Below are 48,600 nucleotides of genomic sequence, written 5' to 3' on the forward strand. Positions count from 1 at the left end.
TACATAATCGGGGAAATTGTTGCACCGGTCAAACAACATTTGATGGTGCATCCTTGCCGAAAAAATAATTGGAAGCAAATTGAAAAAGTATATTCCCACGCACATGCGATTGCACAATGCCACAAGTTTCTTCATCAACATATGCCGAATGCCATTTTGGAATACGCTGCATCTACTGGCGCTGCAGCAAAGTATATTCAGGATCATCCGGAAGAAAACATAGCTGTCATTGCCAATGAATTAGCTGCAGAGGAATATGGATTGACCATCGTAAAATATAATATTCATGATTATGATTTTAATCATACGCGATTTGTGCTGCTGCATCCTGATCGAAATTTCTCCGTAGAAAACGGTTCCCTTCAGTTGATAGGAGAAAAAACAACATTGGTCGTCACCCTTCCGAAAGATCAGGTAGGTGCCTTGCATCAAGTGTTGTCTGCGTTTGCATGGAGAAAGCTGAATTTATCGAAAATTGAATCGCGTCCTATGAAAACAGGACTTGGAGATTACTTGTTTATTATAGATATAGAATCAAAGATGGATGATGTTTTAATACCAGGGGCTATTCAAGAACTGGAGGCGCTGGGATGCGGCGTCAAAGTGCTAGGCAGTTATCCTGCATATAAATTGTGAAGGCCGAGTATCCGGTTTCGGATGACTCGGCTTTTTAGCGTTTCTCAATCGTCATCATGAATTAAAAATCCGGCTTGATCGAGGGCTTCGCATACTTCATCTAATGTTTCGGCATCGCTGGCTTCAATCGTGTGTAAATGAATTCCGCCAGTAAGTTCTGACAAATAAGAAGCATTTGTTTTCGTGATTTTTTCAATAAACTCTTTTACTTCCTTTCGGTTTTTTACCATAATGGAAGCAGTTAAATCTCCGTACACCGGATGCTCGATAATGACGTCTTTTACCGTTGCTCCGTAATCGACGATGATATTTAACTCTTCTTCCGTTTTCTTTGGTTCATGTTTGCAGGCAATGAGGCGCTGAACGATTTTCTCTTTTTGTTTTCGTTCATTTAAATACAGATAGCCTTGGCTCGTGGCAATGATCGGTTCCCCAAGAGCTTTTAAAAGAGAAATGTCTTGAACAATAACTTGGCGGCTTACATTTGTTCTCGAAGCTAATTCTCCGCCGGTGATAGGTCGGTTTTCGTTTTTGAGCCATTCAACAATTGCTTTTCGCCGATTATCCCCTAATATTTTCTCCAATTCGCATCAACCTTTCTTAAATCTGTTACCGGACGATAGCTGCAATTGCCTTTACCAGCTCATCAATTTCAGTCAAAGTTGTTCTGATTCCAAAGGAAATGCGGATAAACTGATGAGCTCTTTCTTGATTGAATCCGATGGCAAGAAGCGTCCTGGAAGGCTGCTGCATGCCCGCCTGACAGGCGCTTCCTGTGGAAACGGCAAATCCTCTTCGATTGAGTTCAAGCATGACATATTGCCCTTCATAGCTGTTTGTTACAAGACCTACAATATTGGGAAGAACTTCTGTTTCTTGCTCGTTCACAATGGTGATGGAAGGCGTCCATTTTTTTAAATTTGAAATCAAATGCTGTCTAAGGTGGGAAAAATGGGATATGTGCTTCTTTCTATCATTATAAAACTCCTTAGCAGCAGTGACAAAGGAAAAAATGCCGGGAACATCGACAGTTCCCGGACGAAATCCGCTTTCGTGGGTTGCTCCGGGTATTGCGGGTGCCCATTCTGACTGCGGACATATATATACTGCGCCTGTTCCTTTTGGTCCATAAATCTTATGAGAAGAAAAAGTGTAAGCATCGGCGTTCATTTTGCCTACATCAATTGCTAGTTTTCCGAAAGTTTGTACACAATCTGTGTGAAATCGGATGTTTTTCCGTCTTAAGAAGGCAGCTATTTCACGAATATTTTGTATCGTTCCGATTTCCGAATTGCCATGCTGGATTGTAACTAGGGCAGTATCATTCCGAATCGCTTTTTCCAACGTTTCGATCGAAATTTTTCCTGTCTGTTCATGTTCAATAAAGCTTACGTCAAACCCTTTCGATTGTAAAAAAAGTAAAAAATGATGAATGGAAGCATGTTCGATCGATGAGGCAATAATATGTTTTTTTCCGGGTGTTGCGTTCAATAGGGATTTGATTGTCAAAATATTTCCCTCCGTGCCTCCGCTTGTAAAATAAACTCCTTTTTCGCTTCCTCCAATGAGTGAAGCAAATGTTTTTCTGCAAAGGGACAGTACTTCATCGGCTTTTTCTCCGATATCATGCAGACTGCTTGAATTGCCATAGGCAAACTCAGCTGCCTGTGCATAGGCCGATATTGCTTTTTCGCTCATAGGAGTTGTAGCAGCAAAATCAAAGTTTATCAACAGTCATCCCTTCTTTCTTTTAAAAGGGTTTCATTCAAATGTAAAAAAAGCTCTTGTCAATATTGTAGTTTTGTGTAAATATATGTGTCAAGACATATGTAAATTCATAAGGAGGGTTTTTGATGACCCATTATGATGTCATCATTGTAGGCAGCGGAATTGCAGCGTTGGCAGCTGCAAAAGAATTATGTGATAAAATGAACATACTAATCATTACCAAAACGAATACGACAAGTTCCAATTCTCATCTGGCTCAAGGAGGGATTGCCTGTGCAATTGGTGAAGACGATGACTTGAACTTTCATTATGCCGATACAGTCAAGGCAGGTTGCCGCCACAACAAAAATGAAGCGGTAAAAATGCTGGTCACTGAGGGGAAAAATATTATTTCCTCCTTAATTGAAGCCGGTTTACCGTTTGATCGGGATGCACATGGCAACTTGCTTTTGGGCAAGGAAGGCGCTCATTCTTATTCACGTATTATTCATGCCGGTGGAGATGCGACGGGAAGACATGCCGTACAATTTTTTTTGGAAAATCTTCAAGGGCGTGTGCAAATACTTGAAAACCAGTTTGTTTGCGATGTTGTTGTGAAAGAAGGGCGAGCTGTTGGCATCGTCGCCAAAACGGAGGATGAACAACTTCATTTTTATTCTTCTTCCCATGTCATTTTGGCGACGGGGGGATGTGGCCAAATTTATGATTGGACTTCCAATCATCCGAATGCAACAGGTGATGGACTTGCGATGGCGTTTCGGGCAGGCTGCAGGCTTGTTGATATGGAATTTACGCAATTTCATCCGACAATGCTGTCAGTAAATGATAAATGTAACGGGTTAATTTCTGAAGCAGTCCGTGGAGAAGGCGCGATTTTAGTCGATGAAACCGGGGAAAGGTTTATGGCAGGCACTCATCCGATGAGAGAATTGGCGCCTAGAGATGTGGTCGCCCGTGCGATTTATCGGAAGCGCAAAAAAGGGCTTCAAGTTTTTTTGGACATTTCCAGAATACCTTTTTTCCGGGAACGTTTTCCGACCATTTCACAAATGTGTACGGAGCAAGGGATCAACTTGGACAAAGGGATGATTCCTGTCTCTCCCGGCATGCATTTTTTAATGGGAGGAATCGAAACGGATTTAGTCGGCCGAACCAATATCGCCGGTCTTTACGCTGTCGGAGAAGCAGCATGTACAGGTGCACACGGAGCCAATCGGCTAGCTTCTAATTCTCTTTTGGAAGGTTTGGTTTTCGGCACGAGGGCGGCCAAGTTTATATTAAAGCGGAAGCCGGGCTATAAGGGAAAATTTGAAATTTCTAATTATCACACGGTGAAAAAAAAGAAGATCCCGGAAAAAGCCGAAATTCGCCAAGTCATGACAAATTGGGTGGGCATAGAACGAAAGGGTGAAAATCTAGCGAGAGCAGTGGCTTGGTTTGAGCAATATGTAGAGAGTCATCCTGTCAATAGCTTCCTCTATACGATCGACGAGATCGAGCGGATCAACATGCTCACAGCAGGCTATTTAATTGCCAAAGGAGCTTTGCAGCGAACAGAAAGCCGGGGAGGTCATTTTCGAACGGATTATCCGGCGGAGAGAATGGAATGGGAAGGAAAAAGAATTGTTTTGACAAATCAACAGGAAGCAGGGGTTGAAAATGAATGAATTGAAACTGAAGCAATCTTTACAGCATTTTTTTATGGAGGACATCGGGGATGGCGATTTAACAAGCGAAAATATTTTTCCGGAAAACGAAAAAGGCGAGGCGATCATAAAAGCAAAAGAAGCCGGGATTTTTTGCGGAAAAAAAGTAATTGAAACAGCTTTTTCCATTTTGGATCCAAATGCAAACGTCCAAGTATTCAAAAGCGATGGAGAGACCGTTCAAAAAGGGGAAAATCTGGCCGTCATCAAAGGTTCTATTTGTTCGATTTTGCAAGGGGAGCGGGTTGTTTTAAATTTGCTGCAACGAATGAGCGGCATTGCCACTTTGACAAAAAAGGCAGTTGACATTTTAAATTCGCCGCGGACAAAAATATGCGATACAAGAAAAACAACGCCGGGGCTGAGAATGTTTGAAAAATACGCTGTCCGCACAGGAGGAGGATATAACCATCGCTTTGGTCTTTATGACGGGGTGATGATTAAAGACAATCACATTGCTTTTTGCGGTTCCATTTCCAAAGCGGTGGAAGCAGTGAGAAAAAGAATGGGCCACATGGTAAAGATCGAAGTGGAAGTAGAAACAGAAGAGCAGCTGAAAGAAGCAATCTCCGTTCATCCTGATGTCATCATGTTTGATAACTGCCTGCCTGATCGGATTAAACAGTTTGTTTCCATGACGCCGCCGCAAATTGTAACGGAAGCATCAGGAGGCATCACTTTAGCCAATTTAGCGGATTACAAAGATACGAACGTTGATTTTATTTCATTAGGGTTTCTCACCCATTCAGCTGCATCATTGGACATAAGTTTATATATTCACGGGAGGGATGCGAAATGAATCTTTTGGACATTTTCGACTCTAAAAATTCATTGATGCCGGAAGAGTATAAACATCGCAAAGTCGAGGAACTGGAAGAGCGAATAAGACAAATTAAACAAAAATTCGGCTCGAAAATCATGATACCCGGACATCACTATCAAAAGGATGAAGTCATTCAATTTGCTGATGCAACGGGAGATTCTTTGCAACTCGCTCAAATTGCCCAAAAAATGAAAGAAGCCGAATTTATTGTTTTTTGCGGCGTTCATTTTATGGCCGAAACGGCGGATATGTTAACATCTTCTGACCAAAAAGTGATCCTCCCTGACATGAGAGCCGGCTGTTCGATGGCGGATATGGCAGACATTAAGCAAACAGAATATGCTTGGGGTATCCTTCAAGAACTTTTAGGCGATACGATTTTGCCATTAACATATGTGAACTCAACTGCTGAGATTAAAGCATTTGTCGGGAAAAACGGCGGAGCAGTCGTTACGTCCTCCAATGCTGAAAAGATGTTGGCATGGGCTTTTAAACAAAAACAACGTGTTCTTTTTTTGCCTGATCAACATTTGGGACAAAATACCGCTTACAAACTGGGGATTCCCCTTGAGAAAATGGCGGTGTGGGATCCGGTTCAAAAAGAACTGATATTTGACGGTCCGCTTGAAGAAATTGTGATCATCTTGTGGAAAGGCCATTGTTCTGTCCATGAAAAATTTACCGTGCAAAACATCGAGTATTTTCGGAAAAGAAAGCCAGACATGAAAATTATTGTTCATCCCGAATGCACGTTTGAAGTTGTGCAAAAAGCGGACGACTCCGGTTCAACGAAATATATTATTGACACGATCAAAAGCGCCCCCAGCGGCAGCAAATGGGCGGTCGGAACGGAAATGAATTTAGTAAATCGTTTAATAAAAGAAAACCCGGACAAGGAAATAGTGTCATTAAATCCTTATATGTGCCCTTGTTTGACAATGAATCGCATCGATCTTCCCCACTTGGCATGGGCGCTTGAAAATATTGAAAAAGGAAAAATTGTCAATCAAATTGTTGTCGGCGAAGAAACCAAAAAGTACGCCTTATTAGCGCTTGACCGAATGTTGAAGCGATCCTAAACCGATTTCCAAGGAACTCGGAATGATCCGGGTTTTTTATTTTTTGAATCATAACCCTCTTTTTTGCTGCATAAGTTGTGATGAAGAAGGTTATGGTATAGTTTCGAATTGTGCTGTAAGCAGTACGTCTTTGAACGGGAGGGGAAAACGTGAAAATCCATATTGTTCAAAAAGGAGATACATTATGGAAAATTGCCCAAAAATATGGCGTTGATTTTCAAGAACTGAAGAAATTAAATTCCCATTTAAGCAATCCTGACCTTATTATGCCCGGAATGAAAATAAAAATCCCAACTGGCGGCATACCAATCAAAAAAGAGGCAGCGTACGAATCCAATCAAGAAATGGCAAAAGAAAAAGAAGCTCCAAAAAAAGAAACGTTTGAACACCCTTTTGCAAATGAAAAATTAATGTCTCCTATAGAGACGGAGGAAGAAGAAACAAAAACGAAACCTTCAAAACCTTATGTCCCGCCAATACCCAATGTCCATCAGCCTTATTATCCGAACCAAAAAAATATTCACAACTATTTTATGCCTTTTGTCAATATGAATGATGTGCTGAATGAGAGTGCAAATTTGCCTTTTGTTTCTCCTGAACAAAAGCCGACGTTGCCCAAGAAGCCGGAAAATGTTTTTCATGAAGTGATGGAACAAGAAGAAGAATATGAAAACAACGAGGAGGAGAATAACCAAATGGCATCACAACCACCGTATATGCCTGGTAATTTCATGAATGGAGGTCAATGGCAGCCATATTATGCCCCCGTTTTTCCGAATGTCCAAATGCCGCCGAATCAATATGTGAGTGCAGAAGAATATGACGATGATGAAATGGAAGAAGCTGAAGAAAATGACATGGATCAACCCGATTACGCCAATGTTCCGCCGATGGCTGCACCTGCTTATATGCCGCAATACTGTCCGCAGCCGTTTTTCCCTTTTGCACCTTATCCTTATGCTTATTATCCTTATTTTGGGTGCACCCCTGTAACACCTGTTTATCCTGGACCTGGTTTTGGACACTTGCCAATGCCGTACAGTCCGATTGGATATGGTCCAATACCGGTTGGACAATGGGTAAGTCCTGAAATGGAAGAAGATGAGGAAAAGGATTCCATTTCGAAAAGCAACATTTATCCTGTTGGGCCGATGTACCAGCCTTCTGAAGACTGCGGCTGCGGCGGAGCAGCGCCTTATATGCACTATATGCAACCAATGATGCCTTACGGTATGCCGTATTATCCACCAGTACAACAAGAAATGCCTTACGCTGAATATGATCGCATGAATGCCAAACCTGAACAAGAGGAGGAATCGGACGATTAACTGTTTCGAGACGATGATAGGATCGTCTCTTTTTTATTTGGAAAGAAAAATGAAAATTTAAAATTTATTATGATAAAATGTATAATAGAAGAAATGCTGTATCATTGAAAATCATGGATGAAGGTAGGTGTAAAAAATGGAAGAAAAAATTTCCAAGTTGGTAGAGTGGCTTCGGGAGCAAGTTAAAAGAGCGGGATTAAACGGAGCGATTGTCGGTATAAGCGGAGGTATTGACTCGGCTGTCGTTACGCATCTCATTAAACGGGCATTCCCTGATCATTCGCTCGGGCTTATTATGCCATGTAAAAGTAACCCGAAGGATCAAGAAGATGCTTTAAAGGTAGTGGAAAGCTCCGGAATTGATCATCTTGTGATCGATTTGACCGAAACGCATAAAACGTTATTTAATGAAATTGAAACAAAATTAAAAGAAAAAAACGAATGGAACGAAGAAGCGGCAAAATTGGGAGATGCCAATACGCGCGCCCGTCTCAGAATGACTACATTGTATGCTGTTGCCAATAACTTTCGTTACATAGTCGTAGGAACCGATAATGCGGCCGAATGGTATACAGGGTATTTTACAAAATATGGAGATGGCGGAGTCGATCTTGTTCCCCTTGTCCATTTTACAAAAGGTGAAGTTCGGGAAATGGCCAAAATTCTAGGGGTTCCTGAAGAAATTATTCATAAAGCTCCAAGCGCTGGTTTGTGGGAAGGTCAGACGGATGAAAATGAGATGGGAACTACTTATGAAATGATTGATAAATTTTTGAAAGGCGAAGAAATACCGGAAAAAGATCGGAATATTATTGAAGACTTGCATAAACGTTCAGAGCATAAACGGCGTCTGGCAATAGCTCCGCCAAAATTTTAAATCGCTGCCGATAACTGACAGATATAAACCCCCCGTTAAGGAACAAGCTATGGATGAGCGGTAATTCGCTCTAACTGTGTTCCAAGGGGGTTTTTCCATTGAAAAAAACGACAGCATCCTTTATTGCCCTTTCATTGTTGTCAATAGGTCTTGCAGCTTGTAATAATGGCAATGGCCGCGATGCGATGGATACAAAATATAACGACAACACTTCACCGATCGGGTATTATACAAATGACCGTGACAATGGCCGCAACAACAATAATTTTGATTATATAGATAATGACGGTCCGATTACCGAGATGTTTGATGGCGGAATGGATGACAATGATGCCATTCGCGATGCCAATGACCGAAACGGGGATCGCACAATGACTGCCAGGGACGGCGGTAACAACGGCTTTCAAAGAAGCGATGTCAATTATCATGACCATTTGCGAAATGGCGGATTTGATGAACAATTGGCGGAACGAATATCTGACCAAGTAAGCAATATAAAAAATGTTGACGATGTTAACGTACTGGTGAATGATGACAACGTTGTAGTAGCGGTCGATACGAGCGATCGGAACGAATCCCGCGTAAAAAATCGCATTAAGCAGGTAGTTCAAAAAATGGCTGGTAATCGACGGGTTCATGTAGCGACGGATGAGGATGCTTTTACGCGAACGCGGTCGCTTCAAAACGATTTTAGGAACGGCAAGGATGTCGGCGACGACTTCAGACAGTTATTAAACGATATTGGTGAAACTGTTACTGAGCCGTTTGATGGAAATAACCGTTAAAAACAGGGAGGAAGAACTCCCTGTTTTTTCATGAGAACGAATTTCCCCCTAAATATAAAATGTGGTATATTTATGAACGAGACTGGTAAGAGAGGGGATTAGAATGGCTGGACATTCTAAGTGGAAAAATATTCAACGGAGAAAAAACGCCCAAGATGCAAAAAGAGGAAAAATTTTCATGAAATTAGCAAAGGAAATTTATGTGGCAGCGAAACAGGGCGGGGGAGATCCTGAAGCAAATCCTAGCTTAAGGCTGGCGATCGACAAAGCAAGAGCAGCCAATATGCCTAATGATAATATAGAACGAGCGATTAAAAAGGCAAGCGGGAGCCAAGATGGAGCCAATTACGAAGAGATCACTTATGAGGGATATGGCCCAGGCGGTGTAGCGGTTATGGTAAAATGCTTGACAGATAATAAAAATCGGACAGCCACAAACGTCCGCACGGCCTTTAATAAAAATGGGGGAAACTTGGGCGAAACGGGATGCGTTTCCTACATGTTTGAACGAAAAGGATATATTGTGATCGATCGTGAAGGGCTTAACGTAGGAGAGGACGATTTGCTTCTTGAAGTGATCGAAGCTGGAGCTGAAGAACTGGAAACGTCGGAGGAAGCATTCGAAATTTTCACAGAGCCTGAAAATTTCAATGATGTCAAAACAGCTTTAGAGGGAAAAGGCTACAGTTTGGCGACAGCTGAATTAACAATGATTCCGCAAACCTATACACAATTGGATGAACAAACGGCAGAAAAAATGTACAAATTAATCGATGTTTTAGAAGATGACGACGATGTCCAGGAAGTATATCACAATTTACAAGAAGAACGATAATGCGTTGACTAGCATGAATGGAAATAGCCTCATGATGATTTGCCGTTATTTTGGTTAAAACGTCATATAATGGCTACACTATAAAAAACACCAGTAGGAAATCATGAGGTGGTGGCGGATGAAACAGGTGTATCGTCTTTTTTTTCTGTTTCTGTTCATGTTATTCCAAATTTACCCAGATGAATCGTTTGCCAAAGTGAAACATGACAATACAATTAAAGTCATTTTCGAGAGAGTATATCTCGATGGTGAAGTCAGCGAAGAAATCAAAACTGAACCATTTTCATCAATCGATCGTATATTGGCCAAATATAACGATTGGATTGTTGTTAACTTGGATGATGAAGAGGTCGTTTTGCAAAAACAAATAGACGATATTTCCCCGCTGTTGAAAACGAACGGCTATTTCGGCCTGTTGGAAGATGGCACATTATCGATATTTAATGGAAAACCGGCGGATAAAAACGAAGTGATCCAATCATTTTATCAAATTGATGTAGAAAAACTGGAAAGTTTTCGCCATTCCCAATTAAAAAAAGGTATTCCCGTTAAAAACAAAAAACATTATTTGAAAGTCATCGAAGGGTTTCAACCATATTCGCTTGAACATTAAATGGCAAACCGATGCGCTTTTGCATCGGTTTCATTCATGTAAAAATATTCTTTCACTGACGGAACATTCCCTTTATGATAAAATGATGTACAGCGGACAGAGGTGAACGAAGTGATTGAATTTATCAGGGGAAAGGTGAATCATATATCAGTTGATTCAATTGTCATCGATCATAACGGGATAGGATTTCAAATTTTTACTCCTAATCCATTTAGTTATCAGCAGCATATCAATCATGAAGTCACGGTTTATACATATCAATATGTCAGAGAAGATTTTCTCGCCCTTTATGGGTTTGCAAACAGAGAAGAAAAGGCGCTTTTTTCGAAGCTGTTAAATGTGACAGGGATCGGTCCAAAAGGCGCGCTTGCTATTTTAGCTTACGGCAATCCGAAGCAAGTAGCAGAAGCGATAGAAAATGAAGATGAAGCTTTTTTAGTAAAATTTCCTGGGGTTGGAAAGAAAACGGCAAGACAAATCATTCTGGATTTAAAAGGGAAAATTTCCGACATCTTCTCCGTACCTGAAACGTCTCGCTATGAGCAAGAAATCAAGAATGAAGATAGCCATCATTCATCCCTTATGGAAGCAATAGATGCTCTCAAAGTGCTGGGATACAGCGAAAGAGAAATCGCAAAAGTAAAGCCTGCTTTAGAAAAGGAATCATTGAGCACCGATCAATATGTTAAAAGGGCTTTGCAACTGCTTTTGAAATAAGGTGATATTATGGAAGAAAGAATAGTGGCAAGGGAAGCGGAGCATGAAGAGAAAGAATTTGAATACAGCCTCCGCCCGCAATCGCTTGATCAATACATTGGCCAAACAAAAGTAAAGGAAAACTTAAAGATTTTTATCGAAGCAGCGAAGATAAGGGAAGAGACATTGGATCACGTCCTCTTATACGGCCCGCCCGGACTTGGAAAAACAACGCTGGCAGCCATCATCGCCAATGAAATGGGGACCAATATTCGCCAAACATCTGGTCCTGCGATCGAACGTCCCGGAGATTTAGCAGCGATTCTCACTTCCCTTGAGCCGGGAGATGTCTTGTTTATTGATGAAATTCACCGCCTTCATCGTTCGATTGAAGAAGTGTTGTACCCGGCCATGGAAGACTTTTGCCTCGATATTGTCATCGGAAAAGGTTCAAGTGCCCGAACAGTCCGTTTGGATCTTCCGCCATTTACGTTAGTGGGCGCCACCACAAGGATCGGTTTGTTAACAGCGCCGCTAAGAGACAGATTCGGCGTATTGAGCAGATTGGATTATTATCAGGAAAAAGACCTTTCCAATATTGTCAAACGAACAGCCGGTTTGTTAAATATTGAAATTGACGAGGAGGCGGCAAACGAAATAGCAAGAAGGTCTAGAGGGACGCCGAGAATTGCCAATCGTCTTTTGAGGAGGGTCAGGGATTTCGCCCAAGTGCTCGGGTTTGAGGCGATTACGTACCGGCTGGCGGTGGAGGCTTTGGAACGCCTGCAGGTTGATAAGCTGGGATTGGATCATATTGACCATAAACTGCTTCTTGGCATTATTGAGAAGTTTCAGGGCGGCCCTGTTGGCCTTGATACAATTTCGGCTACAATTGGGGAGGAAGCCCACACAATTGAAGATGTTTATGAGCCGTATTTGCTGCAAATCGGTTTTATTAGAAGGACGCCGAGGGGCAGAATAGTAACTGACTTAGTTTATAAGCATTTTCAAATGGAGGTGCCAAAAAGGTGACGGAATTCCCGAAACTGCTGATGGTTCTTGGCGGGATACTGCTTTTGATCGGATTGTTTATGCAAGTGATCGGCAAGTTGCCTGGCGACATTGTCATCAAAAAAGGAAATGTCACTTTTTTCTTTCCCATCGTCACATGCATCGTCATCAGCCTTCTTTTAACGGTTATCTTTTCGTTGTTAGGACGATTCAAATAGAGAAATGAAATCAGGTGGAAAAAATGAAACTAGATTTATTCGATTTTGAACTTCCAGAAGAATTAATCGCACAAGTTCCATTAAAAGAGCGGGATGCTTCAAGACTGATGATTGTGGATAAAATGACGGGAGATATTATTCATGAAAAGTTTAAAAACTTGGTTCATTATTTATCCCCGGGGGATTGTCTCGTATTAAACGATACCCGCGTCCTTCCAGCCAGATTATACGGCGTGAAGGAAGAAACAGGTGCGAATGTGGAGGTTTTATTGCTTAAGCAAAGAGAAGGGGACGAGTGGGAAACGCTCGTTAAACCGGCAAAACGAATAAAGGAAGGAACAACCATCCTCTTCGGAGATGGGATTTTAAAAGGAACATGCACTGGAATATTGGAACATGGCGGCAGAACGATTGAATTTCAATACGAAGGCATTTTCTTGGAAATTTTAGAAAAATTAGGAAAAATGCCGTTACCTCCATATATAAAAGAACAACTTGACGATCAAGAACGATATCAAACCGTCTATTCACGTGAAATCGGCTCTGCAGCCGCCCCGACGGCCGGACTGCATTTTACGGAAGAAATATTGGAAAAATTAAAAAAGAAAGGTGTCTACACTGCTTTTATTACATTGCATGTCGGTTTGGGAACATTTCGTCCGGTCAGCACCGAAAACATAGAAGATCATAAAATGCATGCCGAATTTTATCAAATGACGGAAGGCACTGCCCGTTTATTAAATGAAGTAAGGAAAAAAGGCGGACGCATTATTGCCGTTGGCACGACATCAACAAGGACGTTGGAAACGATAGCCGGAAAATACAACGGGATGTTTAAAGAAGAAAGCGGTTGGACCGACATTTATATATACCCGGGGTACCGGTTTAAAGGAATTGATGGGTTGGTGACGAATTTCCATCTTCCAAAGTCTTCCCTTATTATGTTGGTAAGCGCATTGGCGGGAAGGGAAAACATTCTTCATGCATACGAAACGGCAGTGAAAGAAAAATACCGTTTTTTCAGCTTTGGTGATGCAATGTTAATCATTTAAACAGAAAAAAGGAGGGATTTACGTTGAACGGACCGCCCATTCAATATGAATTAATAAAGAAATGCAAACAAACAGGCGCCAGGCTTGGCATTGTTCACACGCCCCACGGCTCCTTCGAGACGCCGGTTTTTATGCCGGTCGGCACATTGGCAACCGTCAAAACGATGTCGCCTGAAGAGCTGAAGGAGATTGGCGCAAAAATCATTTTGAGCAATACATATCATTTATGGCTCCGTCCGGGGGAAGACATCGTAGAGGAAGCAGGAGGTTTGCATTCCTTTATGAACTGGAATGGAGCGATTTTAACTGATTCCGGCGGCTTTCAAGTTTTCAGTCTCAGCGACCTCCGCCGAATAGAGGAGGAAGGAGTGCATTTTCGCAATCACTTAAACGGGGACAAGCTGTTTTTGTCTCCTGAAAAAGCAACGGCCATTCAAAATTCCCTCGGTTCGGATATTATGATGGCTTTTGACGAATGTCCTCCCTATCCTTCAGAATATGAATATATGAAAAAATCCGTCGAACGGACGTCAAGATGGGCCGAACGTTGTTTAAAAGCTCATCAAAGGCCAAAAGAACAAGGAATGTTCGGGATTGTACAAGGCGGTGAATTTGAAAACTTGCGCAAACAAAGCGCACAGGACTTGGTGTCGCTCGGTTTTAGCGGATATGCAGTTGGAGGCCTTTCCGTCGGTGAACCGAAAGAAGTCATGAACAAGGTGCTGGAATTTACTGTACCTTTGCTGCCTGAAAATAAGCCGCGCTATTTGATGGGGGTCGGTTCTCCGGATTCGCTCATTGATGGGGCCATCCGCGGAATTGATATGTTTGACTGCGTGCTGCCGACAAGGATTGCACGCAACGGTACATTAATGACTTCAAGCGGCAGACTTGTTGTCAAAAATGCAAAATATGCGCGCGATTTCAGCCCGCTGGATGAACAATGCGATTGTTATGTTTGCCGAAATTACAGCCGCGCTTACATCCGCCATTTAATAAAATGCAATGAAACGTTTGGCATTCGGTTAACATCTTACCATAATCTCTATTTTCTGATAAAATTAATGGGGCAGATTAGGGAAGCAATCCGTCATGACCGTTTAGGAGATTTTCGTGAAGAATTTTTTGAACGGTACGGATTCAATAAACCAAATGCGAAAAACTTTTAATAATTAGAAAGGGGTGAAAGACATGGAAGGGTTTTTAGCAACAGTTTTGCCTTTTATTTTAATGATTGCCATCTTTTATTTTTTGCTGATCAGGCCGCAGCAAAAACAGCAAAAGCAAGTTCGCGAAATGCAGGCAAGCTTGAAAAAAGGCGATAAAATTATTACGATCGGCGGTCTTCATGGAATGGTGGATTCCTTGGATGAAGACAAAATCGTCATTCGGACAGGAGATGGTTCCCGTTTAACATTTGACCGCCGAGCGGTGAGAGAAGTGGTGGAACAAGCAAAATCATAATGAAAGCTGGCCATTTTTGGACCAGCTTTTTTCTATGCTTTCCGCTTTGACGAAGAAAGGTTCACTCCCAACATTCCTCCGATCATGGCAGTGACCAAAAATCCCCCGTGATAAAGATAAGACTCCAGCGACAACGTTTTGCCATACCCTAAAAATTGAAACAATAGGACGATTCCTGTGTACATAACCGCCGTCATTGCACCAAGGAGCCAGCCTTTTTCTTTTCCTTTTCCGCCTGAAACGACTCCACCGACAAAAACGGCAAAAAAACTTAAGGAGGTAATCACCCAGAAAAGTGACTCTTCTGTTAAATTTGTAAATCGCAATAACAATGAAAGGACTAAGCTGCCAATCAAGGCGAGAAGCAAAATGGCAAACACGCCATAAAAAACTGCTCTTCCCCATCTTTTCGCTTCGATCATGATTCATCCCTCCCGTTTTCTAAATGGAATCCGTTGAAACGATGTCGTTTATACAAGCATATTCATTGAAAAAAGTTTTAGAATGAATTTAAACAAAAAGAGTTACTATCTTGTTTTTCTGAAGAAAATTGCGATCGCCCCGCCGATAATAGGAATCCTTATTAATTCATCACGTTCAACAAGCTGGAAAAGTATGAGCAGAAATCCGTAAAAGATCGTTGTGAACAAGCATGAACTAATCAGTCTAAGCGCCGGTTCGGAAGCCGCCATCACTTCAAACAAATAGTGGCCAAATACTCCCGTTAAAAGCATTACGGCAAAAGAGAAGGCATAGTCCCTTACATAAATGGAAAATTGCATGACTTTCAGCAGCGTGGCGTAATGGAGCACTGTAACGATAACAATGCCGCAAGTAATGGCCAACGCCGCTCCGATAATGCCGAGAGATGGCCTTGAAGCAAATAGAAAGATCAAAACGGTTTTGATGGCGGCTCCGATGAAGCTGTTGATCATTCCAGCTTTGGCCAAATCCATCGCTTGCAGGGCTGCCTGCAATGGCCCTTGGAAATAATAAAAGATAAATAGCGGCGCCATAATTTTGACATAAACAGCTGCCTTCCCGTTGCCATACATGAGAGCCATAATCGGTTCCGCATAAACGTATAAAATAACGACGGCAAGCCCTCCTGTGACGAGCGACAATCTCAATGCCTGCCTTAGCCGGTGTTCAGCCAATTTCTGCTTTTTTTGGGCAATCGCCTCGCTGATGGAAGGAACTAATGAGGCAGAAAGAGAATGAGTAATAAAAGAAGGCAAGAATAATAATGGAAGTGCATAGCCTGCTAATTCGCCGTACTGTTTCGTTGCCAATGCTGCCTGTATTCCAGCTAACGCTAAACTATGTGATACGACAATCGGTTCCAAAAACCATGAAATGTTTCCGATCAAACGGCTCCCTGTAGTGGGAAGGGCGATTTTCATAAGCTGGAAAAATGTTTCTTTTCCTTTAGCTAAGGAACGGAAAAAAGATGTTCTTACACGAATTTGTTTTTTTATACGAAACATGGCCAGTAAATACATGAAAGAAGCGAACTCGCCTAACGCAGCTGACAACATCGCCCCAGCCGCCGCATATTCAATTCCGTACGGCAAAAAAGCAGACGTGCAAACAGCAATGAAGGCAATTCTGACCGTTTGTTCAAGCACTAAAGAGACCGCTGGCGGTTTCATATTTTGCTTTCCTTGAAAATAGCCTCTAAGAACAGAAGAGACGGCAATAATGGGTATAACCGGTGCAATGGCAACTAGCGGATAATAGGTTCTTGAATCGGTAAATAATGTTTGAGATAGATAAGAGGCTGAAAAAAGAAGCGCGGTTGTCATGATTAAGCTTAAAACGATAGTAATGGACAAAGACACCACTAATATTTTTTTTATTTTTCGCCGATCCCCTTCTGCATCCGCTTCTGCCACAAGTTTTGAAATCGCCACAGGCAGGCCGAGCTGTGTAACAGCTGCAACAAGACCGAATGTAGGCATTGCCATCATATACAGTCCAACACCTTCTTCTCCTATCGATCTCGCTAAGACGATGCGGTTCATAAATCCGAGTATTCTTGTAATCAGGCCCGCGGTCATTAAAATGAGCATTCCTTTAAGGAACGTTTGCTTCGTCATTGTCTTTCCCTGCCTTCTCAAAAAACGTGTTATCATATACAATTACTATATGCGCAGGTAGTGTACATGCATGACAACCATTATGGAAGGGGCAAGGAAATGGAGAAAAATAAAGTGGAAGATTTCCGGCAGAAGCTAAAGCCTTTTTTGAAAAGTAAACTGGAAGAATTTTATTTATGCGGATATGATCAAATTTCAGAAGAAGAATTATGGACGTTTTTGATAACAAAGAAGTGGAAGAAAATTGAGGAAATAAAGCTGCACCGTCTTGTTGAAGATATTATGTCAGTCAAAGCGGCGGATTTCATGAATTACACGACGATTGAGTTTTATAAAAAAGAAAGTTGGCTCGACAGTGAAGAAGGCCAGCAATTATTGAAAGAATTGTTGTAAAATATATTTTTTCCATACTTGCTAGAGATGCTAGGAGGATCAAAATGGCAAAAAAAGGCCGCATCTTATCATTTTTCTTAATCGTGCTTATTCTTTTAGGTTTTACTGGATTTACAGCGAAACATGTAGCGGAAGGCATCACGCTTGGCCTCGATTTAAAAGGCGGTTTTGAAATTTTATATGAAGTGGAGGCGGCAAAAAAAGGAGATAAAATTGACCGGCAGGCGCTTGTCAGTACGGTTGAAGCGCTGGATAGACGGGCGAATGCACTTGGAGTGAGTGAACCGAACATTCAAATTGAAGGAGACAACCGGATTCGTGTGCAGCTTGCCGGCGTGACAAATCAAAATGAAGCCCGGGAAATATTATCTACACAGGCGGAGCTTACATTTCGCGATGTGAATGATAACGAATTGTTGAACGGTGCCGATTTAGTTCAAGGGGGAGCAAAGCAATCTTTTGATCAAAACAACAAACCGAATGTCGTCGTCGAATTAAAGGATGCAAAGAAATTTAAAGAAGTGACGGAAAAAGTGTTAAAGATGGCTCCGGACAACAAGCTGATCATTTGGCTTGATTGGGAGGAAGGAGATTCCTATAAAGAGGAGGCGGCAAAAGCCAATCCGAAATTTTTGTCAGATCCGTATGTTAATGAAGTGCTCGATACGGATACGGTCACCATTGAAGGCCAGTTTACGGTTGAAGAAGCTCAAAATTTGGCGAGCCTGCTGAATGCTGGAGCGCTGCCAGTAAAATTGAAAGAAATTTATTCGACTTCTGTCGGCGCCAAATACGGGGAAAAAGCGATGGAAACGACCATATATGCCGGTTTTATCGGCGTGTTGCTCATTTTCGTATTCATGATTTTCTTCTATCGCTTGCCTGGTCTCATTGCTTCCATCACTCTCATCGCCTATATTTATTTAATATTGCTGATCTACAATTGGATGCATGCTGTACTGACTTTGCCGGGGATTGCCGCCCTTATTCTTGGAGTTGGCATGGCCGTTGATGCCAACATCATTACAAGCGAGCGGATGAAAGAGGAATTAAAGCTTGGAAAGAGTGTGCGGTCTGCATTTAAGGCGGGAAACAGAAGGTCGTTATGGACGATTTTTGATGCCAACATTACGACCGTTTTGGCGGCAGTGGTGCTGTTTATTTTTGGAACGAGCTCTGTCAGAGGATTCGCCACAATGCTGATTGTCAGTATTATTATTTCGTTCCTGACCGCCATTTACTTGAACAGATTTTTGCTCGGTTTGCTCGTAGAAAGCCGTGCGTTGGATAAAAAACCGCAATGGTTTGGAGTGAAAAAACACGAAATTTTAGATATTGCGAAAACCGGGAAGGATACAGAAATTCCAACGCGTTTTGACAAAATTGATTTTGTAAAGCATCGGAATAAGTTTTTTGTCCTTTCCAGCGCCATGATTGTTATCGGCTTAATCGCCCTCATTGTTGCCAAGTTGAATTTAGGCATTGACTTTACAAGCGGAACGCGCATTGAAGTAGGGGCAAATCAACCGCTGACCGCTCAAGAAGTGGAAAAAGAATTTGAAACGGTTGGGCTCCATCCGGATGAAATCGTGTTGTCAGGAAATGATCATACAACGGCGGTCGTTCGGTTTGTCGGCGAATTTAATAAAGAAACCATTTCAAAAGTTAAAGACCATTTTACGGAAAAATATGGAATGGAGCCGAATGTCAGCACGGTTTCGCCAACAGTCGGCAAAGAGCTGGTGCGAAATGCGTTTATTAGTGTATTAATTGCTTCGATTGGGATTATCATCTATGTGTCGCTCCGCTTTGAATTTTATATGGCACTTGCAGCGGTTCTGGCCCTGTTGCACGATGCGTTTTTTATCGTTGTCTTCTTCAGCTTCACAAGGCTTGAAGTCGATCTTACATTTATTGCTGCTGTGTTAACGATCATCGGATATTCGATTAATGATACAATTGTCACATTTGACCGCATTAAAGAAAATATGCGTAAAGTCAAAAGAGTGAAGACGCTTGATCAACTGATCAATATTGCCAACAAAAGCTTGCAGCAAACACTTACAAGATCCATCAACACCGTTTTAACCGTCATTTTTACCGTTTTGGCATTGATTGTGTTCGGAAGCCACTCGATTTTAAATTTTTCGGTCGCGCTTTTAGTCGGATTGATTGCCGGGGTGTATTCATCTTTGTTTATTGCCACTCAGCTATGGGTGATTTGGAAATGGAAGCAGATGCAAAAAGGTTCTAAGTTAAAAATGAACGGACAGCCTCAAGGATAAAAGCTCCACACAACGGAGCTTTTTTCCTTTATTTGCGCCGGATGGTTTTCAAGGTGCCCGTTGGCGAAAGTCAGAGACAGCAAGCCGTCCCTTCTGAAATCCGTTTCTACTTTACTTGCGGGCTTGATGAGAAAATGTGTTTGAAAACTGTTGAACTCCTTCTGTATAATAGGGAGGTTGAGGAGGGGAATTTATGCTAAAATCGAAATATCGTTGGAATCGTTTATTTGAAAATGAATCCAACGGCAAAACGGTTCGCCAATTAATGAACTCATTGAACATTTCACAACTGGCTGCAAGAATGCTTGTACATCGCGGCATTCATGAAGTTGAAGCGGCGAAAGAGTTTTTACATATAAATGAACCCTCTTTTCACGACCCCTTTTTATTGGAAGGGATGGAACGAGCTTGTGAACGCATTTTTTCCGCAATCAAAAACAATGAAAAGATCGTCGTTTACGGCGATTATGATGCAGATGGTGTTTCCAGCACGGTCGTCATGATGACGGCTTTAAAGGAATTGGGGGCAGATGCTGATTATTACATACCAAATCGGTTTTCGGAAGGGTATGGCCCGAATGAGCGGGCCTTTCGAATGATTTATGAGAAAGGCTGCCGATTAATTATCACGGTTGATACAGGAATCGCTGCCATTCATGAAGCGCAAGTAGCCAAAGAGCTTGGCATCGATTTGATCATTACCGACCATCACGAAATCGGCGCTGTTTTGCCTGACGCCTATGCGATTATCCACCCGAAATTGGAAGGATCAGATTATCCTTTCAAGGAACTTGCAGGAGTCGGTGTCAGCTTCAAGTTGGCGCATGCGCTTCTGGGAACCGTTCCTGAATCGCTGTTGGAAATTGCGGCAATAGGGACCATTGCTGATCTAGTTCCTCTTTTTGGTGAAAACCGCCTGATCGCCAAAAAAGGAATTGAAAAACTAAAAACTTCCTCAAGACCTGGAATTAGGGCTCTGCTCTCTGCTGCCGGGGTTGAGAAAGCTTCTGTAAATGAAGAAACGGTCGGATTTGTGATCGGCCCGCGAATCAATGCAGCAGGGAGGCTAAAAGAGGCTGATCCTGCTGTTGAATTGCTGCTGACGACTGATCCGGTCCAAGCTGAAACACTTGCAAAAGAAATAGATCAATTAAATAAACAGCGGCAGAAGCTTGTTCAAGAAATGACGGACGAAGCAATGAAGGAAATTGAGGAACGGTTTCCGGTTGATGATCACCCCGTATTGGTCATTGCAAAAGAAAATTGGAATTACGGGGTGGCCGGCATTGTTGCATCGAGATTGGTTGAAAAATTTTATCGGCCGGCAATTGTGCTCAGCATTGACCCTGAGACCGGTATTGCCAAAGGGTCGGCCCGCAGCATCGACGGCTTTGATCTGTTTCGCAATTTATCACAATTGCGCCATCTTTTTACTCATTTTGGCGGACATAAAATGGCAGCAGGAATGACGATAAGGGCGGAAAACATTGATGAGCTTAGGCAAAATTTGATTGAAATGGCAAAGGAACAGCTCACAGATGAAGATTTTATTCCGATGAAACAGATCGAATGTACATGCAGTCTTGAAGATGTGACAATTGATGCGATTGAGGAAATCAATCTGTTCTCACCCTTTGGCGTTTCTAATCCGAAACCCCTTTTTTTATTGGAAAATGTTTTGGCGGTCAATGTAAGAAAAATAGGTGCAAGTGAAGCGCATTTGAAACTGGTGGTCGAAAAAGATGGATATGAATTAGATGTGGTCGGATTCGGACATGGTGAGGCGGCTGATGAAATATCGCCTCTTGCCAGCATTTCCGTTGTCGGTGAGCTTGCTGTCAATGAATGGAATAACATAAAAAAACCTCAGCTTTTGCTTGAAGATCTTGCTGTACCAACATGGCAGCTGTTTGATTGGCGGGGTGCCAAAGAATTGGATCGTTTGATTGGCAAACTCCCGCAAGAAAAACAATGTTTGCTTGTTTTCCGCAAAGAATCTATCGAATTCTTTAAAGGTCAGCAGTTCTATGACGGCATCCGTCTTTTTCATCAGTTGCCTCTTAGCGAAATTGAGATTACCGGAAAATATGTTGTTTTTCTTGATATGCCGACGAAATTGGATCTGTTCCGCGAGCTTTTTGAAAAGGGAGCGCCCGAAAGAATTTATGCTGTTTTTATGCAAAGATCGGACCACTTCTTCCAAACACTTCCGACACGGGAGCATTTTAAATGGTATTATGCCTTTTTAATGAAAAAAGGTTCATTTGATTTACACCAATATGGTGAAGAATTGGCCAAGCATCGAGGGTGGACAAAAGAGACGATCTTTTTTATGACAAAGGTGTTTTTTGAACTCGAATTTGTTACAATTAACAATGGAATCATTACATTAAATCAACAAGTGAAAAAGCGGGATCTGTCCGAATCCAAAACGTTTCAACGAAAACAGGAGCAAATAAAGCTTGAACAAACTCTTTTATATTCATCCTATCACGAATTGAAAGAATGGTTTGAAACGGCCATTCGCAACAGTGCTGTTAACAAAATAATGCAATAAACTGATTGAAGATTCCTAGGAGGACATAAAATGGATTTAAAGCAATATGTTACGATTGTTGAAGATTTTCCAAAACCGGGCATTTCTTTTAAAGATATTACAACGTTGATGGACAACGGGAAAGCTTTTAAATATGCCACAGATCAAATTGTTGAATATGCCCGCGAGAAAAAAATCGATATCGTTGTCGGCCCAGAAGCAAGGGGTTTTATCATCGGTTGTCCAGTCGCCTATTCTCTTGGAGTAGGTTTCGCTCCCGTCAGAAAAGAAGGAAAGCTGCCTCGGGAAACGATTAAAGTGGAATATGGACTGGAATATGGAAAAGATGCGCTAACCATTCATAAAGATGCCATCAAACCCGGACAACGGGTATTAATAACGGATGACCTGTTGGCAACTGGAGGAACAATTGAAGCAACAATCAAATTGGTAGAGCAGCTCGGAGGAACAGTTGCTGGAATTGCCTTTTTAATTGAACTATCTTATCTTGAAGGCCGGAAAAGATTGGAAGGCTATGATATTTTAGCATTAATGAAATATTAGCGTTGAATCAAGGCACTCGCAACGGGTGCTTTGTTTTATTTGATGATGGAACGGAACATTGGTTGAGAAAATCGCCCAGTCGAAATTGCCAAAAAACATTTCTCGTCTTCATGTGAACACTTTGCCCCTGATTCCGGGCAGATAAAATGAGTTTTCGGTTTCAAAACGGGCAAGAAGCTTGTTTTCGTTTTTCGAAGGCGTTTACACTTTTGTTTTTCAAAAAGATTCAAATTGATCTCTTTACATGTTTGTTCTTTTTATTTAATAATAAATACAATAACGTTATTCATTTAAAGGTGATCCCATGGCGAACGAAAAAGTATTGACAGCTGAACAGGTCATTGAGAAAGCAGAAAAATATCTGTCAGCTGACGATATAGAGTTTATAAAAAAAGCATATCATTTTGCTAAAGAAGCTCATCACGGCCAATATCGGAAATCGGGCGAGCCGTATATTATGCATCCTGTACAGGTAGCGGGAATCCTTGTGGACTTGGAATTGGATCCTGCCACCATTGCAGGGGGTTTTTTGCATGATGTGGTAGAGGATACAAACGTTACGCTGGAAGATCTTAAGAGAGAATTTAATGATGAAGTCGCAATGCTTGTTGACGGGGTGACAAAACTCGGGAAAATTAAATATAAATCAAAAGAGGAGCAACAGGCGGAAAATCATCGGAAAATGTTTGTGGCGATGGCCAAAGATATCCGTGTCATCTTGATCAAATTGGCTGACCGTCTTCATAATATGCGCACATTAAAACATTTGCCCCAAGAAAAGCAGCGCAGAATTGCCAATGAAACATTGGAAATATTTGCCCCTCTTGCACACCGCCTTGGAATTTCCAAAATTAAATGGGAGCTTGAGGATACGGCTCTCCGCTATTTAAACCCGCAGCAATATTATCGGATTGTCAATTTAATGAAGAAGAAACGGGCGGAACGAGAAAAATATGTAGAAGAGGTCATTGAAAATTTAAAGGAAAGAATTGAGGAAGTCAATATAAAAGCGGAACTGTACGGACGTCCAAAACATATTTATTCAATTTACCGGAAGATGGTGCTGCAAAATAAACAGTTCAACGAAATTTATGATTTACTGGCAGTCCGCATTATTGTCAACAGCATCAAAGATTGTTATGCGGTATTGGGGATTATTCATACATGTTGGAAGCCGATGCCCGGCAGATTCAAAGATTATATTGCAATGCCGAAAACGAATATGTATCAATCCCTCCATACAACCGTGATCGGTCCGAAAGGGGATCCCCTTGAAGTTCAAATCCGCACATATGAAATGCACGCTATTGCGGAGTATGGGATTGCCGCACATTGGGCTTATAAAGAAGGAAAAAATATTACATCCTTCGACAAAAAGTTAAGTTGGTTTAGAGAAATATTAGAATTCCAAAACGATTCTTCCAATGCCGAAGAGTTTATGGAAGCATTGAAGATTGATTTATTTTCGGACATGGTGTTCGTTTTCACTCCCAAAGGGGATGTTATTGAACTGCCTGCCGGCTCCGTTCCGATTGATTTCGCTTATCGGATTCATTCGGAAATCGGCAATAAAACAATCGGGGCAAAGGTGAACGGCAAAATTGTCCCGCTTGATTATAAACTAAAAACCGGCGATATTGTGGAAATATTGACTTCCAAACACTCATACGGCCCAAGCCAAGATTGGCTGAAGCTTACCCAAACATCTCAGGCGAAAAATAAAATCCGCCAATTTTTTAAGAAACAGCGGCGGGAAGAAAACGTGGAAAAAGGCCGCGAATTAATAGAAAAAGAAATCAAGGCGTTGGATTTTGATGCCAAAGAAGCACTGACACCGGAAAATATTAAGCGGGTCGCAGAAAAGTTTAATTTTGCGAATGAAGAGGATATGTATGCAGCAGTAGGCTACAATGGCATTACGGCTCTTCAAGTGGCCAATCGACTCGTTGAAAAATTGCGGAAACAACGCGATTTGGAAGAAGAGGAAAAATTGATTGAAAAAGCGGTGCAGCAAGGACAGAAGCAAAAGCGCCGCGATGCCGGTGTATCTGTTAAAGGCATCGACAACTTGCTAATCAGGCTTTCACGCTGCTGCAATCCCGTTCCCGGCGATGATATAGTCGGCTTTATTACGAAAGGACGCGGTGTTTCCGTCCATCGGACAGATTGCCCGAATGTCAATAAAGAAGATGTGAAAGACCGACTGATTGAAGTCGAGTGGGAAAATCAACTTGATGGCAAAAAGGAATACAATGTGGAGATTGAGATTTTAGGTTTTGACCGCAAAGGATTGATCAATGAAGTATTGCAGTCCGTCACAGAGACGAAAACAAATATTACAACGATATCAGGACGAACGGACAGAAACAAAGTAGCCAACATTCATTTGGGAATTTCAATACAAAATATAAGTCATCTGCAAAAAGTTGTCGACCGAATTAAGCAAATTTCTGACGTTTATTCCGTACGAAGATTGATGAACTAGGAAAGGGTATGATGTTGCAAAATGAGAGTTGTCGTGCAGCGGGCAAAAGATGCAAGCGTAACAGTAGATGGACAAGTTGTTGGAGAGATTCGTTTCGGTTTAATGGTTCTTGTCGGAGTTGCGCATGAAGATGAAGAGAAAGACGCTGAATTTTTAGCGGACAAGGTAGCAAATTTGCGTATTTTCGAAGATGCGCAAGGAAAAATGAACCTTTCCCTTCTCGATGTCGGCGGTGACGTATTATCGGTTTCCCAGTTTACACTTTACGGCGATTGCCAAAAGGGGAGAAGGCCGAATTTCATGAAAGCGGCAAAATCCGACACGGCCGAACGGTTATACGAATACTTTAATGAAAAATTAAGGGAGAAAGGAATCGCTGTTCAAACAGGTTCTTTCGGTGACATGATGGATGTCCGCTTTACAAATGTTGGTCCGGTCACGTTAATTATTGAAAGCAAATAAAATGGCGTTGAAAAAAACAATAAAAATGATGAAAGACCACAAAATTCATTGATGAATGTTTGTGGTCTTTTGCAATAGATCGCGGGTCCGCTGCCCGCGATTTTTTTAGGATTTTATATATTTTACAATCCCTTTGCTAATTGCTTTGGAGACTTGTTCTTGATAAGCTTTTGTGTTAATGATCCATTCCTCACGGGCATTGCTTAAAAATCCTAATTCTAAAAGGGCTGAAGGTCGGCTGTTTTCCCGCAGTACGTAGTAGTTTCCATACTGAACTCCGCGGTTTCGCAAAGCGGAATGGCGGATCAGCTCTTGATGAAGGATCGTAGCCAGTTTTTTATCTTTTGAAGAACGGTGATAAAAAGTTGTTATCCCTTTTGCGCTTTGAATAATCGAACTATTGTAATGAATGCTGACAAAAGCGGCGGCATTATTTCTTTCGGCTATGCCGACGCGGGAAGACAAACTTATATAGGTGTCATCATTTCTCGTTAAAGATACATTTACACCGGCTTTTTTTAATTGATCGTAGACGAGTTTAGCTGTTTTTAATGTCGCTTTTTTTTCAAGCGTACCGTTTGCCCCGATTGTACCGCTGTCATAACCGCCGTGGCCGGGATCAATGATGACTTTTTTTCCTTTTGACGGTAAAACACGATTTTCGCTGTCCGTATTTGCAGCAACAATCCAATTTGCTACATAGGCTGTTTTCCCATTTGCTAATTGAATTTTATACCAGCTTCCCTCAGCATTTACCACTTGAAATTGATCTCCTTTGTTCCCTCTTTGGACAATCGATGCGGAGGTGGAAGGAGCGCTGCGCAAATTCGTGCCATCATATAAAAGCGTGATGCGCTGCACGTTTCCTTTTTGAGCGGAACGAACTTCGACATATCTTTTGGAAACCCAACCTGTCCGATTTTTACCATAGTGAATTTTATACCAATCGCCGTTTTCCCCAATGATCGTCACCTTCGTTCCAGATGGGATGGAACCGACCTTGCCGGAATTGAAGGATGGAGCATTTCTTACATTTAACGAGCTTGCTGTTACAACACCCATCTGCGGAGCAGAGGGGCTCGTTTTCGAATCGGACGTTTTTATATATTGGCTCATAGCCCAGCCTGTTATTTGCTTGTAGCGGATTTTCAGCCAACCGTCTTTTTCTTCCACAATGTCGATCTTTACGTTTTTTGATAATTTTCCAATGACGGATGATTTTGTTGACGGTTTGGAACGGATATTCAGAATCGCTGCTTGAACCACTCCCGTTTTTCTTTCGTGATTGCCTCCGTTTGCAGCAGATATGTAAGCTCTTGAAACCCAGCCCATTTGCTTTTTATAGGAGATTTTTGCCCAGTCTCCCTTGTTTTGAATGAGGGCGGCTTTTTCGCCTTTCGGAAAATGCCCGATGACTTTATAGCTTGTACCTGGTCCCGAACGGATTCTCAATCCGTTTGAGGAGGAAACGACAAAATCTGTGCCTTCTTCAGATAAAAGCCACTCGGCAATCCAGCCGTATGAACCGTTTCCTAATTTTACTTTCACCCAATCGCCTTTATTTTCAACAATCGGGAATGTTTGTCCAAATTTTGCTGTTGTCTTTACAGGATAGCTTAATCCGGGTCCTGTCCGAATGTTTACTTGATCTTTTTTTATGACTGCCATCCTTGTTTCCGCCTGGACAGGATTCGCTGTTGGAACAGGCAAAGTCAAAAGGAGCGCCGCAAGGAGGATGATTGATACATTTTTTTTAGTCAAAACCCGTTCTCCTCTCCTTTCCTTTAAAATAAGAATTCAATCTTTATTTCGATATTTCCTTCTATCCTATTGAGTATTTTTTTTCTTTCCGTGGCAAACTGTAAAAGAAACTCGATATGAAAGGGCGAAAGAAAATATGCGTTCTAGTGAAAATCAATCCATTTCTTCATCTTTTGGCTGCGAGTGTTTCGGGGTTCATTGGAAAGACAAATCGATCATGGAAAATAAAGTTTTTGAGGAAAATACCGACTTCGGTTTAAATCAAACCGATGTGAAAAAGATCAAAATACGTTTAAGTCGTTCTTGACATGACATAAGATTGTTCGTATGATAATATAAAATTCTGAAGGAAACTGAATCATTGCCATAACCGATGAAGGAGAGAGTAGTTAAGAAACACGTGGACAGAGAGGAAAAGCCATAGGCTGAAAGCTTTTCTCCATGCTGGCTTAACGAAAGACGCTCCGAAGGTTTTCCTCTGAAATTTGAGTAGGAGGGAACGTGAACGGTCGTTAACGTTTAAGTGGAAGCATGGCGCTTCAATTAGGGTGGCACCACGGGAGGACTCTCTCGTCCCTACGGCAACGTACGGGACGAGATTTTTTTGTTTGCTGGGAATTTCAAAAAATTGGAGGAGAATCGAACATGGCATTTCAAATCCCAAGAGGTACGCAAGATATTTTGCCGAAAGAGGCGGCAAAATGGCAATATGTTGAAAAGAAAATTCGAGATATATGCCGTCTTTACCGTTTTCAGGAAATTCGCACCCCGATTTTTGAACATACGGAATTATTCCAGCGAGGGGTCGGCGAATCAACCGACATTGTCCAAAAAGAGATGTACACCTTTCCGGATCGGAAAGGAAGAAGTTTGACTTTACGGCCGGAGGGGACTGCTGCTGTTGTTCGAGCCTTTGTTGAAAAGAAACTGTATGCGGACCCGCTGCAGCCTGTGAAACTTTACTATGTCGGACCGATGTTTCGCTATGAAAGACCGCAATCGGGGCGTTTTCGCCAGTTTGTCCAATTTGGCGTGGAAGCTCTCGGTTCCAACGATCCAGCAATCGATGCCGAAGTCATATCTTTAGCGATGGCATTTTATAAATCTTTAGGATTACAACGATTGAAACTAGTCATAAACAGTTTGGGGGACAAAGAGAGCAGAGAAAAGCATCGAGACGCTTTAATCCGCCATTTTGAACCAAGAATTGGCGAATTTTGTTCCGATTGTCAAAAGCGTTTAAAACAAAATCCATTAAGAATTTTAGATTGCAAGCAGGACCGTGGGCATGAACTGATGGAAAGTGCACCGTCAATCCTTGAATATTTAAATGATCATTCAAAACAATATTTTGAAAGAGTTTTAAAATATTTAAATCGTCTTGGAATCGAATATGAAATCGATTCAAACCTTGTCCGCGGTTTGGATTATTACAATCATACTACTTTTGAAATTATGAGTAATGCGGAAGGATTTGGCGCTATTGCCACTTTATGCGGAGGCGGGAGATATAACGGATTGGTAGAAGAAGCAGGCGGTCCGAGCACCCCCGGCATTGGGTTTGCCCTTAGTATTGAACGGCTTTTGGCCGCCATAGATGCTGAAAACATTTCCCTTCCGATTGATGATGGACTTGATTGTTACATTGTGGCGCTGGGGGAAAAGGCGAAAGAACAATCTGTTGCTATATTGCAAGAAATGCGGAAAGCGGGGATAGCCGCTGATAAAGATTATGAAAATAAGAAAATGAAAGGGCAATTAAAATCGGCCGACCGGCTCCAAGCGAAATTCGTTGTCATTATTGGCGATGAGGAACTAGAAAAAGAGTCGGTCATTGTAAAGAACATGGAAACTGGCGAGCAAAAAGAAGTCGCATTTCAAAAACTGATTTCTTATCTTCAAGAGAAGAAGTAAAGGAGAGGACAAAAATGTTTGGACGTTCGTATTACTGCGGAGAAATTTCCCGGGAAGCTGTCGGTGAAAAAGTGGTTTTAAAAGGGTGGGTGCAAAGACGCCGCGACTTAGGTGGGCTGATTTTTATTGATTTGCGCGACAGAACGGGTGTTGTGCAAATCGTATTTAACCCGGAGATATCAAAAGAAGCGTTGGAAACAGCGGAAAAAATCCGCAGTGAATATGTATTGGACGTTAAAGGAGAAGTTGTTAAAAGAACAGAAGAAACGGTAAACCGAAACATTCCCACTGGTGAAGTGGAAGTCGTTGTTGAAGAAGTGACAATTTTAAACAGTGCGAAAACACCTCCGTTTTCCCTTGCGGATCAAAAAACGGAAATATCGGAAGATGTCCGGTTAAAATACCGTTATTTAGATTTGCGCCGCCCGGTCATGTTTGAAACATTAAAAATGCGTCACCAAATTACGAAAGCGATTCGCAGCTTTTTGGATGACAACGGTTTTATCGACGTTGAAACCCCGATTTTGACGAAAAGCACACCGGAAGGAGCGCGCGACTACCTTGTCCCTTCCCGCGTGCATCCAGGGGAATTTTATGCGCTGCCGCAGTCGCCGCAAATTTTTAAACAGCTTTTAATGGTTGCAGGTTTCGATCGTTATTACCAAATTGCCAGATGCTTCCGGGATGAAGATTTGCGGGCAGACCGCCAGCCAGAGTTTACACAAATCGATATCGAGACATCCTTTATGAGCCAAGAAGATATTATGAACTTAACGGAACAGATGATGGCTTATGTTTTGAAAGAAGTGAAGGGGATTGAGCTTGAGCTTCCTCTGCCGCGCATATCATACGATGAAGCGATGGCGCGTTACGGATCGGACAAGCCGGATGTTCGGTTTGATATGGAACTGGTTGACGTGTCAGAGATTGTCAAGGATTCCGCCTTCAAAGTGTTCAGCGGAGCGGTGGCTAATGGTGGACAAGTGAAACTGATCAATGTAAAAGAAAAAGGGGATCAATATTCACGAAAGGATATCGATCAGCTGCAAGAGTTTGTCAGCGTTTATGGAGCTAAAGGGCTGGCATGGCTGAAAGTAGAGGAAAATGATGTGAAAGGGCCGATTGCCAAATTTTTATCTGAAGATGAAAAGAACGGCATTCTAGCTGCGGCTAAAGGCGAACCCGGCGACATGCTGCTGTTTGTTGCAGACAAAAAAGAAATTGTGGCTGATGCTTTGGGAGCTCTTCGGTTAAAACTGGGGAAAGAATTAGGATTGATTGATGAAAATAAACTGGAATTTTTATGGGTAACGGATTGGCCGCTTGTTGAATTCAATGAGGAAGACGGACGCTATTATGCTCTGCACCATCCGTTTACAATGCCTGTAAGGGAAGACTTGGAGTATTTTGAAAGCAATCCTTTGAAAATGCGGGCGCAAGCATATGACTTAGTATTAAACGGATATGAGCTTGGCGGAGGATCCATCCGGATTTTTGAGAAGGATGTTCAAGAAAAAATGTTTCAACTTCTTGGATTTACTGAAGAACAAGCAAGAGAACAATTCGGATTTTTATTGGAAGCTTTCGAATATGGAACACCTCCTCATGGAGGAATTGCCTTAGGTCTTGACCGCATTGTCATGATTTTGGCGGGAAGAACCAATTTGCGCGACACGATCGCCTTTCCGAAAACGGCAAGCGCCAGCTGTTTGCTGACAGACGCACCGAGTGTAGTGAGCAACGAACAATTGGATGAGCTTCATCTTTCTTTAAAGGTGAATCCAAGGGAATAATTCCCATTTTCAGTTTTCGATCTTGAAAACTTTTAATGATTATGATATTCTTTAACCAACATTAAAGTCCTGATGTGTGCGTCGTACACCTAGTTTTGACCGAACAACGATAACAATGGGAGCCCGGAGTTTCCAAGGCGAGTAAATGCCTCATTTTATGGCAAAGAGGACTTACAAAACTTTGGAACAGGGCACCCACCTGCTGAGAGCGGGTTCAAAACGAAGGAAACGGCGACGGCACAATTGGGACTTTTTTTCGTTCCATATAAGGAATGAACGTTAATTTTCGCAATTTCAGCAAATTGGAGTGATATGGTTGCTTCATCAATTTTCCCGAAACGAACTCGCAATTGGCAAAGAGGGGTTACATATATTAAAAAACAGTTCTGTTGCCGTATTAGGGGTCGGAGGAGTCGGTTCATTCGCTGTTGAAGCACTGGCCCGCTCAGGTGTAGGGCGCTTGATATTAGTTGACAAAGATGATGTCGATATTACGAATGTCAACCGGCAAATTCATGCTTTGCTGTCGACCATCGGCAGACCAAAAGTGGATTTAATGAAAGAAAGAATTGCAGACATTCACCCCGAGTGTGAAGTAATTGCCCTAAAAATGTTTTATACAGAGGAGACGTATGAAGAGTTTTTTAGCTATGAGCCTGATTATGTGATCGATGCCAGCGACACCATCAGCTACAAAATTCATCTCATGAAGGAATGTTTAAAGCGGAACATACCTATCATTTCAAGCATGGGAGCGGCGAACAAAACGGATCCCACCCGTTTTCGCGTAGCTGATATTTCCAAAACACATACGGATCCAATTGCCAAGGTAATTCGCACTAAGCTGCGCAAAGAAGGAATCCGTACAGGAATTCAGGTCGTGTTTTCAGATGAAAGGCCGATTGTTATTAGAGAAGATGTGAGAAAAGAAGTTGGGAATGATCAATCAAACATCCGCAAAGCCAAAATGCCGCCGTCTTCCAACGCATTTGTGCCGTCTGTTGCCGGACTGATTATGGCCGGACATGTCATCAATCAATTGCTGAAGGACATTAAAATCAACCGTGTCGGAGATGAAGATTAAGAACGGTCTGCTCAATGGAAGGCAGGCCGTTCTTTAATGGGAAAAAATTCGTTTTACTTTTAATAAAGAAAATGCTGACTGTTCAAAAGGTCTTTTTTTTCAGTTTCCTCCTTTTTGCTTTTTTTCAATGTTTTCATATATTTGGGCAAGTGCCTGTTCAAATTTTCCAGTCCGTTTCGGCTCATAATATTTGCGGTGTTTAATTGAATCGGGAAGATATTGCTGCTTCACCCATCCTGTTTCAAAATCGTGAGGGTATATATAGTCAATACCTCTTCCAAGCTCTTTCGCACCCTTGTAATGGGCATCTTTTAGATGATCGGGAATCTCGCCGGACAACCCTTTGCGGATATCCGACAATGCCGCATCAATGGCTTTAATAGCAGAATTCGATTTTGGCGATAAGCACAATTCAATCACTGCATTTGCTAAAGGAATGCGCGCTTCCGGGAATCCGACGCGTTCTGCAGCTTCGATGGCAGCAAGGGTTCTAACGCCTGCTTGCGGATTGGCCAGGCCGATGTCTTCATAAGCAATGACGATCAGCCGACGCGCAATGGAAGGCAGATCACCTGCTTCAATCAATCTTCCTAAATAATGAAGGGCAGCGTTTACATCAGATCCGCGAATCGATTTTTGAAAAGCAGATAAAACATCATAATGATGATCGCCATCTTTATCGTGTGAAAAACTCTTTTTTTGCATGCATTCTTCAGCAATTTCAACTGAAATTCGGACGATTCCGTTTTGATCCTCTTTTGTTGATAAAACGGCTAATTCCAAACCGTTTAATGCCGCTCGAACATCTCCGAAAGAGCTTTCGGCTATATGCCTTAACGCTTTGTCGCTGATGTCAATTGCATAATCATTCAGCCCCCGGGGGTCATTCAAAGCTCTTTTCAGAGCGGTCATAATTTCGTCAGTCGAAAGCGGCTTTAGCTCAAAAATTTGGCATCTGCTTCTAATCGCAGGGTTAATGGCGTGGTAAGGATTGCTCGTCGTCGCGCCAATTAAAATAATCATTCCGCTTTCAAGATGCGGAAGCAGAAAATCTTGTTTTGCTTTATCAAGGCGGTGCACTTCATCTAAAATAAGAATGATCTTGCCGGACATTTTCGCTTCTTCCACCACAATTTCCATATCTTTTTTGTTGTGGACCACCGCATTCAACTTTCGAAATGGAGTGTTTGTGCTGCCTGCTATTGCCGTAGCCATCGAAGTTTTGCCGATTCCGGGAGGACCGTATAAAATCATCGAGCTCAAAACTTTCGCCCGAACCATTCGTTCAATAATTTTTCCTTTTCCTACTAAATGATCTTGTCCGATGATCTCTTCTATTTTCGTTGGACGCATTCTGTAAGCTAGCGGTTCCATCATATCGCTCCTAAGATATTCTCGTTACTCTATAATAAGATAATATGCTATAATGACTAAAGTTTAAAGTAGAATGACGTTGGAGACAATTTTTGAAAGAACATTGAAATGGGAGTGTAGGTATATGAAGATTTCAACGAAAGGACGCTATGGGTTAACGATCATGATTGAACTTGCACGAAAGTACGGTGAAGGACCGACTTCCCTGAAAAGCATCGCTCAAACACATAATTTATCTGAACACTATTTGGAACAGTTGATCGCTCCGCTCCGCAATGCCAGGCTAGTCAAAAGCATCCGCGGCGCTTATGGCGGTTACGTGTTGGCTGATGATCCGTCAAAGATAACGGCAGGGGATGTTATTCGCGTTTTGGAAGGACCGATTACTCCTGTAGAGGGAATAGAAGACGAACAGCCTGCCCAGAGGCATCTCTGGTTGAAGATTCGCGATGCGATCAAAGATGTCCTTGATAATACGACATTAGCTGATCTTGCTAGCTTTAGCGATGATAATGAGCAGGATGCCTATATGTTCTACATTTAATACAGGAGGCGTTAATTCAAAGATGGAGCGGGTTTATTTAGATCATGCGGCAACCTCGCCAGTTCATCCAGATGTTCTTGAAGAAATGGTCCATTTTATGAGAGATGTTTTTGGAAATCCGTCAAGCATTCACTCATTTGGTCGTGAAAGCAGGCGTTTCCTCGACGAATCAAGGGAAATCATCGCCAAAAGCATTCAAGCCGATGCAAAAGAAATCATTTTTACAAGCGGTGGAACTGAAGCGGACAATATGGCGATCATCGGAACGGCGCTGGCTAATGCGGACAAAGGGAAGCATATCATCACAACGGAAATTGAGCATCCGGCGGTTTTGCAATCTTGCCGCTACTTAGAAAAATATGGTTTTCGCATCACTTATTTGCCGGTTGACGAATCGGGCGTTGTGTCCATTGAAGATGTAAATAAAGCCTTGCAGGATGATACGATCCTTGTGTCGGTGATGTTGGGCAATAATGAAGTGGGATCCATACAGCCGATAGCGGAAATAGGACAATTATTAAAGGAACATCAAGCCTATTTCCACTCAGATGCGGTGCAGGCATACGGGTTATTGCCAATAGATGTCGGCAGAATGGGCATTGATTTATTGTCTGTTTCCGGCCATAAAATAAACGGCCCGAAAGGAACCGGTTTCTTATATGCACGAAAAGGCGTGAAATTTTCTCCGCGGCTGTTCGGAGGCGAGCAGGAATTAAAAAGAAGAGCCGGGACGGAAAATGTACCAGGCATTGTTGGATTGGCAAAAAGCGTACAAATTGCGGAAAGCACAAGAGAAGAAAAAGCAAAACAATACAGCTATTTTAAACAAGTGATGATGGATCTGTTTCAAAAAGAAAACATATCGTTTCAAATAAACGGTTCTGTAAAAAATAGCCTTCCGCATATTATGAACGTTTTCTTTCCGGGCACGAATGTAGAGTCTCTTCTCGTAAATCTGGATCTGGCCGGAATAGCGGCCTCCAGCGGTTCAGCCTGTACAGCAGGCTCTGTTGAACCGTCACATGTTCTCGTCTCTATGTTTGGCAAAAATTCGGAGCGGATTACTTCATCTGTTCGCTTTAGTTTTGGATTGGGCAATACGGAAGAAGAAATTGCAAATGCGGCCAAAACCATTTCCCAAATCATTAAAAGGTTGACTTCAAAGTAGAAAGAGGTAACAAAAATGCCAAAAGCCCCACAAGAAACTAGAGTCGTTGTCGGGATGTCAGGCGGCGTTGATTCATCGGTGGCCGCTTTACTCCTGAAAGAACAAGGCTATGATGTGATTGGAATTTTTATGAAAAATTGGGATGATACTGATGAAAACGGAGTATGCACAGCAACGGAAGATTACAATGATGTCATTCGTGTATGCAATCAATTGGGCATTCCCTATTATGCCGTCAATTTTGAAAAAGAATATTGGGATAAAGTTTTCACCTATTTTTTAGAAGAGTATAAAGCAGGAAGAACACCAAATCCAGATGTAATGTGCAATAAGGAAATAAAATTTAGAGCATTTTTGGATCATGCATTGGAACTGGGAGCCGACTTTGTGGCGACAGGCCATTATGCAAGGGTTAAATATCGTGACGGCGAATACAAAATGCTGCGCGGAAAAGATGCCAATAAAGACCAAACCTATTTTTTGAACCAATTGACACAGGAACAATTATCAAAGGTGATGTTCCCCATCGGCCATCTAGAAAAGAAACAAGTGAGAGAAATTGCTGAAAGAGCCAATTTGGCAACAGCCAAGAAAAAAGATTCCACCGGCATTTGCTTTATTGGTGAACGCAATTTCAAACAATTTCTAAGCCAATATTTGCCCGCTCAGCCGGGGAGAATGGAGACGCTGTCTGGAGAAGTTAAAGGAAAACACGATGGTTTAATGTATTATACGATTGGACAGCGACATGGCCTCGGCATAGGCGGAAATGGGGAGCCTTGGTTTGTTGTCGGAAAAAATATAAAAGAAAATGTGTTATATGTTGAACAAGGCTTTGAAAATGATCATTTATTTTCCGATGCGATCATTGCCTCAAACATCAACTGGATTTCCAACAAAGTCCCGGAAGAGGAGTTTGCTTGTACTGCCAAATTCCGCTATCGCCAGCCTGATCAATTTGTAAGGGTGAAAATGATTGGCGGCAAAACAGCAAAGGTTTCGTTTGAACAACCTGTCCGTGCCGTAACCCCCGGACAAGCTGTCGTTTTTTATAATGGAGAGGAATGCTTGGGCGGCGGCACGATTGATGAGGTGTATAAGGACGGAAAAAAACTATGGTATGTAGGCTGACGGATGGAGACGATCTTTTTTCAACCAATGTAAAAAGTTGCATCCAGAAGTGAATATAGAAAAGGAGTTTCTGCAGAAGGAGCTCTTTTGAAAAGGTTATGGAAGGGTGAAAAGATGTCAAAAAATCAATTGGCTTTGGAGGCGATGAAAGAAGGGAAATGGGAAGAAGCTGCTAAATATTTTGCAGAGGCGCTTGAAGAAAACCCTAATGATCCGGTCCTATATGTGAATTTTGGAAATTTGCTGGCTTCCACCGGCGATGCGGAAAGAGCTTTGACATTTTATCAAAAGGCAATTGCTCTCGATAAACAAACGGCAACAGCATATTACGGAATGGGCGCGGTTTATTATCATTTAAATGATTTTCAACAGGCGAAAGATTTTTTTCAGCAAGCCATCCAGCTTGGATTAAATGATGGCGATGCTTATTTTATGCTGGGCATGTCCCTTTATCAACTTGATGAATCCCGTCTTGCTCTTCCTTATTTGCAGAGGGCTGTTGAATTAAATGATAAAGACGCGGCGGCGTTTTTTCAGTACGGCCTTTGCCTGGCTCAAACAGGATTGGTTCAAGAAGCGAAAGTCCAACTGAGAAAAGCGATCGAACTCGACCCTGATCATGCCGATGCGTATTATAATTTAGGTGTGGCTTATGCGTATGAAGACGAAGCTGAAAAAGCATTGACAATGTTTCAAAAAGCTCTTTCGATTCAGCCAGATCATTTATTGGCAGGAAATGCCAAAAAGCTGGTCGAAGAGGCGCTGGCGAAACAATAGGGGAGGGGGAAAGGATGGACGGTCATCAAGATGGCTTGTTTCTTAATGACGCACCGTTTCTCCGCGGTGTCATTAAACATGTTGTCTTTCAAAATGAGCAAAATTTTTATACCGTCTTAAAAGTCAAAATTGAGGAAACGAATGAGCATTTCGATCAAAGCCAAATTACTGTCACCGGTTATTTTCCTTTTCTCCATGTAAATGAAAGCTACACGTTTTTTGGTGTCAAAAAGCATCACCCAAAATTCGGACTGCAATTTCATGCCGAGCGATTTAAAAAGGAGATACCGACAACAAAAGAAGGAGTCATCCAGTATTTGTCAAGCGATCTTTTTAAAGGAATCGGCAAAAAAACAGCAGAGGCGATTGTTGCTGAGCTAGGGGAAAAGGCAATCTCCATCATATTGGAAAATCCGGATGCGCTCAAGCGTATTCCGAAACTTTCAAAAGAAAAAGCAGACTATTTAAGGGAGGCCTTAAAAGAGCATCAAGGGCTGGAACAAGTTTTGATCGGTCTCAATCAACTAGGCATCGGAGCCCAGCTGGGAATGAAAATTTATCAATTGTACCGGGAGGAAACACTGGAACGGATTCGGCAAAATCCTTATAAACTGGTAGAAGATGTTGAGGGAATTGGATTTTTTCGAGCGGATGAAATCGGCAGAGAGCTTGGAATCTCCGGAAACCACCCTGACCGCTTAAAAGCAGCTTGTTTGTTCGCACTAGAACAATATGCGATAAAAGAAGGCCATGTATATTTAACAGACAAACAGCTTCTTGAAAAAGCGCTCGATTTGTTAAATGCGGGAAAAGAAGCAACGGTATCAGAACAAGATCTTGCCAAAATGTTTATAGAACTAGAAGAAGATGGAAAAATTGTGGTGGAAGAAAATAGGATTTATTGGCCGTCGTTATATTTTGCGGAAATAGGGCTGGCAAGAAGCATTGAAAGGCTTTTAAGCCAAAAACATTTTCATGATCAGTTTCCTGAATCTGAATTTTTGCTGGCGTTAGGCCGCCTGGAAGAGAAAATGAATGTGCAGTTTGCCCCTTCGCAAAAAGAAGCGATTCAGCGAGCGATTCATTCACCAATGCTTTTATTAACAGGCGGTCCCGGAACGGGTAAAACAACGGTTATTCGGGGCATTGTCGAAATTTATGCCGACCTTCACGGCATTTCCTTGGATCCCAAAGATTATCAAAAAAAAGAAGAACCGTTTCCGGTTGTCCTTGTAGCGCCTACGGGAAGAGCGGCCAAGAGAATGGCGGAAGCAACAGGGCTTCCTGCAGTTACCATTCATCGTCTTTTAGGCTGGAATGGGACGGAAGGCTTTGATCATGACGAAGATAATCCGATTTCCGGAAAACTTCTCATTATCGATGAAGTATCGATGGTGGATGTTTGGCTCATGCATCAGTTGTTTAAATCTCTTCCGTCTGATATTCAAATCGTTCTTGTCGGCGATGAAGACCAGCTGCCATCTGTAGGGCCCGGCCAAGTACTTCGTGATTTGCTCCAATGCGGAAAAATCCCTGTTGTCACATTGACAGACATTTATCGGCAAGCGGAAGGTTCGACAATTATTGATTTAGCGCATGCCATCCGCAAAGGAACATTGCCGGATGATCTTTTGACACCGACAAGCGATCGATCCTTTATTCCTTGTTCAACGCCGCAAGTAAAAGAAGTGGTGAGAAAAGTTATTGAAAATGCGTTAAAAAAAGGGTTCAGGGCGAAAGACATACAAGTTTTAGCCCCGATGTATAAAGGAAGCGCCGGGATTGATCAGTTAAATGAAATGCTTCAAGAAATGCTGAATCCTCCTGCTGAAAGCAAAAGGGAAATAAAACATGGAAATGTCATTTATCGGATTGGCGATAAAGTTCTGCAGCTGGTCAATCAGCCCGACCAACATGTATTTAACGGCGACATCGGGGAAATTGTCTCCATCTTCTATGCAAAAGAAAATGTGGATAAAGAAGATATGGTGGTCGTTTCATATGATGGAATCGAAGTCACGTATACAAAGGCGGAATTCAATCAATTTACGCTCGCTTATTGCTGTTCCATTCATAAATCTCAAGGCAGCGAGTTTCCGATCGTCATTTTGCCTGTCGTAAATAGCTATTACCGGATGTTAAGAAGGAATTTAATTTATACGGCTGTAACGAGAAGCAAGCAATTTTTGATCATGTGCGGAGAATGGAAGGCTCTGGAAATGGGGGTTCGCAACAATCAGGAGTATATGCGGCAAACAACTTTGAATAAGCGCTTGCAAGGACATGATGCAGTTGACGAGACGGAGGAATTGCCGTTTCCGATTGAAGACGCAAATATTGGAATGGGAAATATCACTCCATACGATTTCATGGAAGAAAGCGGACAATAATGGGGCTGCCTCAAATTGATTTTGAGACGTAAAATGCCCCATTTTTTATTTAACTTCATATATCCATGTTTTCGTTATTTTTCATTAAGCGGAATCACCTTTTAAAACAGTCCTGTTCAGTCGTTCTGTTATTCCATACTTTCAAAGACAAAAGCCTGCCGTGTCAGCCGTTTAATGATTTGAAAATAGACAGCAACGGATGGACAGCCTTAAACATACAATGCTGCGACAGCCTCCTTGATGGGAACCGCATATAAAATTCGGCAATTTGGGCAATAGGGATAGAGCATTGCCAAAAAAGGTATATTTTTAAAGAAACAGGGAGAAAATTGTAACATCCGAAACAACTGTGGGGAGTGACAACAGGAGGCGGAAGCCGTACTTGCTTCAAATAAAAGTGGCCATAGTTGTTAAATAAGAAAATCGATAAAGGGGTGTCCCTGTTTTGTTGACTTGCCCAAACTGCAAAAGCAAAGATATCGGCAAAATTGGCGTGAATCAATATTATTGTTGGAATTGTTTTATTGAACTCACTGTCTCAAAAGGATTGATCCATACCCATCAGGTCGAGGAAGACGGAACGCTCAGTTCGTTAGATGATTTATTCACGGAAGATGACCGTGCAATTTAAGGCGCCGAAAAGAGGCGCTTTTGCGTATATTCTCCCAATCTTTCCTCAAAATAAGAGGAGGAGGGATAAGGGATGAATGAGCGGGAACGAAAATGGCTGTTTCGAATCGTCTTTTTGCTGCTATTTGCATTGTTCTTTTTTATTATTTGGCAATTAAAGGGAATTTGGCTGCCTTTTCTTAAAATGATCAAAGCGGTTTGCATCCCTTTTTTAATATCTGGGCTTATTACTTACTTGCTTCATCCAGTCGTTGAAAAGCTGTACGAAACGGGATTGCCGCGGCCATTATCCATTTTGATCATCTATTTGATGTTTTTTGGCGGAATCGGCTTTAGTTTTTATAAAGGGTTTCCCATTTTCGTTGAACAAATGAAAGATTTGGCGGAAAATATCCCGTTGTTCACAAAAACTTACCAAAATTGGACGGATCAAATACATGACGGGACAAGCGGTTTGCCTGCTGAAGTTCATCAGCGGATTGAATCTTATATAGAGAATACCGAGAGATCGATTGCACAGTTTCTTGAACGTCTGCTTGAAAGTACAAAAATGTTATTAGATCATATCGTCACGATTGGTGTCATACCATTTCTTGTTTTTTATATGTTGAAAGATTATCAGGAAATAGAAAAAACAATTTGGTGTCTGACGCCTAGGAAATGGCGCAAGGAGGGCAAGCAGTTATTAAAAAATATCGATGAAACCCTTGGAAACTATTTAAGAGGGCAGCTGTTTGTCTGCTTTTTGATCGGCATGGCCGCATCCCTTCTTTTTTGGCTTTTTAAAATAAAGTACCCGCTCATTTTAGGGACCATCATCGGTTTGACAAATATCATCCCGTATTTCGGACCCTTGATTGGAGCTGTTCCCGCCTTAATGATTGCAGCGGCGATATCGATCAATAAAATGATCATTGTCATCATAATTGTATTCAGTTTGCAATTTATTGAAGGAAATATATTAGGTCCGCTCATTGTTGGGAGAAGTTTGCATTTACATCCGCTTGTGATTATTATGGCTCTTCTTGCAGGAGGGGAAATCGGCGGTGCAATCGGTTTAATCTTGGCGGTACCTTTCGTTGCCGTTCTGAAGGAAACGCTGCTTTATTTTTTACGCACGAGGAGGGCGCATTGACAAGTATTTTTGCGTTGTCTATAATTCGTATAGAATATAAGCATTTTAAAGCGATGATGAATCCAGTATGCTGCAGTCCATCTTTTTAGAGAGGAGCTTCCGCGGCTGAAAGAAGCTCTAGATGAAGGGCAGCAGAAAGCTAATTCTGAGTGCAGGCAAAAACCTGACGTTCCGCCTCGTTACGGCAAAATGAAGGTGATGGGCGAATGCTCATAATCAGGGTGGTACCGCGGGTAACTCTCGTCCCTGTGCAACTTGCACATATTTCCATGGACGGGGGTTTTTATTTATGCCAAAAAACAAAACAGGTTGATATGGGGAGGATGCCATGAAAAAGCTAACATCTGCTCAAGTTCGCCAAATGTTCCTTGACTTTTTCAAGGAAAAAGGACACTCGGTCGAACCGAGTGCGTCTTTAATCCCAGTGGATGATCCGTCTCTTTTGTGGATCAACAGCGGGGTGGCGACATTAAAAAAATATTTCGATGGAAGGGTTGTACCGGAAAATCCGAGAATCACCAATGCGCAAAAATCGATTCGGACGAATGATATTGAAAACGTTGGAAAAACCGCCCGCCATCATACGTTTTTTGAAATGCTCGGGAATTTTTCAATCGGAGACTATTTCAAAGAGGAAGCGATAGAGTGGGCGTGGGAATTTTTAACAAGCGAAAAATGGATCGGATTTGACCCGGATCGATTATCAGTCACCATCCATCCAGAAGATGATGAAGCATATGACATATGGAAAAACAAAATCGGATTGCCGGAAGAACGGATCATTCGTTTGGAAGGGAATTTTTGGGATATCGGGGAAGGCCCAAGCGGACCGAATACGGAAATTTTTTATGATCGCGGTGAAGAATACGGCAATGATCCGAATGATCCTGAGCTATATCCAGGCGGAGAAAATGAACGCTATTTGGAAGTATGGAACCTTGTTTTTTCCCAATTCAATCACAATCCTGATGGCACTTACACCCCTCTGCCGAAAAAAAATATCGATACCGGCATGGGATTAGAACGCATGGTTTCGGTCATTCAAAACGCGCCGACGAACTTTGATACAGATCTTTTCCTTCCTATTATCGAAGCTGTCGAAAACATTTCCGGTCAAAAATACAGAGTTGATGAAGAAAAGGACGTTGCTTTTAAAGTGATTGCCGATCACATTCGCACGGTGACTTTTGCTGTAGCCGATGGCGCGCTTCCTTCCAATGAGGGAAGAGGATACGTTCTCAGACGGCTTCTCCGGCGGGCAGTCCGTTATGCGAAAACGTTAAACATAGAACGGCCGTTTATGTATGAACTCGTGCCGGTTGTTGCCGAAATTATGGATGATTATTACCCTGAAGTGAAAGAAAAAGCAGCTTTTGTTCAAAAAGTGATCAAAAACGAAGAAGAACGCTTCCATGAAACGCTTCATGAAGGGCTTGCCATTTTAGCTGATGTCATCAAAAGGGAAAAAGAAAAAGCGAGCGGCGTCATTCCCGGTAAAGAAGTCTTCCGCCTGTACGACACATACGGTTTCCCGGTGGAATTGACGGCGGAATATGCGGAAGATGAAGGCATGACATTGGATTATGCCGGTTTTGAAGAAGAAATGAAACGGCAAAGAGAGCGGGCAAGAAAAGCAAGACAAGATGTCGAATCCATGCAGGTGCAAGGCGGTGTCCTTGTCGGATTGAAACAGGAAAGCAAATTCATCGGCTACGAAACTCTTGAAACGGAAGCGAAAGTGCTAGTTGTCGTAAAAGATGGAACATTAGTCGAACGGGCTTTGGAAGGAGAGGAAGTCCAAATCATATTGGACGTTACTCCTTTTTATGCGGAAAGCGGAGGGCAAATTGCCGATGAAGGTGTTATTCAAAACGATGAAGTCATCATAAAAGTTAAAGATGTCCAAAAAGCGCCGAACGGACAACATTTACATCGTGTCATCATCGAAAAGGGCGTTTTGACGACGGGGGCTTCTGTTGTTGCTTCTGTCAATCAAGAGTCAAGAAAAACGATCGAAATGAATCATACAGCAACTCATTTATTGCATCAAGCGCTAAAAGATGTGCTGGGTATTCACGTCAACCAAGCAGGTTCACTTGTTGCAAGCGATCGTCTCCGCTTTGACTTTTCTCATTTTGGTCAAGTGGACCAAGAAGAACTAGCCAAAATCGAACAAATTGTCAATGAAAAAATTTGGGATCGTCTTCCGGTTACGATCGAACATATGCCTCTCGATGAAGCGAAACGAATGGGAGCGATGGCATTGTTCGGAGAAAAGTACGGGAAAATCGTCCGCGTTGTCCAAGTCGGCGACTATTCGCTGGAACTTTGCGGAGGCTGCCATGTAGGCAACACGGCGGAAATCGGATTGTTTAAAATTGTCTCTGAAACCGGAATCGGAGCTGGAACTCGCCGTATAGAGGCGGTGACGGGTAAAGCTGCTTACCATTTTATGAATGATCACCTCAAACTGTTGGAACAAATTGGCGGAAAATTAAAAGCAAACACAAAAGACATACTAGAGAGAATCGACGGCCTGCAGCAGGAAATAAAAGAATTGCAAAAGGAAAATGAATCTTTAGCGGCGAAACTTGGCAATCTGGAAGCCAAAAACATTGTGGATAAAGCTGTATCCCTCAACGGTATAACGGTTCTTGCCGAGAAAGTGCAGCTAAAAGATATGAACAGCTTGCGCACGATGGTGGATGAATTGAAGCAAAAGCTCGGTTCGGCCATTATCGTTTTAGGATCGGCGGCGGACGGAAAAGTAAACTTGGCGGCAGGCGTGACAAAAGATTTAGTGGAAAAAGGCTATCACGCTGGAAAATTGATTAAAGAAGTGGCCGGCCGCTGTGGAGGGAATGGCGGCGGACGAGCGGATATGGCGCAAGCAGGCGGCAAAAATCCTGAAAAATTGTCGGAAGCTCTTCGTTTTGTCGAAGAATTCGTGAATTCCGTTTCATAATTTGCATCAATGGTGTAAAATGGATATAGACAAGCAGAATCGTTTTTAGTCTGGGAAAGAGGTGCAAAAGGTGAGTTCCTTCGATAAAACGATGAAGTTTAATTTTTCGGAAGAACCTGTTGATACGAGTGTCAAAGAAGTTCTTACCGCCGTTTATAATGCGCTCGAAGAAAAAGGCTACAATCCGATTAATCAAATTGTCGGCTACTTATTGTCCGGAGATCCCGCATATATCCCCAGACATAACGGAGCCAGAAATCTCATCCGAAAAATTGAACGCGATGAATTGATTGAAGAGTTGGTTCAATCTTATTTAAAAAGGCAATGTGAGGAATAACATGCGGATTATCGGTCTTGATTTAGGATCCAAAACATTGGGCGTAGCCATTAGTGATGAACTTGGATGGACAGCACAAGGGCTGGAAACGATAAAAATCAATGAAGAGAAAGGAGAGTTTGGCCTCAGCCGACTCTCTGAACTTATGAAAACGTATGATGTGGAGAAAATAGTTGTAGGGTTCCCAAAGAACATGAATGGAACCGTTGGACCGAGAGGGGAAGCAAGCCAACGTTTCGCCAAACTGTTGAAAGAAAAATTTCAGCTGCCGGTGATATTGTGGGATGAACGACTTTCCACCGTGGAAGCAGAAAGACTCTTAATTGAAGCGGATGTGAGCCGGAAAAAACGGCGGAATGTGATTGACAAAATGGCGGCCGTCATGATTTTGCAAGGCTATTTAGACAGCCAAAACTAAATTGAGGTGAAAAAAATGGAGCACGGTGAGAAGCAATTTACGGTCATTGATGAAAATGGCAATGAACAACTATGTGAAATCTTGTTTACATTTGAATCAGATGAATTTGAAAAATCATATGTTCTTTATTATCCAATCGGCATTACGGATGATGATGAAATTGAACTGCATGCCGCCAGCTTCATCCCGAACGATGACGGGGAAGCTGGCGAACTGAGGCCGGTGGAAACGGATGAAGAATGGGATATGATCGAAGAAGTGCTAAACACATTTTTAGATGAAGAGGAAGAATAAAAGCGCCTTTTTTCGGTGCTTTTATTTTTTTGGAAAGAACGGTTGAAATAATCAAAAACCAGCCCTTTGTGTTTGCATATCCCCTTCTTGATAAACGTTTTTGACTTCAGCCGAAGTAAGAGTTTTGAGCGATCGTTTATGGCGGATAACCGTACTTTAATTGGTCGATTTCGAAAAAAATGGGGATTTTTGACGAATCCATTCTCAATTTGTAGTATAATTATCGGGATGAAAGGAGGATGGATGAATGTCTGATGCTGATTCGAATAAAGGAATCGATGAGCAGAAATTGATGGAAAAACAACAAGTTGCTGGAGTTGTCCGCAAAACGGTGTTCATGATCTTGATCATAATGGTCCTGCTTTTTTCAGGAATCATCGGAGGAGGCTATTTATATATACGTTCAGCCTTGAAACCGGTCGATCCGGATAATGATGCACCAGTGAAAGTGAAAATCCCCATCGGTTCATCAGTATCGCAAATTGCGTCGATTTTGGAAGACCGCAATGTCATCAAAAATGATAAAATATTTAAATATTATGTGAAGTTTAAAAATGAATCAGGATTTAAAGCAGGAACATACAATTTGAATCAGGCAATGACGATTCAGGAAATTATCGATCGGCTGAAAAAAGGAGAATTCATGCAGAAAGCCGAAATCAAAATAACCATTCCGGAAGGCTCAAAGCTGGAAGAGATTGCTTCCATCATATCGGAAGAAACCAAATATCCGCGGGATGAAGTGTTGAAACAGCTGACAGATCAAAATTTTGTCAGAAAAATGCAAGAGAGATACCCTAATACGTTAACAAATGATATTTTTCACAAGAATATCAAATATGCGCTGGAAGGATATTTATTTCCGGCGACATATTCCTTTTACGAAAGTTCGCCGCCATTGTCTGAGATTATCGAAAAAATGATTCAAAAGACGGATGAAGTGCTTGCTCCTTATCAAAGCAGGATAAAGGAACTGCATCTATCAACACATCAGTTTTTAACGTTGGCATCGTTAATCGAAGAGGAAGCAACAGAAAAAGCAGCACGCGAAAAAATTTCCAGCGTGTTTTATAACCGCCTCGAAAAAAATATGCCTCTTCAAACAGACCCAACCGTTTTATATGCATTAGGAAAGCATAAAGAGCGGGTATATTATAAAGATTTGGAAGTCAATTCCCCATACAACACCTATAAAGTAAAAGGGCTGCCTCCTGGACCGATCGCCAATGCCGGCAAGCAATCGTTGGATGCGGCCGCTTATCCCGCCAAAACAGATTTTTATTATTTTCTGGCAACAAAAGAAGGAGATGTCATTTTTACGAAAACACTTGAAGAGCACAACAGAGAAAAAGAGAGGCATATCACGAAAGAAGATTAAAGGTTTGCGATTCGCAATCCTTTTTCTTTTATGATAAAATATATCGAGCCGTAACACAAACAAAAAGAAGGTTCGTTCATTTTTTAAAATTAAGGTGGTTTTGCGACAGTGTCTATCCAGATAAATGACAAACTGGAAGAATATATTAAAAGCCTTCAAAAAGAAAACGATAACGAAATCGAAAGAATAGAACGATATGCAAGGGAACGTCAAATCCCCATCATGGAAGAAATAAGCTTGTCGGTTATGCTGCATATATTGAAGCTTTATCAGCCAAAAAAAATATTGGAGATCGGCTCTGCGGTCGGCTATTCGGCCATCCGTATGGCTAAAGCGCTGCCTGAAACAAAAATATTTACAATTGAACGGGAGCGCGATCGCTACGAGGAAGCATTCAATAATATCCAGATATGCAATTTGGAAGATCAAATCAAAATCTATCTTGGCGATGCCCTTGACATAAAACATGAAGTGGAACGGGATGGGCCGTTTGACGCACTTTTTATCGATGCAAGCAAAGGGCAATATCAACGGTTTTTTGAAACGTATGAACCACTTCTGACAGAAAAAGCGGTTGTTTTTTCAGATAATGTTTTATTTAGGGGGCTGATAAAGGATGAAAAGGCCGAATCGAGGCGATTAAAATCTTTGGCAAGAAAAATAGAAAAATACAATAAATGGCTTATGACCCGTCATCATTGGGAAACTGTCATCATCCCGGTCGGCGACGGGCTGGCTTTCAGCATAAAAAGAGGTGAATCGCTATGAAAAAACCAGAGCTGCTAGTTACGCCTACTTGTCTAGGCGATATTGAAACACTGGCAAAGGCAGGGGCGGATGCGTTTATAATTGGCGAGCAACGGTACGGTTTAAGGCTTGCCGGGGAATTTCTCCGCGATGATGTTGCCCGGGCCATCCAACTTGCGCACGGTTTGGGAAAAAAAGTCTATGTTGCCATGAACGCCATTTTTCATAATGATAAAGTCGATGAACTGGCAAATTACGTTCAATTTTTGAGCGCTGCCGGAGCTGACGCAATTGTTTTTGGTGATCCTGCCGTCCTGTTGACCGTAAAAGAAGTTGCTCCTCATATGAAGCTTCATTGGAATACGGAAACAACAGCAACAAACTGGTACGCTTGCAACTATTGGGGAAGAAAAGGCGCCAAACGTGCGGTATTGGCAAGAGAATTGAGCATGGATGAGGTCATTGAAACGAAAGAACACTCAGAAGTAGAAATAGAAGTGCAAGTTCACGGAATGGCCTGTATGTTTCAATCGAAAAGATCGCTCATCGGCAACTATTTTGAATACCAAGGCAAAGTAATGGAAATCCACAACAAAAAATTGGGGAAAAACATGTTTTTGCATGACAAAGAAAGAAATAATAAATATCCGATTTTTGAGGATGAAAATGGGACTCACATTATGAGTCCGAACGATATATGCATCATTGATGAACTAGAGGAATTGGTGGATGCTGGAATCGATTCTTTTAAATTTGACGGTGTCCTGAAGACTCCTGAATATATTGCGGAAGTCACGAAAAAGTATCGGAAAGCGATCGATTTGTGCGTAGAGGATCGCAAGCAATATGAAGAAATCAAAAACGAACTTTTCGCTGAAATTGAAGCAATACAGCCGCCAAACCGACCTTTGGATACAGGATTTTTCTTTAAAGAAACGGTTTACTAAAAAGCATGGAAAAGTCCTGCGGTAATATGTCAAGGTGAAAAATCATAGAAATTGGAAATTCCCTTGTCCGATGATCCGAAAAAAGGCAATACTGAAGAAACCCAGTATTGGTACATGTAATAAACTGGGTCTAAAGGT

General features: G+C 42.0%; 44 protein-coding genes, 1 other RNA gene and 2 other annotated features. Of the genes, 39 read left to right on the plus strand and 6 right to left on the minus strand.

Annotated elements, in window-relative coordinates; translation table 11 throughout:
- Positions 1-636 (plus strand): prephenate dehydratase (gene pheA / locus AC0KTX_RS03845; protein ID WP_474250916.1); only part of this gene is annotated, 636 nt, incomplete at its 5' end.
- A gap of 44 nt (positions 637-680) precedes the next feature.
- Here pheA and AC0KTX_RS03850 read toward each other — a convergent pair.
- Together AC0KTX_RS03850 and AC0KTX_RS03855 are read right to left on the minus strand one after the other, a co-directional pair.
- Complete coding sequence (locus AC0KTX_RS03850; protein WP_474250917.1) at positions 681-1,220, minus strand: 3H domain-containing protein; 540 nt, start codon at positions 1,218-1,220, stop codon at positions 681-683.
- A 25-nt stretch (positions 1,221-1,245) separates the two neighbouring features.
- Complete coding sequence (locus AC0KTX_RS03855; RefSeq protein ID WP_474250962.1) at positions 1,246-2,370, minus strand: IscS subfamily cysteine desulfurase; 1,125 nt, start codon at positions 2,368-2,370, stop codon at positions 1,246-1,248.
- Between the two features lie 119 nt (positions 2,371-2,489).
- Here AC0KTX_RS03855 and nadB point away from each other — a divergent pair, with 119 nt between their 5' ends.
- The 14 genes from nadB (at position 2,490) to yajC (ending at position 14,851) form a co-directional block, all read left to right on the plus strand.
- Positions 2,490-4,031: an L-aspartate oxidase gene (gene nadB, locus AC0KTX_RS03860; protein ID WP_474250918.1), complete on the plus strand. Its 1,542-nt coding sequence runs from the start codon at positions 2,490-2,492 to the stop codon at positions 4,029-4,031.
- Complete coding sequence (gene nadC, locus AC0KTX_RS03865; RefSeq protein ID WP_474250919.1) at positions 4,024-4,869, plus strand: carboxylating nicotinate-nucleotide diphosphorylase; 846 nt, start codon at positions 4,024-4,026, stop codon at positions 4,867-4,869. Before nadB ends, nadC begins: the two co-directional genes overlap by 8 nt.
- Entirely contained in the window at positions 4,866-5,972 is a 1,107-nt protein-coding gene (nadA, locus tag AC0KTX_RS03870) for a quinolinate synthase NadA (protein ID WP_474250920.1), read from the plus strand. The genes nadC and nadA overlap by 4 nt, the downstream gene beginning before the upstream one ends.
- A 149-nt stretch (positions 5,973-6,121) precedes the next feature.
- Positions 6,122-7,300, plus strand: a complete 1,179-nt coding sequence (safA, locus tag AC0KTX_RS03875) for a SafA/ExsA family spore coat assembly protein (RefSeq protein ID WP_474250921.1) — start codon at positions 6,122-6,124, stop codon at positions 7,298-7,300.
- Positions 7,301-7,436: 136 nt separating this feature from the next.
- The gene (gene nadE / locus AC0KTX_RS03880) at positions 7,437-8,177 is read left to right on the plus strand and encodes an NAD(+) synthase (RefSeq protein WP_474250922.1); all 741 of its coding nucleotides are present in this window, start codon (positions 7,437-7,439) and stop codon (positions 8,175-8,177) included.
- A gap of 98 nt (positions 8,178-8,275) precedes the next feature.
- A complete protein-coding gene (locus AC0KTX_RS03885; protein ID WP_474250923.1) occupies positions 8,276-8,962 on the plus strand; it encodes a YhcN/YlaJ family sporulation lipoprotein in 687 nt (228 codons plus the stop codon).
- A 103-nt stretch (positions 8,963-9,065) separates the two neighbouring features.
- Entirely contained in the window at positions 9,066-9,797 is a 732-nt protein-coding gene (locus AC0KTX_RS03890; RefSeq protein ID WP_474250924.1) for a YebC/PmpR family DNA-binding transcriptional regulator, read from the plus strand.
- A gap of 118 nt (positions 9,798-9,915) precedes the next feature.
- Positions 9,916-10,410, plus strand: coding sequence for a BofC C-terminal domain-containing protein (locus AC0KTX_RS03895; RefSeq protein ID WP_474250925.1), 495 nt, complete (start codon positions 9,916-9,918; stop codon positions 10,408-10,410).
- 111 nt (positions 10,411-10,521) lie between these two features.
- Positions 10,522-11,127, plus strand: a complete 606-nt coding sequence (gene ruvA, locus AC0KTX_RS03900) for a Holliday junction branch migration protein RuvA (RefSeq protein WP_474250926.1) — start codon at positions 10,522-10,524, stop codon at positions 11,125-11,127.
- A 9-nt stretch (positions 11,128-11,136) separates the two neighbouring features.
- Entirely contained in the window at positions 11,137-12,138 is a 1,002-nt protein-coding gene (ruvB, locus tag AC0KTX_RS03905) for a Holliday junction branch migration DNA helicase RuvB (RefSeq protein WP_474250927.1), read from the plus strand.
- Positions 12,135-12,335: a DUF2905 domain-containing protein gene (locus tag AC0KTX_RS03910; protein WP_474250928.1), complete on the plus strand. Its 201-nt coding sequence runs from the start codon at positions 12,135-12,137 to the stop codon at positions 12,333-12,335. The genes ruvB and AC0KTX_RS03910 overlap by 4 nt, the downstream gene beginning before the upstream one ends.
- A gap of 23 nt (positions 12,336-12,358) precedes the next feature.
- Positions 12,359-13,387, plus strand: a complete 1,029-nt coding sequence (gene queA, locus AC0KTX_RS03915) for a tRNA preQ1(34) S-adenosylmethionine ribosyltransferase-isomerase QueA (protein ID WP_474250929.1) — start codon at positions 12,359-12,361, stop codon at positions 13,385-13,387.
- A gap of 23 nt (positions 13,388-13,410) precedes the next feature.
- Positions 13,411-14,556: a tRNA guanosine(34) transglycosylase Tgt gene (tgt, locus tag AC0KTX_RS03920; RefSeq protein ID WP_474250930.1), complete on the plus strand. Its 1,146-nt coding sequence runs from the start codon at positions 13,411-13,413 to the stop codon at positions 14,554-14,556.
- A 22-nt stretch (positions 14,557-14,578) separates the two neighbouring features.
- Positions 14,579-14,851, plus strand: coding sequence for a preprotein translocase subunit YajC (gene yajC, locus AC0KTX_RS03925; RefSeq protein ID WP_474250931.1), 273 nt, complete (start codon positions 14,579-14,581; stop codon positions 14,849-14,851).
- Positions 14,852-14,883: 32 nt separating this feature from the next.
- Here yajC and AC0KTX_RS03930 read toward each other — a convergent pair whose 3' ends face one another.
- Both AC0KTX_RS03930 and spoVB read right to left on the minus strand, forming a co-directional pair.
- Entirely contained in the window at positions 14,884-15,273 is a 390-nt protein-coding gene (locus tag AC0KTX_RS03930; protein ID WP_474250932.1) for a TIGR04086 family membrane protein, read from the minus strand.
- A 105-nt stretch (positions 15,274-15,378) separates the two neighbouring features.
- Positions 15,379-16,950 (minus strand): stage V sporulation protein B, encoded by a 1,572-nt coding sequence (gene spoVB / locus AC0KTX_RS03935; protein ID WP_474250933.1) that lies wholly within the window; start codon positions 16,948-16,950, stop codon positions 15,379-15,381.
- Between the two features lie 99 nt (positions 16,951-17,049).
- Here spoVB and AC0KTX_RS03940 point away from each other — a divergent pair, with 99 nt between their 5' ends.
- From AC0KTX_RS03940 to dtd, 6 genes are all read left to right on the plus strand, one after another.
- Positions 17,050-17,343, plus strand: a complete 294-nt coding sequence (locus AC0KTX_RS03940; RefSeq protein WP_474250934.1) for a post-transcriptional regulator — start codon at positions 17,050-17,052, stop codon at positions 17,341-17,343.
- A 44-nt stretch (positions 17,344-17,387) separates the two neighbouring features.
- Positions 17,388-19,628, plus strand: a complete 2,241-nt coding sequence (gene secDF / locus AC0KTX_RS03945; protein ID WP_474250935.1) for a protein translocase subunit SecDF — start codon at positions 17,388-17,390, stop codon at positions 19,626-19,628.
- 193 nt (positions 19,629-19,821) lie between these two features.
- Positions 19,822-22,185 carry a single-stranded-DNA-specific exonuclease RecJ gene (recJ, locus tag AC0KTX_RS03950; RefSeq protein WP_474250936.1) on the plus strand — a complete coding sequence of 788 codons (2,364 nt, stop codon included), beginning with the start codon at positions 19,822-19,824 and terminating at the stop codon, positions 22,183-22,185.
- A 30-nt stretch (positions 22,186-22,215) separates the two neighbouring features.
- Complete coding sequence (locus tag AC0KTX_RS03955) at positions 22,216-22,728, plus strand: adenine phosphoribosyltransferase (protein ID WP_474250937.1); 513 nt, start codon at positions 22,216-22,218, stop codon at positions 22,726-22,728.
- Positions 22,729-23,032: 304 nt separating this feature from the next.
- On the plus strand, positions 23,033-25,213 hold the full coding sequence (locus AC0KTX_RS03960; RefSeq protein WP_474250938.1) for a RelA/SpoT family protein: 2,181 nt from the start codon (positions 23,033-23,035) through the stop codon (positions 25,211-25,213).
- A 21-nt stretch (positions 25,214-25,234) separates the two neighbouring features.
- Positions 25,235-25,675 (plus strand): D-aminoacyl-tRNA deacylase, encoded by a 441-nt coding sequence (gene dtd, locus AC0KTX_RS03965; protein ID WP_474250939.1) that lies wholly within the window; start codon positions 25,235-25,237, stop codon positions 25,673-25,675.
- Between the two features lie 105 nt (positions 25,676-25,780).
- On the opposite strand, the gene AC0KTX_RS03970 is transcribed toward dtd, so the two are convergent.
- Positions 25,781-27,436: an SH3 domain-containing protein gene (locus tag AC0KTX_RS03970; protein WP_474250940.1), complete on the minus strand. Its 1,656-nt coding sequence runs from the start codon at positions 27,434-27,436 to the stop codon at positions 25,781-25,783.
- A gap of 364 nt (positions 27,437-27,800) precedes the next feature.
- Positions 27,801-28,017, plus strand: a binding site (T-box leader).
- Positions 28,018-28,081: 64 nt separating this feature from the next.
- On the opposite strand from AC0KTX_RS03970, the gene hisS reads away from it, so the two are divergent.
- The 4 genes from hisS (at position 28,082) to AC0KTX_RS03990 (ending at position 32,227) form a co-directional block, all read left to right on the plus strand.
- Positions 28,082-29,350 (plus strand): histidine--tRNA ligase, encoded by a 1,269-nt coding sequence (gene hisS, locus AC0KTX_RS03975; RefSeq protein ID WP_474250941.1) that lies wholly within the window; start codon positions 28,082-28,084, stop codon positions 29,348-29,350.
- A gap of 14 nt (positions 29,351-29,364) precedes the next feature.
- Positions 29,365-31,143, plus strand: coding sequence for an aspartate--tRNA ligase (gene aspS, locus AC0KTX_RS03980; protein WP_474250942.1), 1,779 nt, complete (start codon positions 29,365-29,367; stop codon positions 31,141-31,143).
- A gap of 63 nt (positions 31,144-31,206) precedes the next feature.
- Positions 31,207-31,397: non-coding RNA, 6S RNA (gene ssrS, locus AC0KTX_RS03985), on the plus strand.
- A gap of 62 nt (positions 31,398-31,459) precedes the next feature.
- Positions 31,460-32,227: a tRNA threonylcarbamoyladenosine dehydratase gene (locus tag AC0KTX_RS03990; protein WP_474250943.1), complete on the plus strand. Its 768-nt coding sequence runs from the start codon at positions 31,460-31,462 to the stop codon at positions 32,225-32,227.
- A gap of 99 nt (positions 32,228-32,326) precedes the next feature.
- Here the strand turns inward: AC0KTX_RS03990 and AC0KTX_RS03995 are convergent, their stop codons facing one another.
- The gene (locus tag AC0KTX_RS03995) at positions 32,327-33,601 is read right to left on the minus strand and encodes a replication-associated recombination protein A (protein ID WP_474250944.1); all 1,275 of its coding nucleotides are present in this window, start codon (positions 33,599-33,601) and stop codon (positions 32,327-32,329) included.
- Between the two features lie 124 nt (positions 33,602-33,725).
- Here AC0KTX_RS03995 and cymR point away from each other — a divergent pair, with 124 nt between their 5' ends.
- From cymR to AC0KTX_RS04065, 14 genes are all read left to right on the plus strand, one after another.
- Positions 33,726-34,145: a cysteine metabolism transcriptional regulator CymR gene (gene cymR / locus AC0KTX_RS04000; RefSeq protein WP_474250945.1), complete on the plus strand. Its 420-nt coding sequence runs from the start codon at positions 33,726-33,728 to the stop codon at positions 34,143-34,145.
- A gap of 22 nt (positions 34,146-34,167) precedes the next feature.
- Positions 34,168-35,313: a cysteine desulfurase family protein gene (locus tag AC0KTX_RS04005; protein ID WP_474250946.1), complete on the plus strand. Its 1,146-nt coding sequence runs from the start codon at positions 34,168-34,170 to the stop codon at positions 35,311-35,313.
- A gap of 15 nt (positions 35,314-35,328) precedes the next feature.
- A complete protein-coding gene (gene mnmA / locus AC0KTX_RS04010) occupies positions 35,329-36,444 on the plus strand; it encodes a tRNA 2-thiouridine(34) synthase MnmA (protein WP_474250947.1) in 1,116 nt (371 codons plus the stop codon).
- A 114-nt stretch (positions 36,445-36,558) separates the two neighbouring features.
- Entirely contained in the window at positions 36,559-37,221 is a 663-nt protein-coding gene (locus AC0KTX_RS04015) for a tetratricopeptide repeat protein (RefSeq protein WP_474250948.1), read from the plus strand.
- A gap of 14 nt (positions 37,222-37,235) precedes the next feature.
- A complete protein-coding gene (recD2, locus tag AC0KTX_RS04020) occupies positions 37,236-39,611 on the plus strand; it encodes an SF1B family DNA helicase RecD2 (protein ID WP_474250949.1) in 2,376 nt (791 codons plus the stop codon).
- Between the two features lie 445 nt (positions 39,612-40,056).
- The gene (locus tag AC0KTX_RS04025; protein ID WP_474250950.1) at positions 40,057-40,242 is read left to right on the plus strand and encodes a hypothetical protein; all 186 of its coding nucleotides are present in this window, start codon (positions 40,057-40,059) and stop codon (positions 40,240-40,242) included.
- Positions 40,243-40,314: 72 nt separating this feature from the next.
- Complete coding sequence (locus AC0KTX_RS04030) at positions 40,315-41,376, plus strand: AI-2E family transporter (protein ID WP_474250951.1); 1,062 nt, start codon at positions 40,315-40,317, stop codon at positions 41,374-41,376.
- A 44-nt stretch (positions 41,377-41,420) separates the two neighbouring features.
- Positions 41,421-41,627, plus strand: a binding site (T-box leader).
- Positions 41,628-41,704: 77 nt separating this feature from the next.
- A complete protein-coding gene (gene alaS / locus AC0KTX_RS04035) occupies positions 41,705-44,341 on the plus strand; it encodes an alanine--tRNA ligase (protein WP_474250952.1) in 2,637 nt (878 codons plus the stop codon).
- Positions 44,342-44,411: 70 nt separating this feature from the next.
- Positions 44,412-44,678 carry an IreB family regulatory phosphoprotein gene (locus AC0KTX_RS04040; protein WP_474250953.1) on the plus strand — a complete coding sequence of 89 codons (267 nt, stop codon included), beginning with the start codon at positions 44,412-44,414 and terminating at the stop codon, positions 44,676-44,678.
- Position 44,679: 1 nt separating this feature from the next.
- Positions 44,680-45,096 (plus strand): Holliday junction resolvase RuvX, encoded by a 417-nt coding sequence (ruvX, locus tag AC0KTX_RS04045; protein WP_474250954.1) that lies wholly within the window; start codon positions 44,680-44,682, stop codon positions 45,094-45,096.
- Positions 45,097-45,111: 15 nt separating this feature from the next.
- On the plus strand, positions 45,112-45,390 hold the full coding sequence (locus AC0KTX_RS04050; RefSeq protein ID WP_474250955.1) for a DUF1292 domain-containing protein: 279 nt from the start codon (positions 45,112-45,114) through the stop codon (positions 45,388-45,390).
- 292 nt (positions 45,391-45,682) lie between these two features.
- A complete protein-coding gene (gene mltG, locus AC0KTX_RS04055; protein ID WP_474250963.1) occupies positions 45,683-46,768 on the plus strand; it encodes an endolytic transglycosylase MltG in 1,086 nt (361 codons plus the stop codon).
- A gap of 108 nt (positions 46,769-46,876) precedes the next feature.
- Entirely contained in the window at positions 46,877-47,536 is a 660-nt protein-coding gene (locus AC0KTX_RS04060; protein WP_474250956.1) for an O-methyltransferase, read from the plus strand.
- Positions 47,533-48,462, plus strand: coding sequence for a peptidase U32 family protein (locus AC0KTX_RS04065; protein ID WP_474250957.1), 930 nt, complete (start codon positions 47,533-47,535; stop codon positions 48,460-48,462). Before AC0KTX_RS04060 ends, AC0KTX_RS04065 begins: the two co-directional genes overlap by 4 nt.
- Positions 48,463-48,600 lie beyond the last annotated feature (138 nt).

Source organism: Aeribacillus sp. JST-2 (assembly GCF_056032925.1).

Coding starts and splice junctions, on each gene's coding strand:
- AC0KTX_RS04065 (WP_474250957.1), top strand. CDS start 47,533: ATGAAAAAACCAGAGCTGCTAGTTACGCCTACTTGTCTAGGCGATATT.
- recJ (WP_474250936.1), top strand. CDS start 19,822: ATGCTAAAATCGAAATATCGTTGGAATCGTTTATTTGAAAATGAATCC.
- nadE (WP_474250922.1), top strand. CDS start 7,437: ATGGAAGAAAAAATTTCCAAGTTGGTAGAGTGGCTTCGGGAGCAAGTT.
- alaS (WP_474250952.1), top strand. CDS start 41,705: ATGAAAAAGCTAACATCTGCTCAAGTTCGCCAAATGTTCCTTGACTTT.
- AC0KTX_RS04030 (WP_474250951.1), top strand. CDS start 40,315: ATGAATGAGCGGGAACGAAAATGGCTGTTTCGAATCGTCTTTTTGCTG.
- nadA (WP_474250920.1), top strand. CDS start 4,866: ATGAATCTTTTGGACATTTTCGACTCTAAAAATTCATTGATGCCGGAA.
- hisS (WP_474250941.1), top strand. CDS start 28,082: ATGGCATTTCAAATCCCAAGAGGTACGCAAGATATTTTGCCGAAAGAG.
- AC0KTX_RS03955 (WP_474250937.1), top strand. CDS start 22,216: ATGGATTTAAAGCAATATGTTACGATTGTTGAAGATTTTCCAAAACCG.
- AC0KTX_RS04015 (WP_474250948.1), top strand. CDS start 36,559: ATGTCAAAAAATCAATTGGCTTTGGAGGCGATGAAAGAAGGGAAATGG.
- mnmA (WP_474250947.1), top strand. CDS start 35,329: ATGCCAAAAGCCCCACAAGAAACTAGAGTCGTTGTCGGGATGTCAGGC.
- nadC (WP_474250919.1), top strand. CDS start 4,024: ATGAATGAATTGAAACTGAAGCAATCTTTACAGCATTTTTTTATGGAG.
- mltG (WP_474250963.1), top strand. CDS start 45,683: ATGGAAAAACAACAAGTTGCTGGAGTTGTCCGCAAAACGGTGTTCATG.
- queA (WP_474250929.1), top strand. CDS start 12,359: ATGAAACTAGATTTATTCGATTTTGAACTTCCAGAAGAATTAATCGCA.
- cymR (WP_474250945.1), top strand. CDS start 33,726: ATGAAGATTTCAACGAAAGGACGCTATGGGTTAACGATCATGATTGAA.
- aspS (WP_474250942.1), top strand. CDS start 29,365: ATGTTTGGACGTTCGTATTACTGCGGAGAAATTTCCCGGGAAGCTGTC.
- AC0KTX_RS04005 (WP_474250946.1), top strand. CDS start 34,168: ATGGAGCGGGTTTATTTAGATCATGCGGCAACCTCGCCAGTTCATCCA.
- AC0KTX_RS03930 (WP_474250932.1), bottom strand. CDS start 15,273: ATGATCGAAGCGAAAAGATGGGGAAGAGCAGTTTTTTATGGCGTGTTT.
- ruvB (WP_474250927.1), top strand. CDS start 11,137: ATGGAAGAAAGAATAGTGGCAAGGGAAGCGGAGCATGAAGAGAAAGAA.
- secDF (WP_474250935.1), top strand. CDS start 17,388: ATGGCAAAAAAAGGCCGCATCTTATCATTTTTCTTAATCGTGCTTATT.
- spoVB (WP_474250933.1), bottom strand. CDS start 16,950: ATGACGAAGCAAACGTTCCTTAAAGGAATGCTCATTTTAATGACCGCG.
- AC0KTX_RS03940 (WP_474250934.1), top strand. CDS start 17,050: ATGGAGAAAAATAAAGTGGAAGATTTCCGGCAGAAGCTAAAGCCTTTT.
- AC0KTX_RS03995 (WP_474250944.1), bottom strand. CDS start 33,601: ATGGAACCGCTAGCTTACAGAATGCGTCCAACGAAAATAGAAGAGATC.
- AC0KTX_RS03890 (WP_474250924.1), top strand. CDS start 9,066: ATGGCTGGACATTCTAAGTGGAAAAATATTCAACGGAGAAAAAACGCC.
- nadB (WP_474250918.1), top strand. CDS start 2,490: ATGACCCATTATGATGTCATCATTGTAGGCAGCGGAATTGCAGCGTTG.
- ruvX (WP_474250954.1), top strand. CDS start 44,680: ATGCGGATTATCGGTCTTGATTTAGGATCCAAAACATTGGGCGTAGCC.
- dtd (WP_474250939.1), top strand. CDS start 25,235: ATGAGAGTTGTCGTGCAGCGGGCAAAAGATGCAAGCGTAACAGTAGAT.
- yajC (WP_474250931.1), top strand. CDS start 14,579: ATGGAAGGGTTTTTAGCAACAGTTTTGCCTTTTATTTTAATGATTGCC.
- AC0KTX_RS03960 (WP_474250938.1), top strand. CDS start 23,033: ATGGCGAACGAAAAAGTATTGACAGCTGAACAGGTCATTGAGAAAGCA.
- recD2 (WP_474250949.1), top strand. CDS start 37,236: ATGGACGGTCATCAAGATGGCTTGTTTCTTAATGACGCACCGTTTCTC.
- AC0KTX_RS04050 (WP_474250955.1), top strand. CDS start 45,112: ATGGAGCACGGTGAGAAGCAATTTACGGTCATTGATGAAAATGGCAAT.
- AC0KTX_RS03895 (WP_474250925.1), top strand. CDS start 9,916: ATGAAACAGGTGTATCGTCTTTTTTTTCTGTTTCTGTTCATGTTATTC.